The organism is Vibrio sp. VB16 (assembly GCF_015594925.2).
In the GTDB taxonomy this organism is placed as follows: Bacteria; Pseudomonadota; Gammaproteobacteria; order Enterobacterales; family Vibrionaceae; genus Vibrio.
The window spans coordinates 976,521-1,034,191 of record NZ_CP087590.1 but is presented as its reverse complement, the minus strand read 5'-3'; the positions used below and the strand labels follow the sequence as shown (position 1 = coordinate 1,034,191).

The following is a 57,671-nucleotide window of genomic DNA, read 5'->3' as shown; positions in this document are numbered from 1 at the left end:
CGCCCAACTCGTTTGCCTGAAGGCTCATAGCAGTGAAAAGGAGAGAACCTACTGATAGATATTTCATTGTGTTTTTCATGTTATTCCCCTCTCAATTAAGCCGTGATCCCAAGATATGCAAACCATGTGAATGACGCGCCGAACAAGATGCACCATTTCGCCATTAACGTCAGAATACCGTAGAGTAATTGGTTATTTACGGAGAAGTAGCCTGTACTGTAATAAACTAAATTCGCTTTACTGTGCGGTGGCAAAGTGATGGTATCAGCAATAGTAAACGCAGCAGGAAGTGCGAGCATTAGAGGTGCTACACCTGCAGTTTCAGCTAAACCTATTAAAGTAGGAATAAGGATAATGACACGTACTGTTTTACTGGTGAAAACAAAATGACTAAAGCTAGATATCGCAATCACCACACCATAAAGCATGGTAAAACTCATGTTTTGCACACCAAGGCTTGAGAACAAGCCACTTAATGCCCAAGTCGCAACACCCGTTTCACTAAGTGATACACCACAAGCATAAGCCCCTGCGGCAAATATCATTAGATTCCAAGGGATTTTGGCTTCTTTCCAAGTCAATATCCCGATATAAGGCATAAAAAACATCGAAGCAGCAATTACAGCGACCATCACTAAACTAAATTGAAAGCCAAATATATCAAGGTGCCATTTATCTGTTGCCCATAAAGTAATGGTTAACAAAAAGATAGCGGCGGCTTTTTTCTCATCTAACGATACTTTACCTAAATCATTGTATTGTTTTTGGATATGCTTAATTTCGTCCCCACCCGCTTTTGCATCAGTTTTTGGCCTAAATAACATCAAACCGATAAAAAATGAGGCAACTAGAGTCAATATTGCAATTGGTGCCGACGCAACAAACCATTCACCCCAAGAAACTTCAGAACCCGTATATTCTTTAAGCAAGCCAATCGCTAAAATTTGTGGTGCGGTTGCAGTAACAATTGCACTTGTTGAAATGTTATTGGCTTGTAAGCCTTGAATAGCAAGTAATTTTCCTAAGTTTTTATTTTCTTTTTCAACGTTATAAGCTTTAGCAATAAGCAATACAATTGGTAATAACATTGCAGCACGAGCAGTTGTCGAAGGAATGATAAAGGCAATGGTAAAGTTAGCGGCCATTAATGACATCAGAATCGACTTCCAAGTTTTACCAAATCGAGTAATGATAGCTAATGCAATACGCTTAGCGAGCCCACTTTTTTCCATACCAGAGGTAATAATAAACGCTGATACCATCAACCAAATCACACCGTAACCCAATGTTCCAAGTGCATCTTTTTCTGCCCAACCACCTAGTACCGATAGCAATGCAATTGCGAGCATTGATGTTGCATAGTTAGGTAGAGACTCTGTGATCCAAAGAATCAAAGCGAAAAAGAATATCCCAAGAGACATTTTTCCCTCAAAAGTGATTCCGTCGGGTGTTGGTATTGAATAAAACACCATCAGTACGACCATGGCCAAAGGCAGGCCGAGGTAATACATTATTTTTTCTGTTTTACTTTTGCTACTGAGATCTCTTGCAATCGCTATCATCTCTCAGTCTCCTTATTTATTATTCACATTGATTATTCTAGGTTTTCGCCTAGTACGATAGTGTTTCTGCTTTTGAAACGCCTGTCGAAATACTACCGATTGGACTACGTTCGGTTAAATCGAAAGCTGTAATGCAAAGCATTTGAAAAACCGATGTTCGTACATGATCATGGCCCACCTCAAATGTAAGTCATTGTTTTATATTATTAATTACAAACAATTAACTATATGAGAATGAGGGTTTTTAAAGAAAAAGAAGATACATAAATGTGAAGTGGAACCGTTTAAAAAAATAAAAATGAAATTTAGGTCAAATAACAACTATTTATTACAAACGGTTCTCATCGGGATTCATAAGTTAACTTACTATCGTATACCGCTACATATCTAAATTGTTCAAACATCAAAACGATACAAAAATAGAAACTGCTTTCAATATCTGTTTATACGACAAACTGACTCACTAATGCACTTAAGTCCTGAGCTTTGGAGTTAAGTTCACCACTGGCTACTCTGTTCATATTCGCCACATCTGCCGTTTCACTACTGGTATCTGAAATAACGACAACCCTTTGAGATATCTCCTTTCCTACCTGACTCTGTTCTTCGGTAGCGGTTGCTATCAATGCATTCATATCCATGATGGTCGCGATGGCGGCTAAAATTTCTTGTAAGGCAGAACCAGCTTGTGTCGCTTGTTCAACCGTCAACTCACTCTGGCTGTTACTATTATTCATTGCGGACACAGCTTCAGTTGTTGAGACTTTAAGCTCACCGATAACATCACTAATCTCACGAGTACTTTGCTGAGTTCGGCTGGCTAACTGTCGAACCTCATCCGCCACGACCGCAAAACCTCTACCTTGTTCTCCCGCTCTTGCAGCTTCAATAGCCGCATTCAAGGCCAACAGGTTCGTCTGCTCCGCTATTTCTTCAATCACGTTAAGAGATGTCGAGATATTGACTACATTGCTTTCCAGTTTTCCCATTGAAACCGCGGCATCAGTAATGATTTTAGCTAGTGATTCAACCGACACAACAGCTGTATCAACCGTGGTCACCGCTTCTGTCGCTTTATCTTCTGCAATATGAGCGGCCTCGGCTGCATTAACGGCATTGCTTGAAATTTCTTGAGCGGTTGACGTCATCTCTGTCATCGCGGTGGCAACTTGTTCGGTCTCTTCTCTTTGTTGCATGGATAACGTATCGACTTTGTCTGCCCGGCCTCGCATGTTTGACGTTTCTTCGCCGATATCTGTACTTACGTGCGTAACATTTTTGATAATAGATTGGAGGTTGGATACAAATATATTGAAGTTATCACTTAATTTAGCGAATTCTGGAACCTTAAATTGGTCCATACGAGCAGTTAAATCACCTTTACCGCTAGCAAAATCAGCAATCGATGAGTCAAACTGATAAAGAGGCTTAAGAATGGTTCTCGTCACAAAAAAAGCGAACATGGCGGAGACCAATATTGTTACTACACCGATCATTACTATTGTCGTAAAGCTCTCGGTCGTTTGCTCATTTGTCATGGCGCTCATATTAGAGACGGTTTCTTCTACATCATCCAAATAGAAACCCGTCCCTATGACGAGATCCCATTCAGGCTCATATACAGAGAAGCTCATTTTTTCCAAAGGTTCATTTTGTCCAGCTTTAGGAAAATAGTAAGACGTATATCCTTCACCGTTTTTTGCGTCGTTTATGATGTCTTGTATAAAGGAATTACCGTTGGAATCTTTGCTATTCCAAAAAGAATCTCCGAGACCTTTAGAGCTACTGCCACTAAATACTCGAACCCCTTTGCTTGTATAACCAAAGATGTAGCCCGTTTGTCCATATTTGATTTTTGAAAGCTCTTCAACAACTTTCTCTATGGGAGCATTACTCTCTTTAAGAGGTAATAGAGCAGAATCGACAATTTCTATATATGCCTTCAGTTGATCTCTCTGCATTTCAAGCATCTGAGAACGAACCATTTTCATCTGGGAATTACTCAGTTCCGTCATTTTTAGATAGGTTTCTAGCATCATGCCCGCAGCAAGAAGTAGCAATGGAAGAATAGACAGTAGGTATAATCGCGTTTTAATAGATAGAGTAGGCATTGTAAGCTCCTTTAAAAGATTCAAGAAGCCAATCAGACGCATAGATTATTATTTTTATAGTTATTCTTATTGTTATTCTATTAATTTATATAGCACAAAAATCAACTACTTTCTACGAAGAAAGTTAACATGTGCGCAACCATTATTTCACGAAAAAGCCTATGATCAGAAGACACAATCTCGTAACCCTTAAATTCGTACACGGGCTATTGGGGGGTAACAAAAGTTCAATATGTCGAATATATGGTATGGTTTGTCTACTTTATAAATATGTTCCGTCTTGTTTGAACTGCACGATACAAACTGACGGTTATCTAAAAGGTCATTCTATATGTTAATAACATTTAACTGTATTGCCTATGCTAACGTCACTATGTTTGGTGATGTTGGGCTACAAATGCTAAAAATGCTCGGCCACAGCGGCACGGTTCCCGGGGCCATATTGGCCGCAGACATTCCAGCGGCACTAACCCAGTTAAAAGCAGCCATAGAAATCGAAAAAGCGACCACCACTTCTAATAAAAACGAAGAAGAAAACGACGCCATTGAAACACCTGTCAATTTGGCTAATCGAGCTTTCCCTTTAATTGAACTTTTGACGGCTGCTAATATAGATAAATGCAACGTGATGTGGGATTACACAGATGCTACGTAGTAAAGAGACACAATCGAGTTATTTTACTGAGTCAAAACCAAAATACTCCTACAGGTATTAATAAAGGCACGAAACAGAATTATCGCCAGTCGTATGGCTTCGTATGCGATAAAACTTTTATTGGAAGGTCATGGTGGCCGTTGCATCGGTATGATGCATTCAGAAATGGTTCATACCGATATTATCGACTGTACTAATAATAAGTAATCACGGCAAAAAGCCAACAGGCCGTAACCCGTTGGCTTTTCAAATTCTAAGACAACGAAATATTAGTCGTTGTTGTTATCGCGGGCGTCGAAATGATAATCAACATTCACGATAGCGCGGTAAGATATTTCACCACGGGCTTCAGAGAACTCCTCAATCGTAACAATCGCGTCATCTAACTGAATATTCGACACTGAATTTTCGCCAATTGGTGCTAATTTGAAATGTAACTCAGAGTTGGTGGCTGTCTCTAACGCATCAACGTAATCAAAACCTGCTTCATATGCCGCCGCTTTAGAAGCAAATCCAGCTGTTGATAAATTTGTTTCGCTATAAACCGTTTGAGTACCTGCAAATGCCGTTGCGCTCATTAGAAGTGTTGCAGCTAGAACCGTTAATTTTTTCATCTTATTTACCCTTAAAGTGTCTGTTAATAATGAGTGACGACTTGTTGGGGTAACAGCCCCTCTCACTCGATGACGCTATTATTAACTTTTTATATGTGATGTTCATCACATATAAACGCCATTCATTATGGGTAATTTAGCATCAATAACATGAAAGTATTATGAGAGATACGTTTTGAATCGAAAGGCTAGCGTGGATACACACCTTATTCCTAAAGTGTGTATCCACGCTAGTTTGTTGCAATGCTATGTAATATTTACCATTTCTTCAGCAATGGCTCGGGCTGGTTTATGACGAATGAAATAAGCTAAAGCAATAATAAAGGTCAAACATTCCCCAACAGGCAGCGCGATGACAAATCGATTGTCGTCAAATAACACAAACAACAAGATCAACAGTGACGCAGGAAAAATAAGGCTACGGGACAACGAAACGATACCGGACTGGAATGGTAAGTGAATAGCGGTAAGGTAACCGGATATTGTCATGTTGGCACCCGCAAATATAAACATGGGCCAAACGTAATAAACGAATTCAATTGCCATTGCGACGGTCCCTTCGGTACCTCGATCATCTAAGAACATGTATATAAGTGATTCGTTAAACAACAACAAAATCAGAATCGTGAGTAAACTGACTACGCTTGTCATAAAAAACGTAATCTTTAAGAATTCTTTTAGCCGCTGTGCATTTTGTGCCCCAAAATTTTGACTTATCATCACCTGCGCAGTATCCGCAATTGAGAAATAAACCATAAAACCAATCATCAGCAGATAGTTCAGTACCGTAATAGCGGCGACACCTTCAACCCCAGCGCGGGAGATCAACATCAAGTTGAAAATAAAAGCGATAATTCCGCCGGAAATTTCATTAATGAACTCGGACAAACCGTTATAGGCGGCTTGAATAACTTCCGACCAATTCTTTTGCCACAAAGAGAAACGTAGCTTTCGCTTGCGACTAAAAAAATACATTAATAATGTTAATAACGGCATTAGCTGTGACAACCCTGTGGCCCAAGCAGCACCACTTAACCCCCAATTGAACACCGCTATAAATAGATAATCTAGACCCACATTAAGTACCGCACCAATCACTAGGGCGGTAGCGGCAAGTGAGGGAAATCCATCAAGCCTGACGAAGAAGTACAGTACAATAGTCATCAGTTGTGCCAATAGAAAAGGCATAACAACTCGATAGTATTCACTCATTAACGGTGCCAACGCTTCACCGGCACCAAGCAATCGAAACAGAAAAGGTTCAAGCACTAGGCTAATTGCGATAATAACAATCGCATAGAAGACGACAGCAATCAGGGTTTTACTAAATATCGCCGAAGCGGCCGCCCTATTTTTTTCCCCAAGATATTTCCCCGCTCTAACCGACCCGCCTATTGACAACATTAAACCAACGCCAAATAGCACTGACAGTATCGGGATAATCAGATTGACAGCAGCCAGCGCTGGCACACCAACAAAATTACCAATAAAGATACCATCGACAAGAGAGGCGGAACTCATCGCTAACATACCGACGATGGAGGGCAATAAATACTTTAAAAACGTGGTGAAAATAGGCCCATCGAGGGCACTGTTTTGTTGGCTGGATACGGCTTCCATTAAGGACTCAAATTGACAATAAACGCTAACGTCAGGGTAACAAACATTAATAGCGAACACCAACGTTCACTCATTGATCAGTTTTACTCATACGAGCAATGTAACCTATCTGCAAATACAAACGAGTTACCATTAATGTTCTAAATATCGTATTTTATCGTTGCTCGTTATTACACGTTTACTCGCGTGAAGTAAGGGCAAGTTTTAGCCCTAATAAAGCAAAACTACCTGCAAATATTCGTTGCACGATAGTACTTACCTTTTCGGAATGAATAATATAATTCCGAACACTTGTCGCCAAAATGCCATATATGACAAAAACTAAAAATGTCATGATCATAAAGGTCACTCCAAGCAGCAACATGTGATTAGTGGCACTTGGCACTTGGGCTGGAATAAATTGAGGCAAAAACGCAAGGAAAAAAATAGTCAGCTTAGGGTTTAGAATATTGATTAAAAAACCTTTAAATGCGACAGCAACCAGGCTTTGTTTGTCTTGACCTTCATTCAAAGTTAATGAGCCACTTGATCGCAGCATAGACCAAGATAAAAACAGTAGATACGCGACCCCTATGATTTTTATCACTTGAAATGCTAATGCACTGGTATGGATGATAATCGCTAACCCCATGATACTTGCCATCAAAGACGGAACGATGCCCAGTGTGCATCCGAAAGCCGCAAAAACACTCGCCTTATTTCCTGAAAACAATCCAGCTGCAATTGTATAAAGAACCCCCGTTCCGGGAATCAAGACAACCACTAAAGAGGTAACTAGAAACTCAATACTTATCATAGGACACTCTATTTAAATGTTAATATCGCAGCGCATTGAACTTACCACTGCCTCATTATTTCTTTCAAACAACTATAGTCAGTCGTCAATAAGAACACAACTTGATCTCTATTCGTCCAAATTGTGTTTTATATGAATTGATGGAATGACGGCAACTTCGTAGAATGAATATTGAATCATGATATTGTCTTTTCAACGTATTCTTCGACTCGAGGCCAACATGAGTGATAGAACCCGGCATAGGCTAGAAAAAGCCCTATTATTTATCGAACAGAATTTAGAGACAAAAATTTCCGCAGAGCAAATTTCTCTACACGCAAACCTATCCAACTTTCATTTCCAACGAATGTTTAGTGCGTATCTAGGCGAGTCTGTTAGTCAGTACGTATTGCACCGCCGGTTAGAACTAGCGGCGAGTAGCCTACTGACCCAACCCGAATTAGGGATACTCGATATTGCTCTTAAATCGGGATTTGAAACCCATAGTGCCTTTTCTCGAGCATTCCGGCAGCATTTTGCGATCAGTCCAAGTCAATTTCGTACACAGTCAAAACACGCCAAATTGGGCCCAGATGAATCTCGACCTTTTTTGAATACCATCGCAACAAAGAATTTGACACCAAAGGTCGAGATTAAATCTTTGCCTGATCTTTTCTATCATTACAAGACGACAAAAGGCACCGTAGACGGGACATTTCTCACGCAAGTACAACAAGATGTGGCTTGCGAATTTCAACGCCTAAGTCAAGAACCACTGCTCTATGGGGTGATTAGTGCGTTCCCTGCGAGCCCTCAAAGTCTCAACGACGATCATGCCCTCGTCTTATATGGGGCTCTTTTTCATGAACCAAGAACGCATTTACAAACGTCAGACTGCCTTAAAATTGAATCCGGCTTGTGGGCCATATTTGAACATAAAGGGCATTATGATTACCTATATCAAACATGGAATCATGCTTTTCGTGCTTGGTTATCAAATTCAATCTACGAGCTAAGAGATACTCTGCCTTTTGAACTCTATTTAACCTCTCCAGCCGAAACGCCCCCAAAAGATTGGCTAACACATATCTATATACCGATAAAAACAGCAGAGATTGAACAGCGCGAATAGTCGAATACTGTTGCAATTAGGCATGGATATTAAACAAGGAGCTATCTATGCCTATTCATCAATTATCAGCAGTTCAAGCCTGTGAAAAACTAAAACAAGGCACTCAAACACCACAGAAAATCAAGACACATCTGTTAAACCGAATAACCCAATTAGATGAAGAACTTGGCGCTTTCATATACCAAGATCAGACACAAGTATGTGAGAGCACTTCTTTCCTTGCGGGTTTGCCAATCAGCTTCAAAGACCAGTTCCATATCAAAGACCTACCTTGTAGTTTCGGCCTCGATCAAACAACGCAATGCGAAGTCACTGCACCCATTGCAGAAAAACTGTTTCAACAAGGTGCTAATTTGCTAGGGAAAACAAGCCTTCCTCCTTTAGCCATGGATTTTCAAACAAACAATAAGATTCGTGGTTTTTGCAAAAATCCTTGGAATCAAGAATATACTAGCGGCGGCAGTAGTGGCGGCGGATGCACTGCAGTCGCATCAGGAATGAGCTTTATTGATATCGGAACCGACCTTTCCGGTTCATTACGAATTCCCGCAAGCTTTTGTGGTGTCTATAGTTTGTTACCTAGTGAAGGTGCTCTGAGCAGTGAAAGGATACTGGTAAAGCCTGAGTTATCCCTGCCTCATTTTGCTCGTCCCGGTCCGATCGCTAGAGCGCCCCAAGATCTTGCTTTAATCTGGCAAGCGCTGAAAGGTGAGGATAGAACAAATATTGCCGAGCACTTAAATTTGGCCTATTGGCATCAAGCAGACGACCTTCCGCTGGACACAGATATCAAGGATCGGATAGATCAAGCCGTAAGCCGCTGGCAGCAGGCTGGACATCAATGCAAGCACTCAAAACCTAAGCATTTCAGCTTCACGGAGTGTTGGCGAATTTTTGGAAACATCATGGGGACTGAAACGTCTGCTCTAATGAATCCCTTTGTTCGATGGATCAGTCTATTGTCTGGAAAGGATAGCCGAAAACGATCACCTAACTTCCTTAATAATGTAATGCAAGGTTATCGCAGAAGGCTGAACGAATATTCTAATGCTCTGAAAAAGCGAGACGATGTCATCCATGACTGCCAAGCGTTTTTCAAACAATTTGATGCTTGGATATTACCTGTAACATGTTGTCTTGCTTTCAAACATATGCCACCGACTTTAGAGCGAGGGCCGAGTAGAGACTATAAAGCACCATTGATAGTCAATGGCTTAGAGGTGAACTACTTCGATGCGCTGACAGCCTATACCACCCCAATCAGCCTGATAGGTCATCCCGTCATTACAATGCCGATAGGTTTAGACCGAAATGGGTTACCTATTGGCATTCAGCTTGTTGGTAAAATGAATGGCGAGGCCGAATTGCTGTTGATTGCTGAAGTACTGTCCAAACATATTACGATGCCGAGTTGTCCTGCATTCGAAAATGACAATGGTAAATCAAGCTAAGTAGAGGTTACGCAACATGTGTACAGTTATAATGACTAATAAGAATAGGGGTATATATGCAATACGATATCGACATAAAGTCTGAGCATAAATCGTTGTTTGTATTCACTAGAAAAATACTGATCGAACACTATCGGCTGATAGAAACGAGAAAACAGCGCATAACCAGTTATTCAGATGCTAATGGTGGAATCTGTCATATGAGAACAACAAAGAATGGCGTTGATATAGGGTTTCTAAAAGGAGTGCACATGATAGACACGTATAAAATGCTAACAGGATCAGGGAAAGTAATGAGAGTTCTTTCTATGGATTCTCCAGATGTTGACGGTGTGAGCTATTACCTTGACCAAGCGATTAAAATAAACTCACCTTTACTCTAGCTCAACGGTATCCCTACTTTAACCATCATTAAGGGGTAGATAAATAAAACGCTACCCCTAGATTGCGAAACTGCATTGTAACTATCGTTGGAATAATACTGTCCAACTCTAACCGCATACGAATGCGATGTTAGTCGACGGATAGATATTCTTCTCTAATGATCTTTCCATTCTTCCAAATTTGAATATGTTTACCTGTAAATTCATTTACTTGGGACTGGGCATTTGTCATTTTATAGTGGAAAGTAAGCTCTGCAGTATTCTCAGATATAAACGTTGATATGAGAGAAACGTCAAAATGTTCAACGGATTCAATAAAGCCCTTTTGCTTGTCATAGGATTCTTTCATCGACGACGCGAAAACTGAGCCATTATTCAGCATTACGACGTTCTCATCATAATATTTTTCACATAATTCTAATACAAGACCCGCCAGATTCATTCGTACAAAATCGTCTATCAATTTTTGCATAACTCAATCTCCCATAGTAGAACACAACGTTACCTATACGGCGTATATCCTTTCGACTCTTTACACTATTAGACGCTCTTGCAACCAATCAGAAATATCGGAAATCTGCTCTGCACACACGTTATGTTGCATCACATACTGCTTATACCTTGGTTCAAAACCAATATTAACTAATGCCTTTAGCGCTTGTTCGCCCAATACAGGGGAAACAACCGGGTCTAGGCTACCATGCATGATATTGATGCTAATTTTCTTATTGCTGTCATGTATTTGAATCGTGTCTTTAGTTGCAAAATAAGTCGACATAACTAATAACCCAGCTAATGGTTGGCTATAGGTTAATGTGGCTTGGTAAGCAACGGCCCCACCCTGAGAAAATCCAGCGATTATAATACGGCTAGCGTCAATACCTCGCTCAATTTCTCGGTCGATTAATGCCTGAACGGCACCTGCTGAGATATCTAACTGCTGTAAGTCTACCTTTCGATCAATACTCATATCCAGAATATCGTACCATGCAGGCATAATCATACCGCCGTTAATCGTCACGGGGATCGAGGGTGAATGAGGAAAAACAAAACGAATCGCTAAATTCTTTGGGAGATTTAATTCCGCCACTATGGGTTCGAAATCGTGACCATCAGCCCCTAAACCATGCAACCAAATTACAGAAGCCGTTGCCTTAGTGTTTGGCTCCACTTCAACGCTCGACAAGTAGTTCATGAATAATATCTCGTATGTGTCTGTAGGTATTACAGAATGGATCTGCCCATAATCTATGATTTATTGATTATTGTGATTAAGGTTATTGTCGTGTGGTAGAGACACTTTGGCTTGGAAATGAAACTTCCATAACTAAGCAATCTTCCTCACAAAGGAACGGTCCATGCACTTCGCCAGGAGGGCGACTTGCAAAGTGCCCTGCTTCTAGCCATTGTTGAAAAGCGGCATCGTAAAGCCGACCTGAAATAATATATATTTCCTCGGGATAATCATGAGATTTACCGCCAAATTCTTTTGTGTCTGCGCCAGCTTTAAAGCGGGTTAGCCGCGTATAATCACCTGTCGTCTCATCGTGAGCAAGGGTAAGTTGCTCCAACATTCCGGAGCTACCTTCTATGGACTCCCACCGATTGCTGTTTTCAGTAGCGAGCACGTTCCAATATGTTGCTGTACTTTTCGACATTGCGATCTCTCTTTATCACATAACATTTGAATAATGGCATGTTCGTTAAATTGTCTTATGCTTTCTCTATTATTCCGTAGCTTCGTGTATCGTCTCTTTCGTATCATTCCAAATTGTAGATGAATCTTCTTTTACACCATCCCATGTATTCGAACATCCAATAAGGAAGAACGTAATTACAATAGCAATAAGTGACGCTTTCATTTTTATTCCCTCAACGTTTATATTGCCTTGTATCATACAAAAAAAGGAGAAAGTTGACATCCCTTTCTCCCTGTCAAATCTAGGCGTATATATCAAACTTCCAGACGAGATAGGCTATCAATTTGCCGTGTCTGCGTGAAATGAGGGACTTGTTTATCACCGGATGCCAACGGTCTCGGTTTTAGACGTTTTCTGTTGTGAATATCCGTATTGCCCAGTTCTACTCTAGGTTAAGGTACTTACCCATAGATTGAGACATAACTTCATCTCTGGTCTCTCCAATAGAACTCCAAATCAATTCAGCCAAATCAGGCTTGAGTTGAACAAATTGGCTACTGAACACCAAGTAATAGTCTTTTTTTATAATGGCGGGCATCACTTTCTCGACATTAGACCAACGTTTATTTTCGAGAAGCGTTTTAATCATGTTGTCTTGGATTGCAATGGCAGAAATTCGGTTGTTGCATAACATATCTAACAATTGTGGCGTGGTTCTTACTTCATCCACCCTGATGTTTTTGGACTTCAATTCTTTAACAATTGAGAACCCTAGATGAGCCCCAACAACCTTATCATTCGAGTTAACTAGACTTGTTCCATCCCAATCAAATGGCTGGTCTTCTAGTTTATAGAAGTAATACTCTAAGGTCGCAATTCGTTTGCTGCTATCGGGTTTATCTCCGACCATAGGGTAGCGAGCGTATAGCGCGCGCTGAGCGTTGTAGGAAAAAATAAAACCACCATCTACTTTTCCTTCCTTAATGTACTCCAATACCCTTTTGCCTGGCAGACGAACAAATTCAACCTTTATACCAAGATTATTAACAGACTGATTGATTACATCTAACGCCAAACCAGGAGGGTCGAATACCTCATTACCATTACCTAGTTGGAATGGATAGGACTCAATATATGAATAGGCAAGCCGAAGCGTAACAGGGGCTGCTAGACTATAAGGAACGTAAGCTAGGCATAGAAAAATGCCGAGTAGCGAATGCGTTATTCTCATATACAATTCCTTTTATTCAACGACACATTCGCAGCCACATCGTTAAAATTCCAGTGATAACATGCTGACATAATTTCATGCTAATTTTTCATATTTATGACGGGTAAGGAGAAACCAACAAACACCATTACATACCCTCAAGACCAATATTTTATATCATAGTCTCTTTTCAGCGTATTCACGACTAACTTAACGTAAGTTATTCTTTGGTTGTCTCAAGATCTGAGACGTAATTTTTTGGCATAAGCAATCAGCTAGCTGATGCGATGCAATATTTCTTGATACTATTTTGCTGTCCAACTTACCTTCTTCTACCACTTGTACCCAATCATCTATCATCGCCTCAAAGCCTTTACTGGTTAACATTGGTGTCCAATCTTTGAGCGTAAGTTTCGTTTGAGTACTTTCTTGCCATACACAACCTTGATAGAAAGAATCAAATCTATACGATTTTCCTGCATAGTTTGCTGTCACTATTTCGTTCGTCGTTCCGTGTTGTCTGTTCATTGAGGCATGTAGCAATATTCCATTTTGCTGCCACTGAATATCCAGCCGTGCCAATAAACCATCCCGAGATTGATGAGTTACATAGGCATCAAAAAGATCAGATTTCGCATTCAAATTAATGCTATCTAAAGGGTGAATAAAATCATCAAATATAAAATCTCTTATATTTCCTAACTGATTATATCGGTTTTTTTCCCAACGTAGTGACGATAATTGTTCATGATTAGAATCATGCTGTATACCAATTAAATGCTGATTATAAAGGGGGATATGACGCCGATTAAACCCAATGTAGAGAGGTTGAGCCTTTTGCTCCGCAATATCATAAAGTTTCTCACAATGCTCAACACTATTAGCTAATGGCTTATCGACAAAGGTAGCAATACCTTGCTTTAAAAAAAATTGCGCTATTTCTGGATGAACGACCGTTGCAGCATGAACCATCACAGCGTCAACGTTAAATCGAATCAATTCTTTATAATCTGTACAATACTCAGTGACTCGATATTTACTCGCTAAAGAAGACAATACCTTCGAGTTTCTTGTACAAAACACCAGTTCAATACCAGGCTTCTGCGCCAAAACTGGCAAATATGCTTTTTGTGCAATATCACCCATTCCAATTATGCCAATCTTCATCTTATTACATCCATTTTTACTCTCTATTGAAGCTAGTATGTATTGATGTTCTTAATAGGTAAAGTAATAGCAATACCATCTATTTCTTATTTTCAAATAGCACAAAGCCTCATCAAATTGATGAGGCCAAAGAGAACACATATCTTAAAGTAAAAAGCCTATGTCCCATCATGCTGTAAAACTCGCCCAACCAATTTAATTTGTTGGCCCATTGTTGATATAGGTAAGGGATTCATTCACATCAAAAATTATACCTCTAATATCCGTGACACCCATTTTTTCTAAACGATTCGAATGCATTTCCATATAATTTTTAGCGAGGGTTTCATTTTCAAAAAGGTAAATACCACCACCTAATTGACTTTTTTCACTCTCAGTCCAGATCTTCCAAATCATTCCTGGCTCTTGATTGATAGACTCTGCCAAATTTGTCATCGCTTTCGTCATATCTTCCGCAAAAGGGCCAATGTGGCTAAAATCTACTTGTAACAACTTACGCATTTTACTTCTCCAGTTTGTTCAATAAACGCTATCCAAGTAGCCAACATATTGATGACTACGGCTCATCTAGTGCTGACAATATACCTTTATTATTTCTACATAAAAGTTCATAATTTAGCCAAATACTGTAGATAAAATAGACCAATGAGACTTAAAACAACATTAGAACAATGGGCGACACTACAAGCAGTCGATCGCGCAGGAAGCATTCAGTCAGCTGCAAATGATCTAAATAAAAGCCATACAACCTTGATTTATGCTATCCGAAAGTTAGAAGAGCGACTCGGTCTAACATTAGTTCAAGTTAAGGGTCGAAGAGCGGTACTAACAAATGAGGGGAAATCTATTTTGAGGCGAGCTGACTCTATGCTCGAACAAGCTCAGCAACTAGAAGTAATAAGTCAACAAATATCTAAAGGGGTTGAAACCGAAATTACTATTGCGATTGACCACCTATGCAATAGACAATGGATATTTCCTTCGCTTAGAGAGTTCTACCGCCAAAACTTCACTACCTCTGTTCAATTAATCGAAACGTCCATGTCCAGTACAACAGCAACAGTGCTTTCCAAAAAAGCGGATATAGCCATCATCAATATTCCTATTACCAATTTCCCCGCAGAAGTGTTTGGTACAACCATGATGGTTCCTGTGGTGGCAAGTTATCATCCATTGGCAAATAAAAAGACATTATGTTTGTCGGATCTAAAGACAGAAACTCAAGTAGTCATAAGAGATCTTGGTGAAGAATCAGATGAAAAAAGTCGTAAGGTTGGTTGGTTGAAATCTCAACAAAGATTAACAGTAGACAATTTTGACCATGCCCTACAGGCTGTCTTAGATGGTGTTGGGTTTTGCCGTCTCCCTCAACATATTGTTGATACGCTAGATGCTAATAGAATCGTCACTTTATCCCTTGAAAACGCCAACCGTTACCAGATTCCTACTCATATTACTTTACCCAAAGGTGAAGAATCGGGTCCTGCTGCACGCGCATTATACGAACGGTTATTATCTAGCGCGAATCGTAGGTTGAACTTTTCTCCAACCAATTAATACACCATGTTGATCCACCGGATACCGCGACAGTCATCCTTTCTTAGTTTCAAAACTTAGAAACCATGCAGGTCCAATTCCACGGCATCACCCAACCTATATGCATTGATCGTGTGGTCAGCTAAAGCATCGCCTGTTGAACCATGAACAAGAACGCTTAGGTTGCCGTGGTGATTATCTAACCAAGGTATAAAGGCGTCAAAATCTTCATTACGAAATAGAATTTGGCAACGACTCTATGTTAATACGTAGAGTGACGGCGTTTGAAAACACTTTATTTCCCTGATATTTCGATAAGTACACCGTTGCCATCTGTGACCAAAAAATCTTTTCCCAATAAGACTTCTTCACCTCTTAAACAAAGTAAGCTACCTGCGGGTAGATGAATGGGTTGTGTTTCTACCGTGTTGATATTCGGATGGATAGTACAAGCGTTATTAGCATAAAATGCACTAAATATATGATAATCCGAGCCAGGTAGCGTCAACGGTTGCCCAGAAGTAACGGCAAAAACCTTAGCTTGTGTGTCCACCTCACGAACCATAATGTTGAGATCGTCAATCCCTTCATTTTTTAATGTGGCGTAGGTTTTGTCACCACCAGAGAAACGCGCGATATCTAACGGTTTTTTTAATGTATGGGAATGGTTGTGAGATTGATTCTTATGCTCCAGTGTCATGCCATTACCAGACAAGAGAACCAAAGTGCGGTGTAACCCGCTAAAGTCCGAAAATAGTCCATTGTCTACGACACGCGCTTGGCTAATGCGAAAGCGTAGCCCATGTTGATCGTCACTACGTTGGATCTCAAATGTTTTACCAAGGCCATTTTTCCATGGCATACATTTGTATTCGCTTTTCATAATTATTTGAAAATTAGGCATCAAATATCTCTTTATTTTGAATGACTACAACGGCGACATACACTTTAGAACCTGAGCGATAAGAACCCAAGATGTATGTCCCTTTTATGTTACCCGTCAGGTCTCTGCATCTGGCATTAATAAATCAAACGATAATCTATGGCTTTCTTGACCATTTAAAATTATCGATAATTCATGAGTACCAGTGTAGAACTTTCTCGTCGTGATGATTTTAAAGTTTTGCTTTCTGTCTATCTCATAACTACGGTTAGGCTCTACTTCGCGCTCACTAATTTTGAAGACTTTTTTAGAAAGTTCACCATTATTCTTCATATAATAGAGCCCATATTCGAGCCTTAACATATGGGTCTTTTTACCCGTATTCACAATAGTAAAAGAGAATGCCAACTGGTCACCAATATAAACGGTGGGTGTCAATATCTGAAAATTAGACAACTCGATATCCCGGCTATCAAACCCAAACAATTCAAGAACCTCTGGCACACCTTGCTTCAACATAGTTCTGCAAGCATGCTTGATGAGGGCATCTGTAGACTTGTTTTTACCATGCCATTCTTTAGCCAACTGAATCACTGTCGCCGCATTATCTTTAGAAATATCGTTGAGATTATTTGCCACACTGCGCCTAACGATGTCACATGGATCATTCTTTAGGTTTCTTAGAATTGATAATATTGGTGCAGGATCGATTTTAAAACTAGGCAGAGCCATCGCCCAAGGCAACCTAGGCCTTGAGCCTTCACTCGCTAGCCTTCTCACCATGTTATTTTCGTGTGATGTCCATCGCAGCATCTGCGCGAGCATCTGCTCTTCATATTTTATGATGAAAGGTCGTACTGCGAATTCGCAACTGGTAAATTGAGTGACTACTTCAAACGCTGAAATGGCATGCTCATAATTATCGAGCCCATACATTGAAATGTATTCAGGCAGAAACATATATTCAATGCTTTCTTCCTTCATACCCGCGGCACGTAAATTCTCGATCAATTGTTTTAGCGTCGAGCTAGACTCAACAAAATCATCAGAGAGAAAATGGTGCAACACCTTAGCCGTGTGAGTCATCCTTTGCTTCAGTTCATAGCCAGCAAATTCATTGCTGAATATCAACTGCATAAACTCATCTTTATCAAAGACAGGAATGGTCAATGCTAAGGTCTCAGATAATTTATTATAAAATGATGCTGAATATATGTCTTTAAATAGGTTACTCATAACGTCCTGTTTCATTTGCGCTAAGGGCAGTGGTAAATTTCGATTCAGTTTAAACTATCTGCCTTAAGATCTGGACAAATCAAAAATACGGTGACATTCAGAGCTATCCAGTAGCCGAATAAGGATACGGTCTACCCCTTCACCAGTACCTTCCAATGGTTCTTGCAGTGGATGTTGGCGATATAACTGCCCATAGGCATTATCTGCAAACTCATCCAGTGGTTGCGTTTCTAATTCAGCCTTGTCTTTCATATTTTTCAAATGAGTACCGGTAAACTTTAGCTGATTGGGGTCAAGCCAACCTTCTTTCATAAAACCAGAGGCTTTACGTTCACAGCGGCAAGGGTTCGAAAGGTCAACCAACCCGCATTTATTTTGCATGAAACTATGTAAATCTCGGCGTGCACGAGATAACTTTTGTCTGAAATTACCGGGGGTAATAGCGAGTATATCTGCAGCAATCGGTGCGCTAGCTTCAAATATATCAGCGAGGATATATACCAATCGTTGCTCTCTAGTTAAGCACAACAACATACCTAACATACAGCCAACTTTAGCCTCTTCAATGATTAACACACGATCGGGTTCATCCTCTATTGCCAGTTGTAAATCTTTGTTATCAATAGCATCTAGGTCATCCCCATAAGCTTCAAAACCTGAAAAAACACTTTCTATCGGACCTCGTTTGCTATCCAAAAAACAGTTCGTCACAATCCGGTATGCCCAAGTTCGGAAAGAGGAACGACCTTCAAATTGAGCGATTCTAGTGACAATCTTAAGCAACGCTTCTTGCGTAATATCTTGCGCATTTTGAGGATTAAGCACCATGCGGACAGCCATATTATATATCCAACCCTGATGACGACGGATCAATGCTTCCAACGCTTGCTTATCCCCCGCGGCAGCAGCAATAGCGAGTTCTGCATCTTCTTGATTATAATGAGTTTCAGCAGTAAAAGGGTTGTATGTCATTTTGTTTTCCCATCTTGTTCATACACAGTAAAAAAATCAAACAACTTTATTTCAGCCGTATTTTGGAAGAAAGCCTGATGCTCTGGCATTAACATTATTTTTGCCGCGGTTTCTTCAGCAGCTTGCTGAGATGACCATGCAATAAAATCAATATAGTCTCCCCCTGTGTTCACTGAAGATAATGCCATGCCAGCATATAGGTTTGAACTATTTTCTAATTCTAGATAAACAGCTGAACGAGACTTTTCTTGTATTGCTATCTCTTTTACCGAATAAGCCGCTAATTCAATCACAGCCTCAGGTCGCATGAATGATTCTAACCCAGTAATGGATGACACTGATTGAAAATAGCCAAAGAGCTCTAATTCTTGAGCCGTACCTGAAAATGAATCACGAACAGATTTGGTTGTCCGAGTGACATTGATTTCTTCCCACAGGTTAATGTCCGCAAATAAATAGGGGTCAGCCAAAGATTGCAGATGAATACCGCGAATGAAGCCGGGTAGCGCTTTTTCATCCTCAGCTAAATGTCGAGATAATTTCGGATGTTGTACTGATGGCTCAACCCGATATATTACAACCTCCACAAACGGGGTGACTTGAGGCGCGGCGACTGCAGCCTCCATAACGGCAAGAGATAGACCCATTGTAGCGATAGTTTTTTTCATTATTTTTCCTATATTTGTCTTAAGATCACCTAAAAAATTTAGGCTCTATAGAGTTAGACGCAGTACAAGAAAGGACTGTTACAGTTTACAGACGATTTTATACAATAATTTGTCTCTATTGTTTTCTTATCAAATGATAATCGTGGCACCCAGAAACAAAAAAACCAGCGCATATCAGCGCTGGTTTTCCATTTTTAGTCGAACTAAAAACGTAATCTATATTACTTTGTATCTAAAAACTTGACCGCTTTATCCGTGAAATCAGTGAAGACGCCGTCAACGCCTACTTTAAAGTAGAACACATCTAACATGTCATCAAAGTTTTTTGCATAGGAAGGAATACGACCTTGATCCGCTCTGAACGTATAAGGATGCACTTCTAACCCTGCCAATTTAGCTTCGGTCATTAATGGTTTAACAATGATATTGTCATAAGTCGACTTGTCGTCAACCAACATCGGTTTCCATGGGCCTATACCATCCGCATACTTCGCCACTTTTGCCATAGCTCCAGGCATGAACATCCAATCATAGTCATAAGGCGTGGCTTTTCCTTCCTTATCAACGACCATGGTTTCATTCCAACTTGTTTCCGCTAAAAGCTGCACAACTTTCAGATCAATATTCATCTTCGGCATCAGCACCTCAGCAATACGTTTAGTTTCGATAGGGTCAAAACACTGAACATAAACCATATCGTCTTTACTGTCGTAACCATACGCCTTAAGCGTTTCTAGCACGGCCAAGGAAATGTCTTTTCCTTCCTTTTTATGAAGCCAAGGCGCTTTGATTTCCGGATAAATACCGACGCTACGCTTGGTGGATTTATTTAGCCCCTGAATGAGTTCAATGGCTTCTGCAAAGGTAGCGACTTGGAAGTTTGACTGCCACAGTGGAAAGCGTTCTGGAAAGCCTGCTTTTGAAAGATCCTGCACTTGATCAGGATCTGAATTGTCCGGTATTTTGAATCCTTCTGTGACTCGCAAAGTTTTGATTTCAGCTAACGTAAAATCAATAGCGAACCAACGCTTTACACCATCAATTGTGCGAAATCGTTCCGGGAATTGACTCATTACATCGGTCGTGCGGTCCAGAGTATGATCATGCAGAACAACCAGTTTATTATCTTTAGTCATCACTACATCTTGTTCGATATAATCAGCCCCCATAAAATAGGCAGCAGAATACGCTTCAAGGGTATGTTCAGGAAGGTAGCCACTTGCACCTCTGTGCGCTATAACAAGTTTATCTGAACTGGCAAACACCGATCCCGCAATGGAAGCCAGTATCGCGGCAGTAATAAGTTGTTTCTTCATTATTTCGTCCTTTTTTTTGTAATCACTATTTTTATATCTAATAAACAAAACGGATTTATTACTTCCTGTCAAAATTGACGCAAACAACGACCAACCTAAAATGAATCGAACGTTCGATTCTCACTACCCAAAAGCCTCTTACATAAGAGAATAAAAACAGCAAAGCAATACCATTCATGATTTTCATTCATAGAAAACGAACATAAAACCAAATATTTTCGAACGAATAGTGCTCATATGAACATTAAGTTACCGTGACAAAGTCCTAATAAATGATCTTACGTAGCGTAGCGGAGGAATCTATGGGAGCGGCATCACTATATATCTTATTGTTTTAAAAGAATCTAGTTGCCAGATAGATTATGGGAATGAAAAGATAGTATCGCTTGAAGTCTAAAATAGTCGACGTGTGATTTATCTATAAAACATAGCATAGCAGCCAATACGAGCATTAAACGAGCATTAAACGAAGCTGCCATGTATGGCCTATTCTTAGGCAATAGAGTTCGTCATCTCTTTAATCTTAATTACCGGCTTGCTGATTGCCGCGTTCAATGCTGGTAGATAGGCTTGACGCTTTTATAACCCTGCTCTTTCCTTATCTAACAGAGTTCGTTTGCGTTCCAACCCCCATCGATATCCTCCCAAAGAACCGTCACTCCTTAAGACGCGGTGACATGGAATTAATACGCCGATAGGGTTTTTTCCGCAAGCCGTTCCTACCGCTCGAACCGCTTTAGGGTTATCGATTTGTTCTGCGACTTCACCATAACTCACTACATCGCCTTCTTTGATGCTGAGTAAAAACTGCCACACTTTTATCTGAAATGCCGTCCCTCTAATATCGAGAGGAACATCTGGTCTGGGGGCGCCTTGATTGACATGCTTATCTAAGGCATTCATCCAATTATCTAGATCGAGGGCATTTTGCGCGGCAGAAAGGATCAGCTCTGCATTGGGGAACTCTTTGGACAACAGGGAAAGCAGGATACTTCCATCGTCTCCAAACTGCACGGAGCAGACTCCCTTATCTGTGGCGGCCATCATCATGTATCCGAATGCTGTTTTTCGGCAAGCATAGTGAATAACCTCACCATCACCACCCGCGCGATAGGCTTTCGGTGTCATTCCAATATTGCGAGTAGCCTCGCCGTATATTCGACTTATAGAGCCGAATCCTGAGGAATAAATCGCATCGGTTACATTGTCTCCCTCTTTTAGCGATCGCTTGAATCTGCGCATTCGAATTGCGTCCTGATACTGTTTTGGGGAGACACCAAATACATTTTTAAATACCCTCTGTAATCGAGACGGAGAAAGACCCGCTATCTCGCCTAGTTGCAACAGTGTTATTTTATCCTCTATGTGCTCTTCAATATAACGAACCACTTCGATAAGCTTTTCTGTTTTTGCATTTTTTCCTGCAGGATAACAACGTTTACAAGGTCGATATCCCGCTTGAATCGCAGATTCGATATCAGGTAAGAACCTTATATTTTCTGGATGAGCAGATTTGGTCGGACATGAGGGCATGCAAAACACACCGGTTGTAATAACACCGTAATAAAACTGTCCGTCATAGGACTTATCTCGGCTTTCTATTGCCTTATTCATCAGGCTTTCAGACGGCATTGCCATGACTGCACTCTCTTTTATAGCGAATAACAAAACCATATCACCATACTTTCATTTACTCTTCTATCTGATTTTTGCCGAACAATTGTAGATAGCACATAAAGAAGAGAAATGAATATGACGCAATATTCGGATGTTTTCGTCATTCAGGGTCAACTAGTATGAATTCAACACATACCAATACAAAATGGAATCGACGATGACATCTTCTATCACTCATGCTATGAATTCGAAAGTATGGTTCATGCTCATTTTACTGTCTATCTTATGGGGCGGATCGTTCTTCTTCGTTGGCATAGCGGTAAATGAACTACCTCCGATTACCATCGTCACTCTTAGAGTGGGTATTGCTGCGGCAACACTGTGGGCTATCGCACTGATGATTGGACTTCGTCCACCAAAAAGCCTAAAAGTATGGGGCACTTTTTTGACGATGGGATTATTAAACAATGTCGTCCCATTTGTTCTTATCGTATGGGGACAAACTCAGATTGCGTCTGGATTGGCTTCGATACTCAACGCAGCGACACCAATATTTACGGTCGTCGTTGCCGGGCTATTGTTGGCAGATGAACGCCCAACACCACTCAAGTTATTTGGTGTTAGCCTTGGTTTTATCGGAGTAGTGGTAATGATTGGCATACCAACATCAAATGGTGAGGGCAAACTACTTGCTCAACTCGCGATAGTTGCGGCCACTTTATCTTATGCTTTTGCAGGGGTGTATGGCCGAAGGTTTAAAAGTTTGGGTCTAAATCCAGTGGTAACGGCAGCAGGACAAGTCACCGCCTCAACACTCATATTGCTACCTATCGCTTTAACCGTTGACGGTCCAATTGAGCTATTGAGTACCAGTACTAAGACATGGGCCGCCATTACAGGGCTAGCCGTTTTTTCAACAGCTATTGCTTATGTTCTCTATTTCAAGATACTTGAGCTGGCGGGAGCAACAAACGTATTACTGGTAACATTGCTCGTTCCTGTCTCCGCCGTTCTACTTGGCTTATTGTTTCTCAACGAATCATTGGCGTTGATTCATTTTCTAGGCATGTTGCTAATTGCACTCGGATTGTCATTTATTGACGGCCGCCTATGGCGCCGCATCAGATCTGCTTTTGCTTAGTGCCCATTCCACTAAGTAACTAGCCCGACGAAATGTACTCAATGGAGCGAGCATGGATAACGAAAAGGGACATCCACCAATCATAGGTGAATATCCCTTCTGCTTTAGCTTCCTTTCTAAGATGCAATTACCGACAATAAGAGGATATTGCTAATAACACTTAAGATTATCGTCTAATACTAAATTTTGAAGCGATTAACTATTGCGACTAGTTGATTGTTCACTTCAGCGACATCTTCAGTATCTTTCAAAGACCGTTGACCGTTATTATCTAGTTCATTAACAATCTCGCTAATCGACGTCATGTTTTTACTTAGTTCTTGCGTGACGCAGCTTTGTTCCTCTGCAGCAGTTGCAATTTGTGTACTAAGATCATGGATATCATCCACATAATTGCTCATCGTTTCTAGGCTAACCGTAACCTCTCCTGCACCATCAGCAGTATCTTGACAACGAGATTTGGTATTGGCCATTGAACTCACAACCGCATCGGTCCCTTTCATCAAGCTGTCTAAAGCCGATTCAACTTCCTGCGTACTGTCTTTCGTTCTACTTGCTAGATTTCGGACTTCATCAGCTACGACAGCGAATCCACGGCCTTGTTCACCTGCTCGTGCAGCTTCAATTGCTGCATTCAGAGCCAGTAAGTTTGTTTGCTCCGCAATCTCACTAATGACACTCAAAATACCATTAATGCTGTGTGTCTCTTTGTTCATGTTCTGTACATTGTCAGCAGAGACATCAACATCCGCGATTAAACCCGAAACGGTGTCCTGAGATAGCGTAGCAATTCGTTTAGATTCAACACTCGTCGCATTTGCTTTTTCGGTTAAACTGGCCGTATTTGCCGCATCACTTGCCATTGAATCTGCTGTCGCATTCATTTCTTCAATTGCGGTAACGACCTGCTCAGTCTCAGAAACATGATTCTGTAAGATATTACTATTGGTTTCAGACTGCTCCCTCATTCTCCCTACATTAGATTGCAACGTAGTGGTTACCTCCCGAATTTCAAGCATCATATCTTGTAAATTTCCGATGAACTTGTTAATACCCTTAGAAATATCTCCAAGCTCGTCGTTCGTTTCAACTTTTAGTCGCTGTGTTAGGTCTGCATCACCACTAGAAAGATTCGTAATAGTTTCTCTTAATACCAAAATAGGCTTATACAACATTTGAATCAGCAGATAACTTAATATTAAACTCAAAATGACTGCAATCACCGATACATAGATAGCCTTGTTTCTCGATTCCTCAAGTTTAGCAAACGCAACCGACTTATCTAGGCCAACAGCAAAGTACCAATCTTTGTCGCCAGCATTAATTCGATGACTAAACAGCACTTTCTCTTGCCCATTCAATTCATATTCAATTACAGAACTCTCTTTCGCTACTGCGCCAAGCGCTACATCCTTAAACCAGGCGAATTCAGTCCCTTTTTGACCAGCCTTAATTGCTGAAGATGACGAAGCCAAAAACATGGTGTCGTGATTTAATATAACGGCGGTTGCACCAGGAATATCATTAGATTGCTTAACCAAGGCGTTCAAAAAATCAAGTTTCATATCTACCGAGATAGTTCCACCTTTGATTTTCTCTATAATCGTTAACCAATACACATCACCATCTCTATATGGTTCTGTTACGGTTGTCCCTGAAGAGTTTCTGCCGTCTTGATACCAAGAACTCTGTGTCACATCACCATCAAACTTGTGATCTGGCCAACTGTCCGTAATCTGATTCCAATAGGCATCGCCAGATTCAAAAGCCAATACTGCACTATTTAAATTCATCGCGTTTGCTAAGAAAAATGTTTGGTCAATTATCTCTTGTTCACTACCCTCAAACTTTTTGTTTTTGTAGAGTTTCGCTAACTTACTAATACCGCCCACTTTTTCATTAATTAGAGTCTCAATAACTCCAGATTTTGCTTCAACATAGTTTTTACTTTCGTTGATAACGCTTTCCGTCAGCGCCTCTTTTTCTTGAAGATAAAGAACAAAACTTACCCCAGATACAGAGAGCCCAACCAAGAGCATTACGGATACAAGCAACAGTTTTTTAAGACCCAGCTGTTTGAAATTCAACATATACACCCTACTTCATAATCATTTGACACTCGGAATAAACCGCGTTCATTTATTACTAATTGTAATTAGAATATCGGCGGTTATACCATTTTCCTTAACAATATTTTTACATTGCTTAGTATCCAATGACATCTGGCTTCACTTAACGTCTAAGCATAAGCGCCGAACTGAGGTATATGTCGCTTTAATTATCTTTAACTTATTTGAAGGGAAGGGACTAATCGAGAATGACCGAGAGGGCATACATCTTGAAACCTAAGGCGTGTGTCCTTTCAGTTTTCTATATATAAGACATGCTTATTTTAGGGGGGGGGCGCACTACACCAACTGTCACGGTTCTAAATTTTTTTGGTGAGCATCCCTTCACCTTTCCAATCAGACTACTTCATTAATGCAAACACCAGAGAAAAAATCGCTCGTCTTTAAGATCACAAAAGGTCGTCAAAGGAGTTCAACTTGAACCCTTTAAACGACCCTTCTAAATTCGCAGACAAATTTACTTTTGAAGTTGTTCTTTCGCTGCTTCTACTTTTGAAAAATCTAGCCCTAACTCATTGACGGCTTCTTTAATCAAAGCGGGGTTTTGCATCACCTGCCCCATTAAAAACTGAAGCTTATCTTGAGGTAAACCCAGTTGACCGATTGATGCCATTGCCGCAAGAGGATTTTGTGTCAACACTTCAAAAAGCTCACGGATCTGTTCGTCGCTAATATTATTCTCTTTCAACATTGCAAGAATTGGGTTCATCACACTACCTTTTAAACACTAAATGAAATAGACGGACAGTCTAGCATTTGACTCAATATGATGACACTCAGAACTGCTATCTTTTCACTCTGGCTTATTTAGTGACTCAGAACTAATTAGAGCCACAGTTAATCAGGACACACACCTCAAAAATGGCATTACATTGACATCTATAGTGACAAAAAAGCTAACAGACCGAGACCTGTTAGCTTTTCAAATTCTAAAACTGGATGATATTAGTCGTTGTTGTTATCGCGGGCATCGAAATGATAATCAACATTGACGATAGCTCGGTAAGATATTTCACCGCGAGCTTCTGAGAACTCTTCAATAGTCACAACTGTGTCGTCAAGCTTAAGATTAGAGACGGTATTTTCTCCAATGGGTGCCAATTTAAAGCGCAATTCTGAATTGGTCGCTGTTTTTAGTACATCTACGTAATCAAACCCTGCTTCATACGCGGCGGCTTTTGAAGAGAAACCGGCTGTTGAAAGGTTTGCTTCGCTATACACCGTTTGAGTGCCTGCAAAGGCGGTAACGCTAACGAGGAGAGTGGCGGCTAGAACGGTTAATTTTTTCATCTTATTTACCCTTAAAGTGTCTGTTAAAAATGAGTGACTACTTGTTGGGGTTACTGCCCCTCTCACTCGATGACGCTATTATTCACTATTTACATGTGACGTACATCACACATATTCGCCATTCATCATGGACGATTTAGCATCAATAAAATGAAAGTTTTAAAGCCGAGGTGTTTTGTGACAAAAGCTAACAAGGAGATACATCTTGAGATCTGAGGTGTATGTCCTCGACTGATTTTTGCGTTTGATTTTCTGCTCGTTCGTTTCTTTTTATATACTGGACTTACTAAAATAGTACTTAAATAGTTGGTAAAAGCGACTGACATGTATTGGTTTTTCATTATTAAATTGATGTAAAAAATAGAAGTGCCAGGCTCTTCCCTGAATCTCAGGTAATACTCTAGTAACCCGTTCGTCAGAAAGCTCTGTTTGGACTAAAAATTCAGGAAACAATGCGACACCCATATCATTCAACACCATCTCCAATACGGTTGTTAGCGTGTTTGCTTTCGCACTGTGTTCGACATTTATAAGCAATTTATTCATTTGTTTATTATCAAATAACTGCAATTCATCGTGCTGCCAAGGGGTTGCTATAAACTTGTATTCTTCTAACTGTTCAATGTTCTTTATATCTCCGTATTGTTTAATGTATCGAGGTGACGCGCAAAATATTTCTGATACTTTCCCTATTGATAACGCGCGATAATTGCAGTCGGGTATGTCACCGCCAAAAATCGCAGCATCTAAATTGTGCTCTATCAAGTCCTGCCACTTGCCTGTCACAACCACTTCTGGTTTTATTTTGGGGAATTCCAAACTCAATTGTCTCAATACAGGAATGATCAAATTTTTTTCAAAAAAAGGAGGAATAGAAACTTTGAAGCTACCGCTAGGTTGGGCTTTTGCACTATCGAGCTCAGTTAGTGTCATAGTCAGTTGTTCACTCAATAATTCACTGCGAGCCAGTAACGTTTCCCCTACGGCAGTCAGCACAACTCCGCGAGTATTACGTATCAATAACTGCTGGTCCGTCGATTCCTCTAAGCGCTTTATTTGCTGACTAACGGCGGACTTACTTAAACCTAACTTTTTAGCTGCCGCTGTAAAAGAGCGCCGATTTGCCACTTCGACGAAAATCAAAAGTAGAGGAGCCAATTTCACACTGTTCATATAATTAAACAACACGTTCATTTTAAGGTTATTGTTTAATAGTCGCTAAACTCCTAAGCTGTGTCAACTCAATCAAACAAGGAAATAGTGCAAATGAAAAGTTTAGTTGTTGTCGACCTGACACCTATAGATAAAAAACAGATTTCAGAATACAGCGCGCAAGCGGCAGAAACATTGAAACCTTTTAATGGTCAATTTATTGCCAAGGGTGAAGTGGAAGTGTTACATGGTGAAGCGATTCACCCAATGAAAGCCATCATCCAGTTTCCAGACAAAGAAAGTGCACAAAACTGGTATAATAGCGCTGAATACCAAGCCATTATTCCGCTACGAGAGAAAGGTATGCACAGTCAATTTCATTTAGTGTGAATACGTTTTTAGATCACTTTTTAAACCAACAAGGTATTCTCTTTATCTCGAGAATACCTTGTTGATTCAAGCTGAGCTATTTCTTTCTAAGGTGTGTGATGAGATGGTCACCTCTGTCTCGGCATCGCAATGTGCCATGATTAAGGTTGCACAGAATCAACAACAAAGGTGACCACTATGAACTATAAGTTAATTAGTATTGATTTGGCAAAAAATGTCTTTCAAGTTGCTCTACTCGATCAACAAAATAACCTCGTTTCGAATAAAAAGATCACCCGAAATAAATTGCTTCACACCCTAAGGCAATACCAGCCCTCTCTTGTCGTCATGGAGGCGTGTTATAGCTCCAATCACTGGGGAAGAGCGATTGAAAAACTGGGGCATACGGTTAAATTAATTCCCGCCAGATTAGTCAAAGCGTTCTTAATCGGCAATAAAAATGACGCTAACGATGCGCTCGCCATTGCCGAAGCCGCACAACGACCCAAAATTCATTTTGTTGGCGTGAAAACCGTTGAGCAACAAGATATTCAATCTTTGCAAAGGATAAGAGAATTACTGGTAAAACAACGTACGGCGAACGCCAACCAACTACGAGGGCTTCTAGCGGAATACGGTGTCGTAATGGGGAAGACAAAATCGAATTTAATGAATGCCATTCCTTTCGTTTTAGAAGATGCCGAAAATGAGCTGTCGACAGTGGCTCGTTCGGTTGTTCAACACCTTTATCTTCGACAAAAACAGCTTGAAGAAGAAATCAAAACCATCACGGCTCAAATGGTGTCATGTGCCAGCCAACATGAAGACTATCAATTGCTTTCAGGTATTCCCGGAGTCGGTCCTATTGTCGCGTCAAGTATCATGGGCTCGATAAATAGCATGAGTGAATTCAAAAATGGACGTCAGTTGTCAGCATGGCTTGGCCTAACCCCTTCTCAATACAGCAGTGGCGACAAAAACCATTTAGGCAAGATAACCAAACGAGGCAATCAAACGCTTCGTAAACTTCTCACTCAGGGTGCGCAAGCGGTCATTAATCATTGCGATAAAAAAGACGACCCGCTAAGCCAATGGTTACAAAAATTAAAAAAACGAACACACCATTGCAAAGTGGTAGTGGCCTTTGCTAATAAATTGGCCCGAATAATCTGGGCCGTATTAACGAAAAGAGCTCCTTATAACGTCGAACTCGCTTGCGCTAGATAATGGTAAATGAACAGAAAGCCAACTCAATAACAACGGTGTAAACAGTGATGAATTAAACGGTTTGTCTTATTCAAAACCTGGCGAGGACAGCGGTTATCAAAACCATGTGTGTGTTGAGGAGGATAAGACGTCAATTTGAATCTCATTAGGGCGCGCATGAACTCATGCCAAACAGACGCCGGATATATGTCGCAAGACCGTGAACCACTGCTAACCCCTGTTGTTAGGGAAAAACTCTATGGAAAGATAGATAACGAACGTTCTACAAACATAAAGACCTTGTATCAAGCGAGGTGACCATATATGTCCTCGTTAATTCTGTCCTCGTTAATTCTCATTAATTACGTGCTTTATGCGTGTAAGGGTTAAGAAGCATAACCGCAATTTATAGGTGCCTTTCTACATCTAACTTCACATCGTTCAATCGAGTAATGACATTGGGCTCACCTTGCATAAAGTCGAAGGGTTTGTCATTCAATGCACACACGGTTCCAACCGCTTTGCCTTTATGCATAATTGGAACACCGTAATAAACACCTAATCCGAATTCAACTAAGTCTGCGTTCCCTCTCCACTCTTTATCTTGAGAGGCATCTGAGACCAACAACGGTTCTTCCGTGTCGACGACACGTTCACAATACAGTTCATGGCAGCCTTTTTGATTGCTTTTAGGTCCTGCATCGCCCGCGCTATAAATAGGTTGTTCATTAGCCGCAAACACGACCATTGTCTCCGGCGTCGACTCCATGATCAACAACGAATGCAGCTGATAATGCCGAGCGATTTTATTGAGTTCTAAGGTCAATACCTCGCGATACTCAACTAACTTCTGAAATCCCATATTAACCCCTATAAGTAAACTAACGACACTACGCTTTTTTGGCGAGAAGGTTATACGTCAATGTGCCTTCTGTTTTCACATCGCGAATAAATAGCAACATGCCGCAGCTCCACACAATACACGCCATACCAAACAACAAACCACCATCATCACCCACTACATCGCCCATCGCGTTAAACTCTGGCATTACGACGCCTAGCGGCGTGAACAAATGGAAGACAATCGCGCCAGTCATGATACCCACACTCATTGCGGCACCAAAACCGTGTAAACGAGTAAGCAGAAGAATTGCAGCAATCAGTTCAGAAAAACCAATCAGGTAGCCACCGTATACGCCAAACCACTCAATACCCGACCACTCACCCAGAGTACCAAAAATATGCTCTGTCTCGTAAGAACCCGAAAACTTAAAGAACAATGACTGAACAAATACAAAGATGACAAATGCTGATGGAATATGCTTCAACGGTACAAACTTCATTAGGTGGATTCCTTATTATTTAATTAGATTTGGCCAGTTTTGGTCAGCCGTCAATATATGGCCTGCACGATCTTCGTCCCAACGTCTCTTCACTCCAACATCGTAATTTAAATAAAGCTTACCATCGACAATTGCCCATAATTCAGGTTTGGCAGAAGCAAAATCGTTTTTGGCAGAAATCGCCCATGCACAGTAACCACCGTATTGTGGGGCGTAGCTTTCTGGATCGGCTTTAAACTTACTTAGATTCTCTTCTGAAGAAAAATACCAGTCAGCATCTTTGTACTCTACTTGCCATTGGCTATTGCCTTTAACCGGTTGGCCTTCCGTGAAATATGCCACGGTGTCATAACCACTCACCGCTTTATTGCTGAACGTTCCTGTGTAGATCTCGTCAGCGGCGAATGAAGGGAAACTTACGAGCATGATTAATAGGGCAAATAACTTCTTCATTTGAAGACTCCTGATTTGGAAACCGACGTTGTGTTGAGCGTCGATAGATTGATAATTCATTTATTGTTTAGCAGAAGACACGACAACTGAGATAAAACTTTCAGTTGTCGTGTTATTTTTTCTATTAAAGGAGCAAGAAGGACTAACGAGGAGATACATCTGGATATCTAAGGTGTATGTCCTGGTTAGTTTACTCGTTAGTTTTTCCTCATTATTTTAAGCATTTGTTTTAAACTGTGCCACGGCATGATCCATGTCTTTTGCTTGCGCTTGCACACTATCAACCTCATCAAGGCATTGTTTAGCTGAGACCATATTGTCATCTGAAATCATTTGCAGCTCTGTAATGGACTCATTTACTTGATTCATTACAATTCCTTGCTCTTCAATTGCCGAAGCGATGCGTTCTGAGTTACTTTGAATATAACTCATATCGGTGATGATCTGTGAAAAGCTGTCATCTAAGGTTTGTGAAAATTGCTTGGTTTCTTCGCCTTGTTTATTACAAGTTTCAATATCCGCTACAACAGCCGACATCTGACTTTGAATGGCTGTCACTACCGAAGTAATTTCTTGAGTTGAATCATGAGTACGGCTGGCAAGATTGCGGACTTCATCAGCAACCACAGCAAAACCTCGCCCTTGATCACCTGCTCGTGCAGCCTCAATAGCAGCATTCAAAGCTAATAAATTTGTTTGTTCTGCTATACCCTGAATCATCTCTACGGCTCCTCCTATTTGAGCAACACGTTGGTCTAGCGAACTTATTGACGCCTGACTGCGAGACAGAGTTGACGATAATTCATTAATATTATTAACCGTTGCACTTACTCCCCCTCGACCTTCATTCGCGTTATAAGACGCTTGTTGAACGCCTTCAGTTGCCACGGCTGTACTTTCCGAAATCTCGCCAATAGTCGATACCATTTGTTGGACAGATGTCGCCATTGAGCTCGTATGTTGTGCCTGAATATTGAACTGTTCGATCACACCTTGAAGTTGACCATGCATACTTTCAGTACTTCTGTAGAGCCCTTTGGCTTTAATCTGAGAACCAGAAACCAACTCTGCGATGTTCGCCAACAAATCGTTGAAGTATCGACCCAACACTGCCAATTCATTATTGCCTGAAATATCAATTCGCATTGCCATGTTGTTGGTTTCTAAAATCATTTGAATCGTTTTTAACAATTTGTTCATTATGATGTTTATAGACCAAACTATTTGGACAATCACTAATACAATGACAAGGATGATGACACCTGTAATGCCCCATTGAATTGTTGTCAGGCGCTCTTCATAAGTGTTTACTCCAGATTGTAATGCTACTGAGGCTTGCTCAAACTGTTCCTCAATTTGATGCGATGCAGCCCGAACTTCTCCCATTAATCCTTGATCATGTTGAAGACCAATAACCTGAATTTGATCAATCACTTCCTGACTAACTTTAATCAGCGCTGGAAAATTAAAATCTTGTAATATTTGAGGTTCAAAACTGCCTTGCTTAACCGCATTATCGAAGTTATTTAGAGCCAACCCTCCTCTTGCAGAAGCTGAGCCAATGGCTTTCTCATATTCAGAATTAAATTCCCCTAACAATCCTTGATCTTTTTTTAATCCCAAAGCTTGTGAAGCAGAAACTAAAGAAGAGAACTTATTTATATATATATCAAGGTCAGACTTCAAACGATCTGGATACGCAATATCGTAACTTATAAGAGTGGCCGCAATATGTTGATTAATGTCCGTAAACAGCGCGGCATTGTCTTGAAATTTAGTTAGGTACTTAGCATCTTTTCGCAACAAAAAATCTTTCTCGTTACGACGTAAATTAAGTAACCTAACCTCAAGTTCAGAGAGTTGAGTTTTTGCATTTGCTAGCTCTGCAACGGAACCGGAGAAACTAATCGAAATTCCAAGGATAGCCGCAATGCCTAGAATAGAGGTTAATCCAAGAATGATTAAGCGAGATTTTATGTCCATAATGCGCATTTTTTGATGAAATTTATAGGAGTATAGTTGCAATATTAATTACCTGTAAGTCAATCTCCGATATTTAGATGATGCCTTGGGTTCAGCATAATAATTTTATCTTGCTTAACAATATCAGACATTGGATCACGTTCCGTTTAAAAATACCCTTCGTGGTTATCTCTCTCTTCGTACTTTTTTGGAAGTTCAATCATTAATATAAGGTCGCTTATTCAAGGTAAAGTAATTTACATTGCTTTGCGCTACTATTACCTCATTTAAAACTCAGAACTCTGGTTAAATAACTCGATGACCCCTTTTCATTCCTTATTTATAATCGAAGATGACGTAAAGCTTCGCTCAATGCTTGAAGAGTATTTCGTTAAACAAGATTTCGAAGTGACCGCATTTGAAGATGGTACAAACGCAATTGATGCCATTGTCGAACATCAACCCGATATCCTTTTGCTTGATCTTATGTTGCCAGGTATGGACGGTCTGACAATTTGTAGACAGATCCGAGCTAAGTATTCAGGTAAAGTTTTAATGTTGACGGCAAGTGATGACGATTTTGACCATGTAGCCGCTCTCGAGATTGGCGCCGACGACTTTGTAAATAAACCGATTAAACCGAGAGTCTTGTTAGCACGTATTCGTATGTTGCTCAGGCGTAACCCGACAGTTGGACAAACAGCCAAAGTGACGTCGAAGTCAACCAATACTTTAACCTATGGTCAACTAAGCCTGAATCAGGCACGTAAGATTTGCTCACTTGATGGCATTCAGATCGTCATGCCTGACAGTGAATTCGACCTATTATGGATACTCGCAAGTTCTCCTGATGAAGTATTGTCACGAGAAGTGCTAACACAGGCATTAAGAGGTATTGAATACGATGGTCTAGACCGCACTATAGACAACAAAATAGTTAGCCTGCGAAAGAAACTTGGTGATAACTCTTCTACACCAAAGCGCATTATCACAGTGAGAGGCAAAGGCTATTTGTTCGTACCAGATAGTTAAAGAAAACTTGAGGATAATGATGTATGCGCCGGTTCTATATAGAGGCATTTTTCGGTTTATTGGTGTTCTTCTACGCGAGTCTCATTACGTATGACACCATAGTTAATCAACTCAATACCGACAATGAGTACGTATTGGAAGATCTGGAAGGCGCCGCATTTCGAGATCTGTTAATGACAATTTCCGATAGTCAGGGACAAGAACAAGCCCTCATTGCCCTAAACGATTTTGTCGACAATACCACCAAAACCCTCGCCGAATTCCCTCGTTCAGGCGTTCCTGATGAAGTAAAAAGCCACTTCAATAATGACAGAGCGTATCCGTTTACTTATTACGATGATGAACGGGACTTCTGGTTTATGCTCTCATCTGTCGACACCATCTATCGAATTCAACCCGATGCAGAATCGTACCTTCGTAAAGCGATCGAATTTGATGATGTTATTCTTCTAGGCTTTATCTTAGGCGGTTTTTTTATCTACACATCCGGCTTGATCTGGTTTCTCAGTCGCAGAATAAACGCACTTGAACTTGCCACCATGAAATTTGCCCAAGGTGATTTTAACTGCAGAGCACCGACAAGCAGTAGGCTTAGAATGGGTTCGCTCAATGAGAGTTTTAACTACATGGCGAACAAAATCTCTTACTTAATTACGAGCAACCGCTCACTGACTAATTCGGTTGCGCATGATTTAAGAACGCCGATTTTCAGGATTCAATGGCAAGCTGAGATGCTACAAGACGAGAACTTAACTCAGCAACAGCACGGGAAAATCGCCAGTATTATCGAAGATACCGAAGAGATGGAACAGATGGTCGATGACCTGCTTTACTTCGCCAAAGTTGAGCGTCCAGATTCTGTATTGAACATAGAAAGACTTGAATGTAACCCTTATCTCAAAGGTATAGTAAGCAAATTACCGAAAAACAACACAGTGATACTAGACCTTTGCACTGCTGAAGATCTTTTTGTCGGAGCCGATGGTGCCTTACTCAAACGTGCCATCAATAATTTGCTCTCTAATGCTCTGCGGTATGCAGAGCAGAACATTCGGCTGTCCGCAACAATGGAAAATGAAGAAGTCGTGTTTATTGTCGAAGACGACGGTCCAGGGATTCCGAGCGATCACTGGAGCTTCATTTTCGACCCTTTTTATAGTGTTGACCCATCCAGAAACAAAGCCAACACAGGATTCGGTTTAGGTTTGGCAATTGTTAAACTTATTATTGAACGACATGGTGGTCAGGTGGAAGTAGGAGCCAGTATATTAGGTGGTGCGAAATTTACTCTGCGGCTCCATCGTTTGTCAGATGAGTCTGACAAACAGTGACAGATAATAGACAAGGTCAATATATTGTCAGGTTAACTTATTCTGTACAGTGTTCATAACAAGTTAACACAAGGACAATATGATGAAACAACTGACCATTCTTATCTCTACTCTTGTTGCCGCTACCGCAGTACATGCGGCAGGTGATACATACATTCGAAACGGTAACATCTATACCAAAGAGAACAGCTGGATTGCTGAATTAGGTGCCGCGGGTGCAAGTGATTTGTTTAAGGATCAAAAACACAACGCTACCCTACTGGGCAATTTTGGTTATCAGGGTGAAGACTTCAATGCGACACTGCAAAGCATTAACTACCGTTTCCTTGGTAACTCTGGTGATATGTTCAACATGAGTGGCTACATAGGCACATCTGGTCTGGCATACGACCAAGATACATCAAGTTTTTTGAAAGGAATGGACAAACGTAAAGCCAGTTTGGACCTAGGTATCAATGCTGACTTTGCGCTATCTCAAGGTACAATTTCTACGTACTTCCAACAAGACGTGACAGACACGTACGATGGCTACTTGGCAGGTGTGACATATTTCCTTCCAATGAGTGTTGGACGCATAGATCTGGTTCCATTTGCAGGTTTGACATACCAGAGTGAAGATTACGTGGATTACTACTTCGGTGTAAAAAATAAAGAAGCGACTCAAACACGGAAGGCCTACAAAGGTAGCGCGGATATCTCTTACAACCTTGGTTACAAACTAATTATGCCAATCAGTGATAGATGGGAACTAACGCAAACAACGGCTTACACTCATCTTGGTGACAAAATATCCGACTCGCCAATTGTAGACAGTGCCAATCAGTGGGTAGTTGGTGCAACGGCCGCATATCGTTTCTGATAACACATAAGAGTCAATCAAAATACGTAATGACAAAAAGCCAACAGACCGAGATCTGTTGGCTTTTCAAATTATAAAACAACGGAATATTAGTCGTTGTTGCTATCGCGGGCGTCGAAATGATAATCAACATTGACGATAGCGCGGTAAGAGATTTCACCGCGAGCTTCAGAGAACTCTTCAATTGTCACAGCGGTGCCATCCAGCGTAAGGTTAGAGACTGTATTTTCTCCGATGGGAGCTAATTTGAAACGTAATTCAGAATGGTTAGCCGTTTCCAATGCATCAACGTAATCAAAACCTGCTTCATACGCGGCAGCTTTTGAAGCGAAACCGGCTGTTGACAGGTTTGCTTCGCTATAAACCGTTTGAGTGCCGGCAAAGGCGGTTGCGCTAACAAGGAGAGTTGCGGCTAGAACTGTTAATTTTTTCATCTTATTTACCCTTAAAGTGTCTATTAAAAATGAGTGACTACTTGTTGGGGTAACTGCCCCTCTCACTCGATGACGCTATTATTCATTATTTATATGTGACGTACATCACGCATATTCACCATTCATCATGGACGATTTAGCACCAATAGAATGAAAGTTTTAAAGGCGATGAGTTTTGCGGCGGAAGTTAACGAGAACATACGCATTGAAACCTGAGGTGTATGTCATCATGAGTTCGGTCAACGTTTACATTCGGATAAACCCTTATCCAGCACACAACATCGTTTCAGTCTGTGCTTTATACTTAAGAAGTATAAGCTCTACCAAACCATCTAGGCTCGGTAATTATATAGTCGTGAAGTATTCACTTGATTATAAACCCACAGAGGAAGCCATTATGAAATCTGAACATACGATAGGAATTTTTGTCGTTGCGATTGTTGCCACTGCGTTTGGTGTTCTTACTGTCATCTCTGGTGGTTCCGTCTTATTTATTGAAGAGAAGGCTCAAGCAGCTGGTCACTATGTTCCGTTTGTTGTTTGGTTTAACTTTTTGGCAGGATTTGCTTATGTTATAGCGGGCTTAGGGATAGGGTTTCGTCAACGTTGGGCGGTATGGATGTCAGCTAGTATCGCCATGCTAACTGTTTTAATTTTGGGGCTATTGGGATTGCACATTATGAATGGCGAAGAATATGAACTTCGCACCGTTATTGCTCTTATTTTTCGAGCGACGGTATGGGCTAGCCTCACATTGTTTTCGTATCGTAGACTGAGTTAGCTAAGAATTTCGGGTTACTTTTATAACATTAACGAGGACATACGCCTTGAAATTAGAGGTGTGTGTCCTCGTTAGTTTTCTCGTTAGTTTTTCTTAGCCTAAGGCAGCAGCAACGATCACTCGTTTGAATTCATTATGCATGCATAGGCAACAAGAAACGCGGGCTCTTGATATTGCTTTAGACCTGTCTCTTTAAACGGTACCGCAAGTGGGTTTCGTTTCAAACGCTCTTTAATTTCGCTAGCCGCAACGACATCGACCGAAAGACCTTCGATCAATTGGATGGCCGCTTCCAACTTAAAACCGACCGCACCACCAGCAAACTTACCTTTTGCTTGGCGTTGGCGGATCACCACACGATCAATCTTGTAATCTTGCATCAATTTAGCGAACGAAAACTGAAAGTCTTTCATTTTTTGAGTGTCGTTTGCATCGCCTATGGATACCTTAGCCACTCGGCAATCGGGAATCGTAAACACCCCATCGGACAGTGATAGCAGGCTTACAATCGCGTCATTTCCACTAATTTCAACACCACAAATATTCATTTCATTACCTTGTCTTTGATGAACCTGCGATTATACGGTGCGTTGTCACGATGCACCAGTGCGAGGTTTGATTCTGTCAATTATGGTGGTACGTAAATGACGAGCGCGCCCACCTAAAAACGCTACTCTCCATAATAACCGAGCATCATCATAGTGAAATGACAAACGGGTTTACCCCCTATAGAGATCCACTCATAGGACTCGATTTTAAACCGTGTATTCGGCGGAAAATTCACTTCAAATGTATCAGGGTTCAATGAAAAATCGGTGATATCTGCGCCACCTGGCCACTCATCGGACCCTTCTGGAGGCTTGCAAGTAATCAGCACCCCTCTTTGCCAAACTTTCGCTCCATTTAAGTCATTTGAAAAACTCCATGGTGTTTTGAGTGTAATAATAGAGCCCGGCTTCAACATATTATCTAAAGCATCTTCAAATGGATAAGTAAGTGACTCTGTAATCGGTCCTGCGTTACCCGGATATTCACGCAGCGAAGGGGAAAAATCTTTTAAGGTATTACCCGATATGGCCATACCTCCTCGATACAAAAGTGGGTAGTCTTTTGATGACACTTTGGGCAATTTAAGGAGTGCATTAATATGAAGTGTGGTCTCGGCAACGGCATATTTTTGAACTTGTGTGGCGACAGATTCAAGTTGTTTAAGAACGTCTTCTTTTGATTTAGCGGGTTTCATCAAAAACATATTCATGAAATCAGCATCTTTTGCTGTGCAACTAGGATAATCACACGCCCAAATCGTTTCTGCCAATGAACCGATATCTAAAGGGAGACCTTTTATTGCGCTATACGCCAATTGGTTAAACGCATCTGTCCGAATAAAATCTGGGCTGGTCCAGTCATATAAGCACATAGCAAAATCAAAGCCATTTGGATCTCCCGGATAATTTTGTTTACCTAGCACCTTTAATTCTTCAATTGATCTAGTCGTGCCGGATGGAGGGTTCTGATAAGGCACTATTTTCTTGTCCATCATTTCCTTAAATAATGCCACAACTTCGGGAGTCACAACAGGCAGCGCTTGTAGTTGTCCTGAGGTGTTATTTCCGTGACCAGTTGCCAGAAATGAACCATCACTTTCAATCACAAATTCAATATTCCCTTGATCATCGTACCAATAACGCTGTCCATTCAAATCGAGAGCCCAGTAGTGTTCCCCGTCAGGTTGATGCCCTATATCATTAATGTCGACAAAACCCAGACCATTGATCATCAGGCGAAAACTACCCCCTTTTTCTCCCCTTGCCTCACCCAATGGCAGACCATCACAGACGTAATAACATGTTGTGAGTTTCGAATTTACTTTTACAGATGAAATAGACCACATAACCGCTACCTTTATTAACCCTACGCGTCATCGTCGCCGATCCATTATTGGGTCTTCAGGAAACCAAGCGACCACGACAGCAGGAATCCATCAAAAATGAGGCAAATGACGTTGACCAAAGAAAGAGGATGTTAACGCATACGAAGCCAGAACGAAGAATAAATCGACTAAAAAAGCCTAACGAGGGCATACATTTCGAAATATGAGATGGTCACTTCTGGCTCGGTATCGCAATGTCCTTAGTTGTTCTTCCTTGGTTATTCCAGTTCAAAGTTATCTTTTTGACCCCTCTTTTTTATTGAGGCACTTAACTTGCCATATATTCGCTTACTTTTTGCCTTAACCATTGATGTGCGTTATTCGTATCAGTCCTAGTGTGCCATGTCATATACTGATGCATTTCCAAGGTTTCGAAAGGTTGATGCAGAACTTGTAGGCCAAATTTATCTGCATACCGAATAGCTAGCTCACGGGAAGTACTACCAATACAATCAGAACCAGACACTAACGCACACATGGTCAGTAGCGAGTCGCACTCTGCACTGATTTTCCGATCTTGAATCGGGAGCTTGGTAAAGTAGTCTGCTGTATAGCGATTCGAGCGGCGCATACGGAAGGTAATGTGCTTTTCCTCGTAGTATTGTTCTTGTGTGATCACCCCTTGTATACGAGGATGGCCATTGCGAGCAATTAAGACCAATTCATCCGCTTGCACTTGCAGAGTTTTGTAACTGCTCAAGTTAGGGTAATTAACATCAACCGCAAGATCGGCTTTTTGCATACTTAGGCTGTGCATTAAAGACTCTTCGTCATTCGGCACCATCGAAAACTCTATTGATATATTTTCTAATGACGTATCTTGCTCGACAAGAGGTTGTAGCTTTGCCAACGCGATCTCATTGACCAAGATGTGAAAGGTGTAGCACTGAGAAATATCAAACTCACGAATTGAACTTACGGCCTCAACAATCCCCAACATTGCAGGTTCAACTCGGCTGGCCAACTGTATTGCAAGGTTAGTTGGCTCAATACCGCGTCCCTTGCGAATAAACAAATCCGCACCTAATTGAATTTGGAGCCGCTTGAGCGCTCCACTCACCCCTGGTTGAGTCATTTTCAATGATTCCGCCGCCAACGTAATTGATTGTAATCGGTAAACCTCAAGAAACGTCTTCAATAGGTTGAAATCTAAATCTCTTTGTTGCTCACTCATTAATACATAGCCATTCATTATGTGTTAAATAAACTTTACTTTATTTTTTGTTATGTGTCATTTCTCTATACTCATCTTATCGAAACAGAACTCCTAATGAGCGAGATGACCATGACTACAATTCCTAATTTTCCAAAAGCAACTCTATTCCTAGCGATAACGCTCGCGTTCCCTTCTTTAGCAGCAGATCATAACCACGAGCATTTCAGCGAAATTGGCGATCAAGGCGGCAAAAGTGCAACAGACATGACCATCAAAGCTAATAATGAATTCGCGAAGACACTAAATTTTGCAGATACCAGAGCATTTGAAAACAATAGCCGAGGTTTAATCGCAACATTTGATCAAGAAACGGGCGACATCATTCGAAATAGCTTCGATTTTATTGAGGCAAACGTAGAAAATGCCGAAAAAGCACCGAATTCAGTCAACCCATCTCTATGGCGCCAAGCGGTATTAAACCAAGCAGCCGAAGGTCTGTACGAAGTTGTTCCGAATAAAATATATCAAGTTCGCGGAGCTGATTTAGCGTCTATTTCATTTATTCGCAGTGATAGTGGGTGGATTGCTTATGATGTTTTACTTACTCAAGAAGCAGCAGAAAAATCACTAAAATTCTTCAAAGAAAACGTGCCTGAAGGTGGTGACCTACCTGTCGTAGCGATGATTTATTCTCATTCTCACGCCGATCACTTTGGTGGTTCTCGTGCCATTAAAGATGCTTACCCTGATGTCAAAGTATATGGTTCTAAAAACATCACCAAAGAAATCGTGGATGAAAACGTGCTAGCGGGCAATGCAATGTCACGCCGCACAGCTTATCAATATGGCGCGACACTCAACCGTCATGAGCATGGCATTGTCGATGCGGCTCTAGCAAAAGGGCTTTCAAAGGGAAAAATCACGTATGTACTGCCTGATCACGAACTGAATCACAAAGAAGATATCGAAACATTGGAAATCGACGGTCTCGAAATGCAGTTTATGGACGCGTCAGGAACGGAAGCAGCATCTGAAATGGTGACCTACATTCCGAGCATGAGAGCATTATGGACTGGTGAACTTACCTACCAGGGGATGCATAACCTTTATACACTGCGTGGCGCAAAAGTTCGTGATGGATTAAAATGGTCTAAAAAGATCAATGAAATGCTCATCACTTGGGGAGCCGATACCGATGTTTTGTTCGCCTCTCACTCTGCACCAATTTGGGGGGGCGAGGAAATTTCTGGCTATCTAAAAATGCAGCGTGACGCATACGGCTTTACGCACAACCAAACATTACGCTTAGCCAATAACGGTGTCGTTCTACAGGATATTGGTGATGAAATCTATAAGGTAATGCCAGATAGTATTCAAAAGACATGGCACACAAATGGCTACCATGGCACATACTCTCACAATGCTCGTGCGGTATATAACATGTACTTAGGGTACTTTGATATGAACCCTGCAAACCTGAACCCACTTCAAGTAGAGCCAGAGTCAGTAAAATTTGTTGAATATATGGGGGGCAGCGAAGCCGTGATCGATAAAGCGCGAGTCGATTTCAGTGAAGGTGAATACCGATTTGTCGCGACAGCATTAAACAAAGTCGTTCACGCTGAACCTAAAAACAAAGAAGCACGTCAACTGCTCGCAGATACTTATGAACAGCTCGGTTACCAATCTGAAGGTGCCGGTTGGAGAAACATTTACCTTACTGGAGCGCAAGAGCTTCGCATCGGTACTCAACCTGGCGCTCCAAAAACTGCGTCTCCAGATGTATTAACGAATATGACTATTGAGAACTTGTTGGATTTCCTAGCAGTTAAAGTCGATTCACTAAAAGCACAACAGACTCCGTTTACGATGAATATTCACCTGCCTGATGTAAATGAGCTGTTTTATGTCGAAATGTCTAACGGAAATCTGAACAACATTAAGGTTTCTGAAATGATGGAAGCAGATACAACTTTGATTATCAACAAGAGTGACGTATCAAAAATCATCTTGAAGCAAGCAACATTAACAGAACTGATAGATCAAAATAGTGCAGAAGTTCTCGGTGATGCATCCTCGTTGGAGAAACTAGTAAATTCACTTACCGAATCTGATACAAAATTTGAGATTGTCCCACGTCCAGAAAAAGGTCAAGAAGTAGACGCTAAGCTTTACGACACTCACCATTAATCGTGTGATATTGCTGTCCGAAATATTTTAGTCACTTGAAAGCTAGGTCCTCGATATTTGAGGCCCTAGCGACACAATGTAAAGACATCGCTACGTATATCATATAAACAAACGGTCCCAATTGTTGAACATCATTTTATTTCTCCCTAAAGAAAATCTCTAATAACGATTGGATAAGATGACGCCAGTTATTGTCAGAGCTATCCCGCATAAAATAATCAGCGTAAAAGATATCCATACTCATTTATCAGTAAGACAAGTCACGATTAAGAAATCATTGCCAATATATCTTTAACGCGTTAGTCACAATAGCACCATTATCTCGCTATAACACAAAGAGGCAAAAACAAGCTACCACACACAATAAAACCTCTTTCCAAAAAAAGAGGTTTTATTGTTAATATTGATTCCAATGACAAAAAAGCCAATAGACCGGAATCTGCTGGCTTTTGGGTGCTAATAAAAAACGAAGCAGGGTTACTTCATTAATGATCGTCTTCCGTAAAATTGGACGGCAACGATGTTTTCATCTCATTCCAGATCTGGCCACTTTCCAATCCATAATTACGGATGAGTAAAGGCAGCTCTTCTTTTGCTCCACTTTCGCAGTTTTGCAAAAGTTCGCGATAGAATTTTAATGCCAACTCTCTCGATTCTGAGTGTGAGAAATAAAAGTTACCTACTCGGTTATATAATTTCTTCAAACCGTTGAATATAAGCCCATATATCTGATTTCCCGAATGGAAAGCCAATCGTTGAAAAAGCATATAGTCATAAAAATTAAATGTTTTTGCTATCAATAATGCTTGGCGCAATTCTGGATTTTTTTCACCATCATCTTTAACCGCTTGTACGATCTTGTCACCATAAGGAGAGGCAGCAATAAACGCTTCCCAACTTTCTGCGGCAAGCAAGCTCTCACATGATTCGATTACGCCTTTAATCGTTTTTTCTGAACTTTCTTTATTTGCTTTAAACGCATAGCGCATAAAAATAGGGCTAATATTAGAACGAGCAGCTAATAAATCTTCTACAATACTGTTGGCATTGTCAGAATCCAACGTCATCAGTGTATCCAAAATATGCAGACTAGATGTCTCCATAAACTGATTCACTTTCGTTGGCTTCCCATGCTGAATGGTCAACCATCCATCTCTTGCTAGGCGCTGTAAAACTTCACGCAAAGTCGTCCTAGTCACTCCGATAAGTTCTGACAATTCGCGTTCCGCTGGTAAGATCGATCCCGGCGCGAAGCGACCATTCCAAATACTTTCGATTATGTATTTCTCAGCAAAACCTGCTGGACTTTTTGCCCGTATAACCATGTTGTAGTTTGTCCGATTCATTATTGTTAGGTCGAATGACTCATCATACCACTACTTGCACTCTGAGCGAAATCTGGTGACCATACCCAAGCAACCGCTTTAACCTTTTATTAACACGCGGGCAAATACACATTAACAAGTCATTGACTCTAAGTTTTGTTCGAAAACGTTTTCGTTATCACAAAACAAGCAGTTTCTTGCAAAATTATTGCCCGTCTACTTTACAATTTCGACATTATATCTAGTTGTAAAATATATCGATTATATAAAAAATCCTCTCTTTTATACCTGCAATTCAACATATCAATAAAATTGTAAAAATTCGTAACTTACATGCTATGCTGTGCGAGGTTTTGGACTGACGATTTCATCCCCTTTGTGGGATACCGTATTAGTTATCATTGCGCTATTATGCAAGGTTATCTAATGAGAGACCTCTCAGTTCAGGATAGGAAGTGCTTGTAATAGTTAGCGGTTATTTATTGGTGCGGGAACAACCCCGTTCACCCAAAAATACATCGCCGTTAACCGTACATTTATAGTTACCGATACAAGCATAGAAGAATATTTATTAACTTGTAAGAGTATTAACATGCCGATTTCACTCGGGAACGCTTTGATCAAAAACTTCCTTGGCAAAGCGCCAGACTGGTACAAACTAGCCATCATTTCTTTTCTCGTCATCAATCCAATCGTATTTTTTTATGTCGACCCCTTTGTAGCGGGTTGGATGCTTGTCGTAGAATTCATATTCACGCTAGCGATGGCTCTAAAGTGTTACCCTCTTCAGCCGGGTGGTTTGCTTGCTATTGAAGCGGTCGCAATTGGCATGACCTCACCTCAAATGGTGATGCATGAATTGGAAAATAATTTAGAGGTATTGCTGCTACTTATCTTTATGGTTGCCGGTATCTATTTTATGAAACAGTTATTGCTGTTCATATTCACCAAGATACTGTTGGGTATACGCTCAAAAATACTGCTTTCTATGGCGTTCTGTTTTACCGCCGCTTTCTTGTCCGCATTCTTAGATGCATTAACTGTTATCGCCGTTGTTATTAGTGTCGCGATTGGCTTTTACTCTATCTATCACAAGGTTGCTTCAGGTAAAGGCACCCAAACGTCACACGATCATACAACAGATGACCATTTCTCTGAACTGACCCGTGACGATTTAGAAAACTACCGTTCATTCTTACGTTCATTGCTTATGCATGCAGGTGTTGGTACGGCTTTAGGTGGTGTAACCACCATGGTGGGTGAACCACAAAACCTTATCATCGCTGATCAGGCTGGGTGGATGTTTGGTGAATTTATTGTACGGATGCTACCGGTGACCTTACCCGTATTTATCTGTGGCTTGATCACCTGTGCGCTTGTCGAAAAGTTCAAAGTTTTCGGCTACGGCACGGAATTACCAACCCATGTACGTACTATCCTCAACGACTATGACCAAGCTGAGAAGAAGAAACGTACTAAGCAAGACATGGCTAAGCTTTATGTACAAGGTATCATTGCTGTTTGGCTTATCGTCGGATTGGCGCTGCACCTCGCATCTGTTGGTTTAATTGGCCTGTCTGTTATCATTCTAGCCACCGCGTTTACAGGTGTTATTGAAGAGCACTCACTCGGGAAAGCATTCGAAGAGGCATTGCCATTCACCGCATTACTTGCGGTATTCTTCTCTATCGTGGCGGTCATTATTGATCAGCATCTGTTTGGTCCAATTATCGACGGCGTATTGGCAATGGAGGGAAGTCGACAGCTAAGCATGTTCTATCTTGCGAATGGTGTGCTCTCTATGGTGTCCGATAACGTATTTGTTGGTACCGTATACATAAACGAAGTGAAAACAGCACTCGATAACGCTGTTATTACTCGTGACCAGTTCGACCTATTGGCCGTTGCTATCAATACAGGTACAAACCTACCTTCTGTTGCAACACCTAATGGGCAAGCGGCATTCTTGTTCTTGCTGACGTCGGCTCTAGCACCACTCGTACGATTGTCATACGGACGCATGGTCATCATGGCATTCCCTTACACCATCGTACTTGCGATAGTCGGTTTGGTAGGCATTACATTCTTGTTAGAACCAATGACGGCATGGATGTATGATATGGGTTGGCTGACACACCATATTGCCGATGCTGTTGGCGCAGCAGCGACAACAGGTCATTAATAATTATTATTGACCATTGAACTTATTCGGTATAAAAAGCTCTGATGATTCAGAGCTTTTGTTATTTAGGATGTTATAAAGTGAACCCTCTTTCTTCTCTCCATGCTTTCTCTCGCACTCGATTTTCTTGGTTGCTACTTTTTTGCTTTGTTGTTTTTTTTAACGCCTGTGCTTACACGTTTCAACACGCCATGAAGCTCGACCCATGTGTTATGTGTATCTACGAACGTGTGGCAATGATTAGCATTGGTGTTGCGGCATTATTCGGCGCTATCGCCCCTCAGGTATTTGTCATTCGCTGGGTGGGGATTTTGGCTTGGGCCGGAACATCATTAAAAGGTTTGATGTTGGCTTTAGAACATGTCAGTTACCAAAACAACATATTCGCTACCTGCTCACCCCTTGTTTTTCCAGAATGGGCACCACTTAATCAATGGTTGCCTGCCTTTTTTGAAGCGACAGGTGATTGCAGCGAAATTGTATGGCAATTCTTAACACTCTCTATGCCGCAGTGGTTGGTTATCATCTTCGCTGCAAGTTTTGTTGCCGCCGTCGTTGTCGCGATTTCTCAGTTCTTTAAGGTTAAGTAACACCATCGATACCCTGATCCAGTGATGAAGTAATGCTGTGCGGTTAAGGTTATCTAAACCTGTCATCCCCATGAAAATGGGGATTTAATATCACCAAGATTCCCGTTTTCACGGGAATGACGAAGTATTTACAGCATTACACTTCTGTAGGGATGACGGAGGCTGTCAGGATGGATGTTTAAGGTGTTGGAGGATAACAAACGCTCAGCTTTACTTACCGCAACACTGCTTAAATTTTTTGCCACGCCCACATGGACACGGATCATTTCGCCCTATTCCTTTATAAGGATTTATACTCTGCCCTTTTTGACCCACCATCAGTTCATCCGCGGCTAAAGCGACTTCCGTTATCATGATGTCGAGTTGAGGCAATAGATCTTGCAATTGGGGTGGCTGTTCTATGCCTGATGCCTTCATCTGCTGTTGAGTTTGCTCTTCGTCTATCGCGAGCATGAACGTTGTTAGCAACGCTTGCAGCATGCGAAGTGTACTGTCTAAGATCTCCACCTCTTGGTATTGCGCTTCTACGATTGGCCATACCGCCATAAAACCTTCAGACAAGTCCGCGAGTTGCTCTTCTGTTAATTCCGACAGTGAGTATTCACTTCTGCGTAAGATATTATGTTGTTCATTGATACGTGGAACTAAAAGGTGATCTGATTCTACTTGCTCTACACCGACAGACCCGCACCAGTTTTCTGGTTCTAATGGTTTCACGGTCAAATTAGATGCTAAAATAGCACCCTCTAGAAAATAACAAGACTCGCCTTGCCAATCTTTCGGTAGTTCGATGGTTTTCATAACAATTTTTCATGGTTTATTTTCGTTGCGATAAGAGTATCTGAAAATGGTGAAATTAATAAGGTGTAGTCGTGATAAACCTGTATATAGATTATGTAGATGTATGGGTAAATACCAGATAGAATGCCGGCTCATTTATTATCGGTAAATTGGATATATGCGTGTAATTCTGGGCCCTATGGAGGGCGTACTAGACCATTTAATGCGAGAGATGCTGACAGATATCAATGATTATGATCTCTGCGTTACGGAGTTTGTTCGTGTTATTAATCGAAAACTCCCTGAACACGTATTTACTCGCTTGTGTCCAGAACTAGAAACCGATTCATCGACAAAATCTGGCACTCCAATCCATATCCAGTTACTTGGCCAAGAACCCAATTGGATGGCAGAAAATGCGGTTCAAGCTGAAAGCTTGGGGGCAAGAGGCATTGACCTAAATTTTGGTTGCCCTGCTAGATTAGTCAATCGAAGCAGAGGCGGCGCGGCACTTCTCAAAGATCCAGAACAGATCTATAAAATAGTGAAGGCGTGTCGCGAGGCAGTATCGAATACCATTCCTGTCAGTGCCAAAATTCGGCTTGGTTGGGAAAACCCAGAGGATTGCTTTGAAATTGTTGATGCTATTGAACAAGCAGGCGCAAACGAAGTGACCATTCATGCCCGTACCAAAATGGGTGGCTATAAGGCCAGTGAGATAAAATGGGACTACATTAAGCAAGTCAAAGAACGAAGTACGATCCCTATCATCGCTAACGGTGAGATCTGGAACTATCAAGACGGTCAAGATTGTATTGAAACGACCGGTATAGATTCGCTGATGGTATGCCGTGGAGCATTTAACATCCCTAATCTAGGCAACGTGGTTAAATTCAATCATCAACCAATGTCATGGGAAGAGGTAGTGACGCTACTACTCAAATATTCTCAGTATGAAATGAAGGGCGACAAAGGCCTCTACTATCCAAATAGGGTTAAACAATGGCTCAGTTATCTTCGCAATGAATATGACCAAGCCGATACCTTATTTAGAGAAGTGAGAACCTTTAAGACCGCCTCTCCTATCATTTCTTGTATCGAAAAGTACCAATCTGAATTAGGTTAGCGACGACACCTTTATTATTTCACACTGCCACTGAACCATAGAGAGCGTAAACTCGCCGTGTTTAATCGCGCGCGGGTTATCGTCAAAATAGCACTGCGCTTTCGCGTTTTCGATTCCCAATTTCCAAACGGGTATCGTGCACTCATTGTCAGCAAAGCTCAGAGCAACAATGGAAACCTCTGCACCAAGCGTGCGCGCATAAACGATATGCTCATTCGAGTGGCTTAATATCTCAAATGCACCTTTCTGCCACTCTATATTCTCTTTACGAGCATTAATCAGTCCTTTATAGAATGGTAACCAGCTAGACGTTGCGACGCGTTCCCATGGAAAACACCGACGGTTATCTGGATCGATTTCGCCTTCTAAACCCACTTCTGTTCCATAATACAAGCATGGGGTTCCAACAAATGTGAGTAGCATAACCGCTGCCATTCGCATCTTTTGCTCGTCACCTTTCAACATGGTTAAGAAACGTGTCGTATCATGGCTGTCCAGTTGATTGAGCTGTGTAAGTTGATTGGCCCAAGGTATCTTCGCATTCGCCTCTTTTACCCAATGAGCAAAACCGGACGGCGTCAATGAAATAGGATCGTAGATGATATCTAACCCGGCAAGCAAGGCTCGAATAGGATGAGCAAAGCCAAAGTAATTCATCGACCCATCTTCTTGATCCCCTTGAAGCCACTGTGTTGCCTCAAAGAAATGCTCACCTAACACGTAGGTCTCTGAAGAGACAGACTTAGCCGCTTCACGAAACTGACGAACGTAGTATTCGTTATTCTTTGCGCCATCGCCTTCACCAAGCATATGAATCACATCAAATCGCCACCCATCTATCGCATAAGGGGCGCGCAACCAGTGTTTAATCACCGACTGTTCAGATTGATAAATGTAGCTTCTGACCTCTTCATTTTCGAAGTTCAGTACTGGTAGTGTCGCCACCCCTTTCCAACCAAGGTAACTTGTTGTTTCACCATCAAATAGATAGAAATGTCGATACGGAGAATCGACGTTGTGGTAGGCACCAACGTCGTACTTGCCATTTTTGTCAAACCAAGGGTGTTCTTCAGATGTGTGATTGAATACCGCATCTAGGACGATGTTCATACCCCTATTATGAACATCCTTACTTAAGTCGGCAAAATCCTGATTAGTTCCTAGATGAGGATCAACGTTCAGGTAATCTGTCGTGTCGTATTTGTGGTTACTATTTGATTGAAATATTGGATTGAGATAAAGCGAGGTCACCCCGAGGTCTTGCAGGTAATCCAATTTATCTTTTATTCCTTGCAAATCGCCACCATAAAACTCAACGCTAGAAGCGCGCTGATAGCGCCCTATCTCACTGCCCCACGTTTTCGCGACCACATCTACCGTCCCACCTCGGATTTGATAGTCACCACTTTTTACGCTTATTTTCGGGTTACCATTACAAAAACGGTCGGGAAATATTTGATAAAATATTTGTTCGGATACCCACTCCGGGGGTTGATGGTTCACGTTATATTTGAAGTGGTATTCTTTGCTTGGGATCCGGCTTTGACCCCCTCTTGCATCCAACCAAAATTGATTGTTACCCAAGATTAACTTGAACACATAGTGGGTCGTGTCTCGGTCACTATTGATTGGAATAGAGGCCTGCCATAAGGCCAAGCGCCCCTCTTTTCCCACTGGCTTCATTTCAACCAGAGATTCTTCGTTATCCGGTTCGTGACGAACCTGGACCTTATCGAATAGAAGATCTTCTGTTTTTAGGGTGACAACCAGTGCACTATTTTTGAACGGTAATCCGTTTTTGAAAAGCAACCCGTCCGTCGTTTGAACGTGGCATAAATAGGGGGGATTCATAGTCTAACTCAGCATTGGAGATTTGATGCCAGTCTAGACCATTAACCGTATTGAAAAATCCCCCTTCAGAAGAAGAGGGATCACATTTTTAGGGGTGAGAACAAGGGCGTAGCTACCAGTTTAATTAGGCTATAAGTCTACTTATACCAATCATGCCGAATCTAAGAAATCAGCTCAACAATAAGCTGTCATCTGTCAACTCTTCTCCCCGCACTTTAGAGAACATCTCCAATAAATCTGGTACGGCCATGTTCGCCCGTTGAACGCCTTCGACATCCAATACAATCTTGCCTTGGTGCAGCATAATGGTTCTGTCGCCACACGCTAATGCATCTTTCATTGAGTGCGTAACCATCATGACGGTTAGGTTAAATTCTTTCACTACTTTTTTGGTTAGGTCGAGAACAAATGCCGCCATTCTTGGGTCTAACGCCGCGGTGTGCTCGTCGAGCAACAATAATTTGCTATCAGAAAGGGTTGCCATCACAAGGCTAACCGCTTGACGCTGCCCCCCGGAAAGCAAACCAATGTTATCGCTTAACCTGTCTTCTAGGCCTAGGCCTAAAATGCTAATACGTTCTTGGAATATTTTTTTACGCTTAGACGATATAGAATGATGCCATCCTCTGCGCTTTCCTCGCATATAAGCCAGAGCCATGTTTTCTTCAATCGTAAGATCACCGCAGGTGCCTGCAAGTGGGTCCTGAAATACACGCGCGCATTGGCTCGCTCGTTGGTCAACGGATTGACGAGTCACGTCGAGATCATCGATACGAACCTTTCCGCCAACCATTGGTGTTTCACCCGTAACGGCACCCAACAAGGTAGATTTTCCTGCACCGTTTGAGCCAATGACCGTCAAAAACTGATGTTCTGGCACTTGAACTGAGACACTTCTCAACGCTTTGTTTTCTAAAACGGTTCCAGGGTTAAAGGTAACCTGAATATCTTCTAAATGAATCATACGACATCTCCTGATTCTTTGTCTGGCTTGGGTGCTGCAACGCCCTCAGTTGGCGTTAGCGCCTTTTTTGCCTTTAGATTTCCTTTCACTTTTGGTGCGATCAACGCTGCCGCGACTAATACTGCCGTGACTAAATTCAAGTCAGAAGCTTGCAAGCCAAACATACCTGAACTCAACGCAAATGCGACGGCAAGTCGATACAAAACTGAACCGACAATGACGGCCGTGACCGCTATCCAGATTTTTCTTCCTGGGATCAGTGTCTGCCCAAGAATAACGGCCGCTAACCCGACAACAATCGTCCCTGTACCCGAAGTTACATCAGCAAAGCTGTTGGTTTGGGCAAATAACGCGCCAGCAAACCCCACAAAGCCGTTTGATAATGCTAAACAGAAATAGGTGTAGAAAGCCGTGCTTCCGCCCTGAGCTTTAACCATACGAGCATTCACACCGGTTGCGCGTAACCCCAAACCAAAATCACTATTTAAAAGGCGAACCACAAACCAAGCGGATAAAAGGACCAAGGTGCCAACCAATAGAGGTCGGATGTACATCGAGTCCCCGTACGCTTCGAATGGTGTCAGAATAGTATCCGAGCCCAAAAGTGCGATGTTTGGTCGACCCATTATTCGAATATTAATGGAGAAGGCTGCAATCATGGTCAGTATAGAAGCCAACAGATGCAAAATACCGCAGCGTACGGCTAAAAATGCCGTCACCCACCCTGTTGCACTTGCCGCGATGACGGCCAGAAATGTAGAAAGCCAAGGGTCTAGTCCTGCAACAATACCTGTCGCGGCCACAGCAGCCCCCATAGGGAAACTACCATCCACAGTAAGATCAGGAAAGTCTAGTACCCTAAACGTAAGATAAACGCCTAACGCAACGAGACCATAAATAAGCCCTATTTCTAGTGCTCCAAAAAATGCAAAAGCAGACATACATACTCCTTCTCTGCTTATACTAACGTTATCGTTCTTCGTTAGTATAAAAACTCTCGACCAACCTTGCATTGATTGGCCGAGAGGTATTTCTTAACCTTCACAACATCAAGAATGTGTTGTGGTAGGGTTTACTTAATTTCCGTCGCGCGGTCTAGAACAGTTTGTGGAATAGTAATACCAAGTTTATCCGCTGCTGTTTTATTCACGATAAGGTCAGAACCTTTAGCAACTTTCACTGGAAGGTCACCCGGCTTTGCACCTTCAAGAATGGCAACAACATAATCCGCCGTTTGCACACCAATTTGGTAGTAGTCGAAACCTAACGCTGCGAAAGCACCGCCTTCAATATAAGTTGTTGTTGCGCCAAATACTGGCGTGTTCGCTTGATTAGCCGCAATCGTCATGCCTTCAATAGCACTTGCTACTGTATTATCAATCATCGCATAAAGAACGTCAGATTTAGCCGAGATAGCTTGAGTCGCACTCTGCACATCTGCACTCTTAAGTGCCGTTGCTTCTACAAGCTCTAGCCCATTTGCCTCTAGACTTTCTTTTAGCAATTTCATTAAGCTTACAGAGTTAGATTCACCGGGATTATAAACCACACCGACTGTTTTCGCATTTGGAAGCAATTCTTTGATTAATGCTACGTGTTGTGCAATTGGAGACAGGTCAGAAAGGCCAGTAATATTTTTACCTGGTTTTTCTTCGTTGCTTACGAGTTTGGCACCAACCGGATCCGTCACCGCTGTAAATACGATGGGAAGATCACGCGTTGCCGCTGCAAGCGCTTGAGCCGATGGCGTCGCAATACCAACTAATACATCTGGACGATCACCAACAAATTGGCGAGCAATTTGAACCGCAATAGCTGGGTTACCTTGCGCCGTTTTAAAATCGAACTCGAGATTTTTTCCTTCTTTATACCCTTTCGCTTTTAGTCCATCCAAAAGACCTTGGCGAGTGGCATCCAGTGCTGGATGCTCAACAATTTGAGAAACAGCAATTCTAGCTGTTTTCGCAATAACACCTGTAGAAGCGAGTAGCGCTGCTCCGGTAATAACCGCAGTAGCAATAATTTGACTTGCCTTCATCTTAACTCCTTGATTAGCAATTTATTTGTTTCAATGTCGTACTTGAATTTTTTTATTTTTTAACTTGTACGTATTTCTTTACGCTACGTAAACATTTTTACCAGTTACAAGGCAGGAATGGAAGAAGAGTTTTTATTTATTGAGCTAATTAATAGAAATGAGAGTTTTGAGTTTTGAGTTTTGAGTTTTGAGTTTTGAGTTTTGAGTTTTGAGTTTTGAGTTTTGAGTTTTGAGTTTTGAGTTTTGAGTTTTGAGTTTTGAGTTTTCGCACATTTGTTATTTCAATCACATATGTCAATCATCTTCCTCTAGCTTGGAGAAGCGACGCACTCAAGCTTCGAAAGGAAAGCTTGTTTACTTTTAAATACGCGCCGCGCTACTCGATATTTAAAACCAACGCTCAAGTGCTGTCTTGTCCAGTTGCCTAAATGCACGATTTAAAAGTACGGCAAGTTCTTTATAACGGGGCTTAGCCTTGACAGGTTCTAATGCGAACCCCGACTCTTGAATTTTTTGATGAAGCTCTCGATACCATCCTGCAAGTGCTGGTGGAAGTTTGGTATTGGAGCGATTACCTAACCACCATATACCTTGTAAAGGTAAACTGATCGCAAATAGTGCGACAACAACGGCCTGTGGCATTGCTTGCATGTTTTGAAAGCTCAACTGCATAAGTAGGCTGATCATCGCTACCGCCGGCATCACTTTAATACCAAAGCGTGTCGCTTTAATAATGCGGTGTTCTGGAAAAATGGGCGATAACTCCTTTCGCATCGGCCAGATATCCATATATTTTTGCCCGCTTCTTAGGCTATGGATTAGTCCAGGTTTCGTATTCATTTCGACCTCGCGCTAAAAAATATTTGAATTATTCAACATAATTTGTAAAAACATTGACTAAAATTAAAAATTGCTCGAATTTTTTTTGTTATCTTAGGCTATTATCGCTATCCTTTGCGCACCCTCAATGTCATTGTTGCTCTAATTTACAAAATAGGCAAATTTATGACGTTGCATAGCAAGGAATGCTTGCATGGTCACAAAAGTTTGACCATGCCTTTATTTATGGATAATGACGTTTTTTTGACCAAAGATAGTGCATGACCAAACGAGTCCGCTATCCTTGAGATTAATTTTCAACCAAACTGATATTTTCAGATGATTAACAGGTAGTCACTCATGTCTAAGCTAGTTTTAGTTTTAAACTGCGGTAGTTCTTCTCTTAAATTTGCTATCGTTGATGCCGATAATGGTAACGAGCATTTAACCGGCCTTGCAGAATGCCTTCATCTTCCAGAAGCTCGTATTAAATGGAAGTTAGACGGTAAGCACGAAGCTCAACTTGGCGATTGTGCAGCACACGATGAAGCACTTTCATTTATCGTAGACACTATTCTTGCTTCTAAACCAGAACTTTCTGACGCTTTAGGTGCTATTGGCCACCGTGTTGTTCATGGTGGTGAGAAGTTTACGAAGTCTGTATTGGTTGACGATTCAGTTACCCAAGGTATTGAAGATTGTTCAGCCCTTGCTCCTCTTCATAACCCTGCGGCAATCGTAGGTATTAAAGCGGCGCAGAAAGCATTCCCTGCACTACCAATGTCAGTCGTATTCGATACGGCTTACCACCAGACAATGCCTGAAGAAGCATTTCTATATGCATTGCCTTATGACCTTTATACAGAACATAGTATCCGTCGTTATGGTATGCACGGAACATCACACCTATATATCGCTCGCGAAGCTGCCGAACGTTTAGGCAAGCCAGCCAGTGAACTTAACATCATCAACTGTCACCTAGGCAACGGCGCATCTGTGTGTGCCATCAAAGATGGTAAGTCAGTAGATACGTCTATGGGACTTACTCCTCTTGAAGGCCTTGTAATGGGCACACGTTGTGGCGATATCGACCCTGCGATCATTTTCCACTTGCATGACACACTTGGTTACTCTTTAGATAAAATCAATACGATGCTAACGAAAGAGTCTGGCCTACAAGGCCTAACACAAGTGACGTCTGACTGCCGCTATGTTGAAGACAACTATTTAGAAAAAGCAGATGCTGCACGCGCCATGGGTGTGTTCTGTCATCGTCTAGCGAAATACATTGCAAGTTACACTGCAACACTTGATGGCCGTTTGGACGCAATCGTCTTTACTGGTGGCATAGGTGAGAACTCTAGCCCAATACGTGAACTCGTCCTAAACCGTCTAGGCGTATTTGGTATTGAAGTAGATAGCGAGAAAAACCTTAAAGCACGCTTTGGCGGCGAAGGGGTTATCACTACTGAAGAAAGCCGTATTCCTGCGATGGTCATCTCTACAAATGAAGAGTTAATTATTGCTGAAGACACTGCGCGATTAGCAGGTCTTTAAAAAATTGAACTGGCTAACAAACGTTAGCCAGTTTTGATCTGGGCCTCAGAAAATATCGACCGAATGCGTTTCTCGCTAAAATGATAGATAATTGCTGAGCCTTTTCTCTTAAAATCAGAGGTATTCTACGAATGTCCCGTACTATTATGCTTGTACCTATTAGCGCTGGAGTAGGTCTTACCAGTGTTAGCTTAGGTGTCATCCGCACAATGGAGCGTAAAGGTGTAAATGTTGCGTTCTTTAAGCCGATTGCTCAACCACGTCACGGTGGTAACCAACCCGACCTAACGTCATCAATTATCAATGCTAACAGCAATGTCCAAACGTCTCAGCCGATCCCTATGCATGATGCTGAGTCTCTTATCGGTAACGAAAAGATGGACGTTTTACTTGAAACGATCGTGGGTCGTTACAATGACTTAAGTGATGCTGATGTTATCTTGATTGAAGGGTTAGTTCCTACTCGCAAACACCCATTTGCGAACCAAGTAAACCAAGAAGTTGCAAAAACACTTGGTGCAGAGATTGTATTTGTTGCCACTCCAGGCACATACAATGCATCTCAACTTAGAGAGCGTATTGAATTAGCGGTTTCTAACTTTGGTGGTACGAAGAACAAGAGTATCTCTGGTGTTATCGTTAATAAACTTAATGCTCCTGTCGATGATGCAGGCCGAACCCGCCCTGACCTTTCAGAAATTTTTGATGAAGCAGATGCGGCTAAGCAAGCAAACATCAAAACGATGGAGATAATCAGCACCAGCCCAATTCGTGTTTTAGGTTGCGTTCCTTGGAGCATTGATCTTATTGCCACTCGTGCTATCGATATGGCGAAGCATCTTGATGCTGAGATCGTACACGAAGGTGATATGTACAATCGTCGTATCAAGAGCATAACTTTCTGTGCCCGTTCAGTTCCACATATGATTGAACACTTTAAACCCGGTTCATTACTCGTCACGTCCGCCGATAGACCCGATGTTATCGTTGCGGCTGCGCTTGCTGCAATGAATGGTGTTGAGATTGGTGCTTTACTACTGACTGGCGGCTATGACCTACCAGAACAAATCGTTAAGCTCTGTCGACGCGCATTTGATACTGGCCTGCCAATTTTTAAAGCACAAGGTAAT

57 protein-coding genes (2 of these 57 cut by a window edge) are annotated in these 57,671 nt (G+C 41.4%); 18 read left to right on the top strand and 39 right to left on the bottom strand.

Annotated elements, in window-relative coordinates:
• From IUZ65_RS04970 to IUZ65_RS04960, 3 genes are all read right to left on the bottom strand, one after another.
• Positions 1 to 79: the beginning of a hypothetical protein gene (locus IUZ65_RS04970; protein WP_195702690.1), read on the bottom strand. It extends 677 nt beyond the left edge of the window; the window shows 79 of its 756 coding nt (coding positions 1-79); its start codon is at positions 77 to 79; the stop codon falls past the left edge of the window.
• 16 nt (positions 80 to 95) lie between these two features.
• The gene (locus tag IUZ65_RS04965; RefSeq protein WP_195702689.1) at positions 96 to 1,562 is read right to left on the bottom strand and encodes an SLC13 family permease; all 1,467 of its coding nucleotides are present in this window, start codon (positions 1,560 to 1,562) and stop codon (positions 96 to 98) included.
• A 443-nt stretch (positions 1,563 to 2,005) separates the two neighbouring features.
• On the bottom strand, positions 2,006 to 3,673 hold the full coding sequence (locus IUZ65_RS04960; protein ID WP_195702688.1) for a methyl-accepting chemotaxis protein: 1,668 nt from the start codon (positions 3,671 to 3,673) through the stop codon (positions 2,006 to 2,008).
• Positions 3,674 to 4,004: 331 nt separating this feature from the next.
• Here IUZ65_RS04960 and IUZ65_RS04955 point away from each other — a divergent pair, with 331 nt between their 5' ends.
• Positions 4,005 to 4,328 (top strand): DUF1840 domain-containing protein, encoded by a 324-nt coding sequence (locus IUZ65_RS04955; RefSeq protein WP_195702687.1) that lies wholly within the window; start codon positions 4,005 to 4,007, stop codon positions 4,326 to 4,328.
• A gap of 269 nt (positions 4,329 to 4,597) precedes the next feature.
• On the opposite strand, the gene IUZ65_RS04950 is transcribed toward IUZ65_RS04955, so the two are convergent.
• From IUZ65_RS04950 to IUZ65_RS04940, 3 genes are all read right to left on the bottom strand, one after another.
• Positions 4,598 to 4,942: a DUF3316 domain-containing protein gene (locus IUZ65_RS04950; protein ID WP_195702686.1), complete on the bottom strand. Its 345-nt coding sequence runs from the start codon at positions 4,940 to 4,942 to the stop codon at positions 4,598 to 4,600.
• A 246-nt stretch (positions 4,943 to 5,188) separates the two neighbouring features.
• A complete protein-coding gene (locus IUZ65_RS04945; RefSeq protein ID WP_195702685.1) occupies positions 5,189 to 6,562 on the bottom strand; it encodes an MATE family efflux transporter in 1,374 nt (457 codons plus the stop codon).
• Positions 6,563 to 6,740: 178 nt separating this feature from the next.
• The gene (locus IUZ65_RS04940) at positions 6,741 to 7,358 is read right to left on the bottom strand and encodes a LysE family translocator (protein WP_195702684.1); all 618 of its coding nucleotides are present in this window, start codon (positions 7,356 to 7,358) and stop codon (positions 6,741 to 6,743) included.
• A 220-nt stretch (positions 7,359 to 7,578) separates the two neighbouring features.
• Between IUZ65_RS04940 and IUZ65_RS04935 the strand changes: the two genes are divergently transcribed.
• Genes IUZ65_RS04935 through IUZ65_RS04925 form a run of 3 tightly spaced genes read left to right on the top strand, consistent with a single transcriptional unit; the run spans position 7,579 to position 10,303 of the window.
• Entirely contained in the window at positions 7,579 to 8,469 is an 891-nt protein-coding gene (locus tag IUZ65_RS04935; RefSeq protein WP_195702683.1) for an AraC family transcriptional regulator, read from the top strand.
• A 47-nt stretch (positions 8,470 to 8,516) separates the two neighbouring features.
• Positions 8,517 to 9,920: an amidase gene (locus IUZ65_RS04930; RefSeq protein WP_195702682.1), complete on the top strand. Its 1,404-nt coding sequence runs from the start codon at positions 8,517 to 8,519 to the stop codon at positions 9,918 to 9,920.
• A 56-nt stretch (positions 9,921 to 9,976) separates the two neighbouring features.
• A complete protein-coding gene (locus tag IUZ65_RS04925; protein ID WP_195702681.1) occupies positions 9,977 to 10,303 on the top strand; it encodes a hypothetical protein in 327 nt (108 codons plus the stop codon).
• A gap of 130 nt (positions 10,304 to 10,433) precedes the next feature.
• On the opposite strand, the gene IUZ65_RS04920 is transcribed toward IUZ65_RS04925, so the two are convergent.
• The 7 genes from IUZ65_RS04920 to IUZ65_RS04890 form a co-directional block, all read right to left on the bottom strand.
• Positions 10,434 to 10,775, bottom strand: a complete 342-nt coding sequence (locus IUZ65_RS04920; protein ID WP_195702680.1) for a hypothetical protein — start codon at positions 10,773 to 10,775, stop codon at positions 10,434 to 10,436.
• Positions 10,776 to 10,835: 60 nt separating this feature from the next.
• Positions 10,836 to 11,498, bottom strand: coding sequence for an alpha/beta hydrolase (locus IUZ65_RS04915; protein ID WP_195702679.1), 663 nt, complete (start codon positions 11,496 to 11,498; stop codon positions 10,836 to 10,838).
• 82 nt (positions 11,499 to 11,580) lie between these two features.
• Positions 11,581 to 11,961 (bottom strand): cupin domain-containing protein, encoded by a 381-nt coding sequence (locus IUZ65_RS04910; RefSeq protein WP_195702678.1) that lies wholly within the window; start codon positions 11,959 to 11,961, stop codon positions 11,581 to 11,583.
• A gap of 69 nt (positions 11,962 to 12,030) precedes the next feature.
• Positions 12,031 to 12,165: an entericidin EcnAB gene (locus IUZ65_RS04905; RefSeq protein ID WP_195702677.1), complete on the bottom strand. Its 135-nt coding sequence runs from the start codon at positions 12,163 to 12,165 to the stop codon at positions 12,031 to 12,033.
• Between the two features lie 220 nt (positions 12,166 to 12,385).
• Complete coding sequence (locus IUZ65_RS04900) at positions 12,386 to 13,174, bottom strand: substrate-binding periplasmic protein (RefSeq protein ID WP_195702676.1); 789 nt, start codon at positions 13,172 to 13,174, stop codon at positions 12,386 to 12,388.
• A gap of 189 nt (positions 13,175 to 13,363) precedes the next feature.
• Entirely contained in the window at positions 13,364 to 14,320 is a 957-nt protein-coding gene (locus IUZ65_RS04895) for a Gfo/Idh/MocA family protein (RefSeq protein WP_195702675.1), read from the bottom strand.
• A gap of 195 nt (positions 14,321 to 14,515) precedes the next feature.
• Positions 14,516 to 14,821, bottom strand: a complete 306-nt coding sequence (locus IUZ65_RS04890; RefSeq protein ID WP_195702674.1) for a monooxygenase — start codon at positions 14,819 to 14,821, stop codon at positions 14,516 to 14,518.
• A gap of 144 nt (positions 14,822 to 14,965) precedes the next feature.
• Between IUZ65_RS04890 and IUZ65_RS04885 the strand changes: the two genes are divergently transcribed.
• Positions 14,966 to 15,877 carry a LysR family transcriptional regulator gene (locus tag IUZ65_RS04885; RefSeq protein ID WP_195702673.1) on the top strand — a complete coding sequence of 304 codons (912 nt, stop codon included), beginning with the start codon at positions 14,966 to 14,968 and terminating at the stop codon, positions 15,875 to 15,877.
• Positions 15,878 to 15,933: 56 nt separating this feature from the next.
• Here the strand turns inward: IUZ65_RS04885 and IUZ65_RS04880 are convergent, their stop codons facing one another.
• From IUZ65_RS04880 to IUZ65_RS04850, 7 genes are all read right to left on the bottom strand, one after another.
• Complete coding sequence (locus IUZ65_RS04880) at positions 15,934 to 16,068, bottom strand: DOPA 4,5-dioxygenase family protein (RefSeq protein WP_231363610.1); 135 nt, start codon at positions 16,066 to 16,068, stop codon at positions 15,934 to 15,936.
• Positions 16,069 to 16,151: 83 nt separating this feature from the next.
• Positions 16,152 to 16,760 carry a HutD/Ves family protein gene (locus IUZ65_RS04875; protein ID WP_195702672.1) on the bottom strand — a complete coding sequence of 203 codons (609 nt, stop codon included), beginning with the start codon at positions 16,758 to 16,760 and terminating at the stop codon, positions 16,152 to 16,154.
• Positions 16,761 to 16,856: 96 nt separating this feature from the next.
• Positions 16,857 to 17,975 carry a DNA alkylation repair protein gene (locus IUZ65_RS04870; protein WP_195702671.1) on the bottom strand — a complete coding sequence of 373 codons (1,119 nt, stop codon included), beginning with the start codon at positions 17,973 to 17,975 and terminating at the stop codon, positions 16,857 to 16,859.
• A gap of 63 nt (positions 17,976 to 18,038) precedes the next feature.
• Entirely contained in the window at positions 18,039 to 18,947 is a 909-nt protein-coding gene (locus IUZ65_RS04865; protein ID WP_195702670.1) for an RNA polymerase sigma factor, read from the bottom strand.
• Complete coding sequence (locus tag IUZ65_RS04860) at positions 18,944 to 19,615, bottom strand: hypothetical protein (RefSeq protein ID WP_195702669.1); 672 nt, start codon at positions 19,613 to 19,615, stop codon at positions 18,944 to 18,946. Before IUZ65_RS04860 ends, IUZ65_RS04865 begins: the two co-directional genes overlap by 4 nt.
• Positions 19,616 to 19,836: 221 nt before the next feature.
• Entirely contained in the window at positions 19,837 to 20,931 is a 1,095-nt protein-coding gene (glpQ, locus tag IUZ65_RS04855; RefSeq protein WP_195702668.1) for a glycerophosphodiester phosphodiesterase, read from the bottom strand.
• Between the two features lie 579 nt (positions 20,932 to 21,510).
• Positions 21,511 to 22,605, bottom strand: coding sequence for a bifunctional transcriptional activator/DNA repair enzyme AdaA (locus IUZ65_RS04850; protein WP_229637980.1), 1,095 nt, complete (start codon positions 22,603 to 22,605; stop codon positions 21,511 to 21,513).
• A 160-nt stretch (positions 22,606 to 22,765) separates the two neighbouring features.
• Between IUZ65_RS04850 and IUZ65_RS04845 the strand changes: the two genes are divergently transcribed.
• Entirely contained in the window at positions 22,766 to 23,689 is a 924-nt protein-coding gene (locus IUZ65_RS04845; protein ID WP_195702667.1) for a DMT family transporter, read from the top strand.
• Positions 23,690 to 23,868: 179 nt separating this feature from the next.
• Here IUZ65_RS04845 and IUZ65_RS04840 read toward each other — a convergent pair whose 3' ends face one another.
• The 4 genes from IUZ65_RS04840 to IUZ65_RS04825 form a co-directional block, all read right to left on the bottom strand.
• The gene (locus IUZ65_RS04840; RefSeq protein WP_195702666.1) at positions 23,869 to 25,779 is read right to left on the bottom strand and encodes a methyl-accepting chemotaxis protein; all 1,911 of its coding nucleotides are present in this window, start codon (positions 25,777 to 25,779) and stop codon (positions 23,869 to 23,871) included.
• Positions 25,780 to 26,275: 496 nt separating this feature from the next.
• Positions 26,276 to 26,527, bottom strand: a complete 252-nt coding sequence (locus IUZ65_RS04835; RefSeq protein ID WP_195702665.1) for a DUF2999 family protein — start codon at positions 26,525 to 26,527, stop codon at positions 26,276 to 26,278.
• Between the two features lie 236 nt (positions 26,528 to 26,763).
• Positions 26,764 to 27,108 carry a DUF3316 domain-containing protein gene (locus IUZ65_RS04830; RefSeq protein WP_195702664.1) on the bottom strand — a complete coding sequence of 115 codons (345 nt, stop codon included), beginning with the start codon at positions 27,106 to 27,108 and terminating at the stop codon, positions 26,764 to 26,766.
• A gap of 270 nt (positions 27,109 to 27,378) precedes the next feature.
• Positions 27,379 to 28,281 (bottom strand): LysR family transcriptional regulator, encoded by a 903-nt coding sequence (locus tag IUZ65_RS04825; RefSeq protein WP_195702663.1) that lies wholly within the window; start codon positions 28,279 to 28,281, stop codon positions 27,379 to 27,381.
• Positions 28,282 to 28,374: 93 nt separating this feature from the next.
• Between IUZ65_RS04825 and IUZ65_RS04820 the strand changes: the two genes are divergently transcribed.
• Together IUZ65_RS04820 and IUZ65_RS04815 are read left to right on the top strand one after the other, a co-directional pair.
• Complete coding sequence (locus IUZ65_RS04820; protein WP_195702662.1) at positions 28,375 to 28,650, top strand: DUF1330 domain-containing protein; 276 nt, start codon at positions 28,375 to 28,377, stop codon at positions 28,648 to 28,650.
• A gap of 177 nt (positions 28,651 to 28,827) precedes the next feature.
• Complete coding sequence (locus tag IUZ65_RS04815) at positions 28,828 to 29,856, top strand: IS110 family transposase (RefSeq protein WP_195702661.1); 1,029 nt, start codon at positions 28,828 to 28,830, stop codon at positions 29,854 to 29,856.
• Positions 29,857 to 30,241: 385 nt separating this feature from the next.
• Here IUZ65_RS04815 and IUZ65_RS04810 read toward each other — a convergent pair whose 3' ends face one another.
• From IUZ65_RS04810 to IUZ65_RS04795, 4 genes are all read right to left on the bottom strand, one after another.
• Positions 30,242 to 30,697, bottom strand: a complete 456-nt coding sequence (locus IUZ65_RS04810; protein ID WP_195702660.1) for a GAF domain-containing protein — start codon at positions 30,695 to 30,697, stop codon at positions 30,242 to 30,244.
• Between the two features lie 28 nt (positions 30,698 to 30,725).
• Positions 30,726 to 31,178, bottom strand: coding sequence for a hypothetical protein (locus IUZ65_RS04805; protein WP_195702659.1), 453 nt, complete (start codon positions 31,176 to 31,178; stop codon positions 30,726 to 30,728).
• A 15-nt stretch (positions 31,179 to 31,193) separates the two neighbouring features.
• Positions 31,194 to 31,631, bottom strand: coding sequence for a YHS domain-containing (seleno)protein (locus IUZ65_RS04800; RefSeq protein WP_195702658.1), 438 nt, complete (start codon positions 31,629 to 31,631; stop codon positions 31,194 to 31,196).
• Between the two features lie 216 nt (positions 31,632 to 31,847).
• Positions 31,848 to 33,614 carry a methyl-accepting chemotaxis protein gene (locus IUZ65_RS04795; protein ID WP_195702657.1) on the bottom strand — a complete coding sequence of 589 codons (1,767 nt, stop codon included), beginning with the start codon at positions 33,612 to 33,614 and terminating at the stop codon, positions 31,848 to 31,850.
• Positions 33,615 to 33,911: 297 nt separating this feature from the next.
• Here IUZ65_RS04795 and IUZ65_RS04790 point away from each other — a divergent pair, with 297 nt between their 5' ends.
• The 3 genes from IUZ65_RS04790 (at position 33,912) to ompV (ending at position 36,815) form a co-directional block, all read left to right on the top strand.
• Entirely contained in the window at positions 33,912 to 34,625 is a 714-nt protein-coding gene (locus IUZ65_RS04790) for a response regulator (protein WP_195702656.1), read from the top strand.
• 23 nt (positions 34,626 to 34,648) lie between these two features.
• Complete coding sequence (locus IUZ65_RS04785) at positions 34,649 to 35,956, top strand: ATP-binding protein (RefSeq protein WP_195702655.1); 1,308 nt, start codon at positions 34,649 to 34,651, stop codon at positions 35,954 to 35,956.
• A gap of 82 nt (positions 35,957 to 36,038) precedes the next feature.
• Complete coding sequence (ompV, locus tag IUZ65_RS04780) at positions 36,039 to 36,815, top strand: outer membrane protein OmpV (protein WP_195704997.1); 777 nt, start codon at positions 36,039 to 36,041, stop codon at positions 36,813 to 36,815.
• Positions 36,816 to 36,904: 89 nt separating this feature from the next.
• Here ompV and IUZ65_RS04775 read toward each other — a convergent pair whose 3' ends face one another.
• Positions 36,905 to 37,249: a DUF3316 domain-containing protein gene (locus tag IUZ65_RS04775; protein ID WP_195702654.1), complete on the bottom strand. Its 345-nt coding sequence runs from the start codon at positions 37,247 to 37,249 to the stop codon at positions 36,905 to 36,907.
• Positions 37,250 to 37,646: 397 nt separating this feature from the next.
• Here IUZ65_RS04775 and IUZ65_RS04770 point away from each other — a divergent pair, with 397 nt between their 5' ends.
• Positions 37,647 to 38,030 (top strand): hypothetical protein, encoded by a 384-nt coding sequence (locus IUZ65_RS04770; RefSeq protein WP_195702653.1) that lies wholly within the window; start codon positions 37,647 to 37,649, stop codon positions 38,028 to 38,030.
• 116 nt (positions 38,031 to 38,146) lie between these two features.
• Here the strand turns inward: IUZ65_RS04770 and IUZ65_RS04765 are convergent, their stop codons facing one another.
• The 3 genes from IUZ65_RS04765 to IUZ65_RS04755 form a co-directional block, all read right to left on the bottom strand.
• Positions 38,147 to 38,578 (bottom strand): DUF3010 family protein, encoded by a 432-nt coding sequence (locus IUZ65_RS04765; RefSeq protein ID WP_195702652.1) that lies wholly within the window; start codon positions 38,576 to 38,578, stop codon positions 38,147 to 38,149.
• A gap of 122 nt (positions 38,579 to 38,700) precedes the next feature.
• Positions 38,701 to 39,924, bottom strand: coding sequence for a hypothetical protein (locus IUZ65_RS04760; RefSeq protein ID WP_195702651.1), 1,224 nt, complete (start codon positions 39,922 to 39,924; stop codon positions 38,701 to 38,703).
• A gap of 307 nt (positions 39,925 to 40,231) precedes the next feature.
• Positions 40,232 to 41,137 (bottom strand): LysR family transcriptional regulator, encoded by a 906-nt coding sequence (locus tag IUZ65_RS04755; RefSeq protein WP_195702650.1) that lies wholly within the window; start codon positions 41,135 to 41,137, stop codon positions 40,232 to 40,234.
• Between the two features lie 111 nt (positions 41,138 to 41,248).
• On the opposite strand from IUZ65_RS04755, the gene IUZ65_RS04750 reads away from it, so the two are divergent.
• Positions 41,249 to 43,309 (top strand): alkyl/aryl-sulfatase, encoded by a 2,061-nt coding sequence (locus IUZ65_RS04750; RefSeq protein ID WP_195702649.1) that lies wholly within the window; start codon positions 41,249 to 41,251, stop codon positions 43,307 to 43,309.
• A gap of 485 nt (positions 43,310 to 43,794) precedes the next feature.
• On the opposite strand, the gene fadR is transcribed toward IUZ65_RS04750, so the two are convergent.
• Complete coding sequence (fadR, locus tag IUZ65_RS04745; RefSeq protein WP_195704996.1) at positions 43,795 to 44,634, bottom strand: fatty acid metabolism transcriptional regulator FadR; 840 nt, start codon at positions 44,632 to 44,634, stop codon at positions 43,795 to 43,797.
• Between the two features lie 592 nt (positions 44,635 to 45,226).
• On the opposite strand from fadR, the gene nhaB reads away from it, so the two are divergent.
• Together nhaB and dsbB are read left to right on the top strand one after the other, a co-directional pair.
• Positions 45,227 to 46,816: a Na(+)/H(+) antiporter NhaB gene (gene nhaB / locus IUZ65_RS04740; RefSeq protein ID WP_195702648.1), complete on the top strand. Its 1,590-nt coding sequence runs from the start codon at positions 45,227 to 45,229 to the stop codon at positions 46,814 to 46,816.
• Between the two features lie 80 nt (positions 46,817 to 46,896).
• Positions 46,897 to 47,406 (top strand): disulfide bond formation protein DsbB, encoded by a 510-nt coding sequence (gene dsbB / locus IUZ65_RS04735; RefSeq protein WP_195702647.1) that lies wholly within the window; start codon positions 46,897 to 46,899, stop codon positions 47,404 to 47,406.
• Positions 47,407 to 47,616: 210 nt separating this feature from the next.
• On the opposite strand, the gene IUZ65_RS04730 is transcribed toward dsbB, so the two are convergent.
• A complete protein-coding gene (locus IUZ65_RS04730; protein ID WP_443083733.1) occupies positions 47,617 to 48,213 on the bottom strand; it encodes an SEC-C metal-binding domain-containing protein in 597 nt (198 codons plus the stop codon).
• A gap of 151 nt (positions 48,214 to 48,364) precedes the next feature.
• Here IUZ65_RS04730 and dusC point away from each other — a divergent pair, with 151 nt between their 5' ends.
• The gene (gene dusC, locus IUZ65_RS04725) at positions 48,365 to 49,312 is read left to right on the top strand and encodes a tRNA dihydrouridine(16) synthase DusC (protein WP_195702645.1); all 948 of its coding nucleotides are present in this window, start codon (positions 48,365 to 48,367) and stop codon (positions 49,310 to 49,312) included.
• Here the strand turns inward: dusC and malZ are convergent.
• From malZ to yfbV, 5 genes are all read right to left on the bottom strand, one after another.
• Positions 49,304 to 51,163 carry a maltodextrin glucosidase gene (gene malZ / locus IUZ65_RS04720; RefSeq protein WP_195702644.1) on the bottom strand — a complete coding sequence of 620 codons (1,860 nt, stop codon included), beginning with the start codon at positions 51,161 to 51,163 and terminating at the stop codon, positions 49,304 to 49,306. The genes dusC and malZ overlap by 9 nt on opposite strands.
• 169 nt (positions 51,164 to 51,332) lie before the next feature.
• Positions 51,333 to 52,127, bottom strand: a complete 795-nt coding sequence (locus tag IUZ65_RS04715) for an ABC transporter ATP-binding protein (RefSeq protein WP_195702643.1) — start codon at positions 52,125 to 52,127, stop codon at positions 51,333 to 51,335.
• Positions 52,124 to 53,068 (bottom strand): ABC transporter permease, encoded by a 945-nt coding sequence (locus tag IUZ65_RS04710; RefSeq protein ID WP_195702642.1) that lies wholly within the window; start codon positions 53,066 to 53,068, stop codon positions 52,124 to 52,126. The genes IUZ65_RS04715 and IUZ65_RS04710 overlap by 4 nt, the downstream gene beginning before the upstream one ends.
• Positions 53,069 to 53,199: 131 nt before the next feature.
• Positions 53,200 to 54,165, bottom strand: a complete 966-nt coding sequence (locus IUZ65_RS04705) for an ABC transporter substrate-binding protein (RefSeq protein WP_195702641.1) — start codon at positions 54,163 to 54,165, stop codon at positions 53,200 to 53,202.
• 387 nt (positions 54,166 to 54,552) lie between these two features.
• Positions 54,553 to 55,005, bottom strand: a complete 453-nt coding sequence (gene yfbV, locus IUZ65_RS04700) for a terminus macrodomain insulation protein YfbV (protein ID WP_195702640.1) — start codon at positions 55,003 to 55,005, stop codon at positions 54,553 to 54,555.
• 339 nt (positions 55,006 to 55,344) lie between these two features.
• Here yfbV and IUZ65_RS04695 point away from each other — a divergent pair, with 339 nt between their 5' ends.
• Together IUZ65_RS04695 and pta are read left to right on the top strand one after the other, a co-directional pair.
• A complete protein-coding gene (locus tag IUZ65_RS04695; protein ID WP_195702639.1) occupies positions 55,345 to 56,541 on the top strand; it encodes an acetate kinase in 1,197 nt (398 codons plus the stop codon).
• A gap of 131 nt (positions 56,542 to 56,672) precedes the next feature.
• Positions 56,673 to 57,671: the start of a phosphate acetyltransferase gene (gene pta / locus IUZ65_RS04690; RefSeq protein ID WP_195702638.1), read on the top strand. Its footprint extends 1,173 nt past the window's final position; 999 of the gene's 2,172 nt are visible here — the first part of the coding sequence; its start codon is at positions 56,673 to 56,675; its stop codon lies beyond the right edge, outside the window.

What these genes read in the sequence shown, in the direction of transcription:
- IUZ65_RS04965 (WP_195702689.1), bottom strand. Translation starts at nt 1,562, where the DNA reads ATGATAGCGATTGCAAGAGATCTCAGTAGCAAAAGTAAAACAGAAAAA.
- IUZ65_RS04960 (WP_195702688.1), bottom strand. Translation starts at nt 3,673, where the DNA reads ATGCCTACTCTATCTATTAAAACGCGATTATACCTACTGTCTATTCTT.
- IUZ65_RS04955 (WP_195702687.1), top strand. Translation starts at nt 4,005, where the DNA reads ATGTTAATAACATTTAACTGTATTGCCTATGCTAACGTCACTATGTTT.
- IUZ65_RS04950 (WP_195702686.1), bottom strand. Translation starts at nt 4,942, where the DNA reads ATGAAAAAATTAACGGTTCTAGCTGCAACACTTCTAATGAGCGCAACG.
- IUZ65_RS04945 (WP_195702685.1), bottom strand. Translation starts at nt 6,562, where the DNA reads ATGGAAGCCGTATCCAGCCAACAAAACAGTGCCCTCGATGGGCCTATT.
- IUZ65_RS04940 (WP_195702684.1), bottom strand. Translation starts at nt 7,358, where the DNA reads ATGATAAGTATTGAGTTTCTAGTTACCTCTTTAGTGGTTGTCTTGATT.
- IUZ65_RS04935 (WP_195702683.1), top strand. Translation starts at nt 7,579, where the DNA reads ATGAGTGATAGAACCCGGCATAGGCTAGAAAAAGCCCTATTATTTATC.
- IUZ65_RS04930 (WP_195702682.1), top strand. Translation starts at nt 8,517, where the DNA reads ATGCCTATTCATCAATTATCAGCAGTTCAAGCCTGTGAAAAACTAAAA.
- IUZ65_RS04925 (WP_195702681.1), top strand. Translation starts at nt 9,977, where the DNA reads ATGCAATACGATATCGACATAAAGTCTGAGCATAAATCGTTGTTTGTA.
- IUZ65_RS04920 (WP_195702680.1), bottom strand. Translation starts at nt 10,775, where the DNA reads ATGCAAAAATTGATAGACGATTTTGTACGAATGAATCTGGCGGGTCTT.
- IUZ65_RS04915 (WP_195702679.1), bottom strand. Translation starts at nt 11,498, where the DNA reads ATGAACTACTTGTCGAGCGTTGAAGTGGAGCCAAACACTAAGGCAACG.
- IUZ65_RS04910 (WP_195702678.1), bottom strand. Translation starts at nt 11,961, where the DNA reads ATGTCGAAAAGTACAGCAACATATTGGAACGTGCTCGCTACTGAAAAC.
- IUZ65_RS04905 (WP_195702677.1), bottom strand. Translation starts at nt 12,165, where the DNA reads ATGAAAGCGTCACTTATTGCTATTGTAATTACGTTCTTCCTTATTGGA.
- IUZ65_RS04900 (WP_195702676.1), bottom strand. Translation starts at nt 13,174, where the DNA reads ATGAGAATAACGCATTCGCTACTCGGCATTTTTCTATGCCTAGCTTAC.
- IUZ65_RS04895 (WP_195702675.1), bottom strand. Translation starts at nt 14,320, where the DNA reads ATGAAGATTGGCATAATTGGAATGGGTGATATTGCACAAAAAGCATAT.
- IUZ65_RS04890 (WP_195702674.1), bottom strand. Translation starts at nt 14,821, where the DNA reads ATGCGTAAGTTGTTACAAGTAGATTTTAGCCACATTGGCCCTTTTGCG.
- IUZ65_RS04885 (WP_195702673.1), top strand. Translation starts at nt 14,966, where the DNA reads ATGAGACTTAAAACAACATTAGAACAATGGGCGACACTACAAGCAGTC.
- IUZ65_RS04875 (WP_195702672.1), bottom strand. Translation starts at nt 16,760, where the DNA reads ATGCCTAATTTTCAAATAATTATGAAAAGCGAATACAAATGTATGCCA.
- IUZ65_RS04870 (WP_195702671.1), bottom strand. Translation starts at nt 17,975, where the DNA reads ATGAGTAACCTATTTAAAGACATATATTCAGCATCATTTTATAATAAA.
- IUZ65_RS04865 (WP_195702670.1), bottom strand. Translation starts at nt 18,947, where the DNA reads ATGACATACAACCCTTTTACTGCTGAAACTCATTATAATCAAGAAGAT.
- IUZ65_RS04860 (WP_195702669.1), bottom strand. Translation starts at nt 19,615, where the DNA reads ATGAAAAAAACTATCGCTACAATGGGTCTATCTCTTGCCGTTATGGAG.
- glpQ (WP_195702668.1), bottom strand. Translation starts at nt 20,931, where the DNA reads ATGAAGAAACAACTTATTACTGCCGCGATACTGGCTTCCATTGCGGGA.
- IUZ65_RS04850 (WP_229637980.1), bottom strand. Translation starts at nt 22,605, where the DNA reads ATGGTTTTGTTATTCGCTATAAAAGAGAGTGCAGTCATGGCAATGCCG.
- IUZ65_RS04845 (WP_195702667.1), top strand. Translation starts at nt 22,766, where the DNA reads ATGACATCTTCTATCACTCATGCTATGAATTCGAAAGTATGGTTCATG.
- IUZ65_RS04840 (WP_195702666.1), bottom strand. Translation starts at nt 25,779, where the DNA reads ATGTTGAATTTCAAACAGCTGGGTCTTAAAAAACTGTTGCTTGTATCC.
- IUZ65_RS04835 (WP_195702665.1), bottom strand. Translation starts at nt 26,527, where the DNA reads ATGAACCCAATTCTTGCAATGTTGAAAGAGAATAATATTAGCGACGAA.
- IUZ65_RS04830 (WP_195702664.1), bottom strand. Translation starts at nt 27,108, where the DNA reads ATGAAAAAATTAACCGTTCTAGCCGCCACTCTCCTCGTTAGCGTTACC.
- IUZ65_RS04825 (WP_195702663.1), bottom strand. Translation starts at nt 28,281, where the DNA reads ATGAACAGTGTGAAATTGGCTCCTCTACTTTTGATTTTCGTCGAAGTG.
- IUZ65_RS04820 (WP_195702662.1), top strand. Translation starts at nt 28,375, where the DNA reads ATGAAAAGTTTAGTTGTTGTCGACCTGACACCTATAGATAAAAAACAG.
- IUZ65_RS04815 (WP_195702661.1), top strand. Translation starts at nt 28,828, where the DNA reads ATGAACTATAAGTTAATTAGTATTGATTTGGCAAAAAATGTCTTTCAA.
- IUZ65_RS04810 (WP_195702660.1), bottom strand. Translation starts at nt 30,697, where the DNA reads ATGGGATTTCAGAAGTTAGTTGAGTATCGCGAGGTATTGACCTTAGAA.
- IUZ65_RS04805 (WP_195702659.1), bottom strand. Translation starts at nt 31,178, where the DNA reads ATGAAGTTTGTACCGTTGAAGCATATTCCATCAGCATTTGTCATCTTT.
- IUZ65_RS04800 (WP_195702658.1), bottom strand. Translation starts at nt 31,631, where the DNA reads ATGAAGAAGTTATTTGCCCTATTAATCATGCTCGTAAGTTTCCCTTCA.
- IUZ65_RS04795 (WP_195702657.1), bottom strand. Translation starts at nt 33,614, where the DNA reads ATGGACATAAAATCTCGCTTAATCATTCTTGGATTAACCTCTATTCTA.
- IUZ65_RS04790 (WP_195702656.1), top strand. Translation starts at nt 33,912, where the DNA reads ATGACCCCTTTTCATTCCTTATTTATAATCGAAGATGACGTAAAGCTT.
- IUZ65_RS04785 (WP_195702655.1), top strand. Translation starts at nt 34,649, where the DNA reads ATGCGCCGGTTCTATATAGAGGCATTTTTCGGTTTATTGGTGTTCTTC.
- ompV (WP_195704997.1), top strand. Translation starts at nt 36,039, where the DNA reads ATGAAACAACTGACCATTCTTATCTCTACTCTTGTTGCCGCTACCGCA.
- IUZ65_RS04775 (WP_195702654.1), bottom strand. Translation starts at nt 37,249, where the DNA reads ATGAAAAAATTAACAGTTCTAGCCGCAACTCTCCTTGTTAGCGCAACC.
- IUZ65_RS04770 (WP_195702653.1), top strand. Translation starts at nt 37,647, where the DNA reads ATGAAATCTGAACATACGATAGGAATTTTTGTCGTTGCGATTGTTGCC.
- IUZ65_RS04765 (WP_195702652.1), bottom strand. Translation starts at nt 38,578, where the DNA reads ATGAATATTTGTGGTGTTGAAATTAGTGGAAATGACGCGATTGTAAGC.
- IUZ65_RS04760 (WP_195702651.1), bottom strand. Translation starts at nt 39,924, where the DNA reads ATGTGGTCTATTTCATCTGTAAAAGTAAATTCGAAACTCACAACATGT.
- IUZ65_RS04755 (WP_195702650.1), bottom strand. Translation starts at nt 41,137, where the DNA reads ATGAGTGAGCAACAAAGAGATTTAGATTTCAACCTATTGAAGACGTTT.
- IUZ65_RS04750 (WP_195702649.1), top strand. Translation starts at nt 41,249, where the DNA reads ATGACTACAATTCCTAATTTTCCAAAAGCAACTCTATTCCTAGCGATA.
- fadR (WP_195704996.1), bottom strand. Translation starts at nt 44,634, where the DNA reads ATGGTTATACGGGCAAAAAGTCCAGCAGGTTTTGCTGAGAAATACATA.
- nhaB (WP_195702648.1), top strand. Translation starts at nt 45,227, where the DNA reads ATGCCGATTTCACTCGGGAACGCTTTGATCAAAAACTTCCTTGGCAAA.
- dusC (WP_195702645.1), top strand. Translation starts at nt 48,365, where the DNA reads ATGCGTGTAATTCTGGGCCCTATGGAGGGCGTACTAGACCATTTAATG.
- malZ (WP_195702644.1), bottom strand. Translation starts at nt 51,163, where the DNA reads ATGAATCCCCCCTATTTATGCCACGTTCAAACGACGGACGGGTTGCTT.
- IUZ65_RS04715 (WP_195702643.1), bottom strand. Translation starts at nt 52,127, where the DNA reads ATGATTCATTTAGAAGATATTCAGGTTACCTTTAACCCTGGAACCGTT.
- IUZ65_RS04710 (WP_195702642.1), bottom strand. Translation starts at nt 53,068, where the DNA reads ATGTCTGCTTTTGCATTTTTTGGAGCACTAGAAATAGGGCTTATTTAT.
- IUZ65_RS04705 (WP_195702641.1), bottom strand. Translation starts at nt 54,165, where the DNA reads ATGAAGGCAAGTCAAATTATTGCTACTGCGGTTATTACCGGAGCAGCG.
- yfbV (WP_195702640.1), bottom strand. Translation starts at nt 55,005, where the DNA reads ATGAATACGAAACCTGGACTAATCCATAGCCTAAGAAGCGGGCAAAAA.
- IUZ65_RS04695 (WP_195702639.1), top strand. Translation starts at nt 55,345, where the DNA reads ATGTCTAAGCTAGTTTTAGTTTTAAACTGCGGTAGTTCTTCTCTTAAA.